The sequence below is a fragment of the Sulfurovum sp. genome (assembly GCF_015493435.1).
Classification (GTDB): domain Bacteria; phylum Campylobacterota; class Campylobacteria; order Campylobacterales; family Sulfurovaceae; genus Sulfurovum.
Genome location: NZ_WGDD01000057.1, coordinates 1 through 57,671, shown reverse-complemented (window position 1 = coordinate 57,671; position 57,671 = coordinate 1). Strand labels below are relative to the sequence as shown.

Sequence of the window (57,671 nt, the reverse complement as noted above, 5' to 3'; positions counted from 1 at the left end):
ACATTAAAGCTTCTTCCCAGATAAGAGTACGTATTCACGGTGTCCTGAAAGTATTGGGGAAAGACACTTTGACTGCCGACATGGTAGATGAAATGGTTCGGGAGATCACAACGGAAGGGCAATATGAGAGACTGGTCAATGACAGAACACTGGATTTCAGTTACAAACTGGGAGAAGACCATCGCTTTCGTGTGAACATTTTCTACCAGATGGACGGTCTGAGTGCTGTGTTTCGTTTGATTCCGGTAAAAATCCTTTCTCTCGATGAACTCAAACTTCCCGAAGTGATCAAAACGTTTACAACGATACAGCGTGGTCTTGTATTGGTAACAGGCGTGACCGGTTCGGGCAAATCAACGACCCTCGCCGCTATTCTTGACAAGATAAACAATGAAACAAAAAAGCATGTTATTACGATTGAAGACCCGATAGAATTTGTACACAGGGACAAGGGCTGTCTGATCAACCAGAGAAGTGTGGGGCAGGATACCCACTCTTTCTCCGATGCGCTCAGAGCTGCACTGAGAGAAGACCCTGATATTATACTCGTGGGGGAAATGCGGGACCTTGAAACCATCGATATTGCTTTGCATGCAGCCAATACCGGTCACCTTGTTTTCTCGACACTGCATACACTGGATGCCAAAGAAACGATCGACAGAATTGTCGGTATGTTCAGCAATGAAGAGCAGAACCGTATCAGAATGTCATTGGCATCGGTACTTGAAGGCGTTATCTCCCAGAGACTTATTCCTACCAAACGCGGCGGAAGGATAGCCGGGATCGAAATCCTGAAAAAGACAGCAAGGATCGAACAGCTTATCGCAGAAAACAGAGACGCAGAGATTCCGGATGCACTGTTTGACGGGAAGGAGATCTATGGAACACAAACGTTTGACCAGGCACTCCTCGATCTCATTAAAAAAGGTGAGATCAGCAATGAAGTGGCACTGGAATATGCCACAAATCCGGCAGACTTGAAACTGAAAATGCAGGGGGTGGGAAAAGGTGCAATTGTAGATGACAATGCAGCCCGGCAAAATGATGAATATTTTGATTTCAAATCCGAAGAAGAGTAATCACAGTTTTTCTTAAAATTATTTCGATATAATCCGTTTCTATTTTAATTTAAGGACAAAACATGTTAGAAGGTATCGTTAGAGAGAGTATCGGAAAGACTACTGCAAAGAAGCTTAGAAGAGATGGTTATCTGACTGCAAATCTTTACGCAAACGGCGTAGAGAACATTCAAGCTGCATTTAAACGCGGTGAATTTATGAGAGCAGTCAGAAATAAGGAGAACCTTGCATTTCCCGTAAAGGTCGGTGATAAAGAATTGGATGTTGTGATCCAGGAATATCAACTGCACCCTGTTCACGGAGAAGTGGTACACGTAGACCTTAGAGTAACCGTTCCCGGGCAGGTGACAGATTTTCTTGTACCGGTTGTCACACACGGAACACCGGTAGGTTTGAAGAACAAAGGTGTACTGGTTATGTCTAAAAGAAGAGTGAAAGTAAGAGGGGCTATTGAAAATATGCCTGCGAAATTTGACTTGGATGTTGAGCCGCTCAACAGAGACGACTCTATCCTCATAAGAGATATCGAAGTTCCGTCTGACTGCAAAATGATGGACAGACCGGACGTTGCCGTATGCGGTGTCATTAAATCCAAATAATGAAAGTATCGTCGTGACACTCTTCGTAGGTCTGGGGAATCCGGGATCGAAATACGAAGAGACACGGCACAATATCGGCTTCAGGGTCATCGATAAACTCGTCGATGAGCTTGGCGCCAGAGACATCTCCAAAAATGCCTTTGAAGGCACACTTTACCGTACTGCTAATACTTTTTTTTTAAAACCTGCTACTTTTATGAACCTTTCGGGGAAGTCTGTTGAGATCGTCAAACAGTTTTTCAAGATAGAGCTAGAAGATATTATCGTGATCCATGATGACATCGATCTGCCGTTCGGTGCTGTACGTTTCAAAAAAGGCGGCGGACACGGCGGACATAACGGTTTGCGTTCCCTGGATACGCACATAGGCAAAGACTATATTCGTGTACGTGTCGGAGTAGGCAAGCCCGAATATAAGTCACAGGTTGCAGACTATGTACTGCACCCTTTCAGTGCAGAAGAGAACCTGCATTTGACAAAACTCATCGAACATGTGGTGCAGGCATGCAAAGCACTGCTGTCGGAAGAGCTTAATACAGTCAAATCGAAATACAGCCTGAAGTCCATAGAAGGACTGGGGTAATATGTCGTTATTTTACCCTTCTTTGCATTTTCGCTATTTGGCAAAACACTATATCAACAATCTTTTGGCGATTCTCTTCGGCCTCTCTTTCGCTTTTGCAGCGATTGACTATTTTCAGTATGCACAGGAGCTGAATACTTCTTCCAACTATAAAATACTTTATATTTTCTATATGTGGCAGGAAGCATTGGGTATGCTGTATCCTCTGGCGATCGTTTTTGCTGTGATCATGACCAAACTGGCACTTGTCAAAAACAATACCATGGGAGCATTGCATGCATTCGGCTACACTAAAAAAAGACTTTTTCTTCCCATTTTTGTTGTAGCATCTCTGACCTATGCACTTTTTCTTTATTTGCATACAACAGATTTTTCCTATGCAAAAGACAAAGCGAATATGCTTTTGGATAACCAGGTCCATGCCTATAATGTCAATGATATGTTTTTTAAATATAACGATACTTTCGTTTACATTAAAAAACTTGATCCGGTGAAAAAAAAGATCGAAGGGATCACTATTTTCAAAGTTTCCGGCAACCAGGTCCGCTATACGATCAGTGCCCCGGTAGCCGTTTTTCATTCAGATGAGTGGATCGCACAGGATGCAACAGTTAAAACCCATATCTATAAAAAAGGCAAACTGATTCGCTACAGTGTGGACAGGAAAGAACGTATTGCTACGCTGCACGGATATAAACCCAAGATCATCGAATCTCTTTATGAAGGGAAAGCCCTGAATATCATCGATGCCTACAATACATGGAAACTGCTTCGGAAACAAAATCTCAATTCAGACAAGATCCGTGCAGCGATCTATGACAAAGCTATTGTCCCGCTCTTTGCCCTTGCCTTGCTCATCATTTTGTTTTTTAAACTTCCTTTCCATGCCAGAATGATGAATTTAGGAGGGGTTGTCGCACTCTCTCTTGGGGCTACCTTTCTGGTATGGGGGATCCTTTTTGGACTGGAGCAGATCGGTGCGAACGGGGTACTTGTTCCCGAACTGACAGCCATTGCTCCCATCGTTATTTTATGGATCTTCGCTATCTATGTCTTTTTTACCGATGAACGAAAAATCACCTGAGTGATATTTTTTTAAGAGATTTTCATAGAAAATAAACCGCTTTTGGGGAAGCATGCAAAACAGTATGCCAACAGTGTATTTGCGTTGCTTGCAGCCTTGTACAGAACACTGTATTGAAAGCGGCTATCTCTCTCTTAGCGACTTTTAGATAAAATCACCTGAAAATACTGTATGGGTTTTTTTTGCTATTCCCATATAAATTACAAATGAAAACAGAAAGAGAATGGAATGGATATTGATTATAAAGCATTGGCACAGAAGTACGGCACGCCACTCTATGTATATGATTTTGACTATATCGGAAATCGGTACAGTACACTGAAAGAGGCCTTTGCCGGAAAAAAATCACTGATCAACTACGCGGTAAAAGCAAACTCGAATTTATCGGTCATTGCCCATTTGGCACAGCTTGGTGCAGGAGCGGACTGTGTGAGTATCGGAGAAGTGAGACGTGCATTGGATGCGGGCATAGATAAATACAAAATCGTTTTTTCGGGTGTAGGCAAACGTGATGACGAGATACGCGAAGCACTGCAAAAAGATATTCTGCTGTTGAACCTTGAGAGCGAGGCAGAGATGAAACGTGTCGAAACCGTAGCCAAAGAGCTTGGCCGGGAAGCACGTATTTCCATCCGTGTCAATCCGAATATCGACCCGCAGACCCATCCGTATATTTCAACCGGTTTGCATGAAAACAAGTTCGGTGTCGAGATCGATATGGCAAAACGGATGTATATCTACGCGAACAAATCCGAATATCTCAATCCGGTTGGCATCCATTTTCATATCGGTTCTCAGCTGACCAAGCTCGAACCCATCAAAGAAGCAGCGGTGATCGTCGCTGATCTGGTACGTTCGCTCAAAGCGATCAAGATCGATATCAAATTCTTTGATGTCGGCGGCGGGATTGGTGTGGTTTACAGTGATGAGGTGACGATCCCTGTGCGTGACTATGCCGAAACGATCTTTGAGGCGACCAAAGGGCTTGATGTGACTCTGCTGTGTGAACCGGGCCGTTATATGGTGGCCAATGCCGGAGCATTTTTTACCAGTGTATTGTATGAAAAAGTGAATGACGGCAAACGGTTTGTGATTGTGGATGGCGGGATGAATGATCTTATCCGTCCGAGTCTCTACAATGCCTATCACAAGATCGATGCCGTAATGGTCGAGGGAGAAAAAACGCTCGCAGATGTTGTCGGGCCTGTATGTGAAAGCGGTGACTTCTTCGGGAAAAACGTACCGCTTCCGCCGCTGAAGCACAATGACCTTATTGTGGTACATTCGGCGGGTGCCTACGGGTTTACCATGGCCAGCAACTACAATACCCGTCCCAAACCGGCAGAAGTTGCCCTGGAAGCGGGGAATGACAGACTGATCAGGAGACGTGAAACATATGAAGACCAGATACGTCTGGAGAAAGAGTTCCTACAGCGGAACGCATAAGTAAAAAGGGAGAATGAATGGCCTTGGACGAACTCAGAAAAAAGATCGACAAAATCGATGATACGCTGTTGGCGCTATATAATGAGCGAATGGATCTGGTACATCAGGTAGGCGAACTGAAAAATACCACCGGCGCTCCCATTTATCGGCCTGAACGCGAACAGGCAATTCTGAACCGCCTTAAAGCACAAAACAACGGTAAACTGACGAATGGCGCGATAGATGCTCTTTTTTTGGAAATGTTTGCAGTGGCCAGAAACCTTGAACTACCCGAAGCAGTTGCTTTTCTCGGTCCTGAAGCAAGTTTTACCCATCAGGCTGCGGAGAGCAAGTTCGGTGCCCTGAGTACCTATCTTCCCATCAGCTCCATTCCCGGTGTTTTCAGAGAAGTGAGCAAAGGAACGGCAAAATTTGGTGTGATCCCCATTGAGAACAGTTCCAACGGGATCGTTACGGATACGATCAACTGTCTGGATGCCTATGATCTGAAGATCATTGCGGAAGTAGTAATCGATGTGCATCTCTGCTTTGCCACTTTGAATGAAGATATTAAAAATATCAAAAAGATTTATTCCAAAGATATCGCTTTTGGCCAGTGCCGGAAATTTCTTCAGGATCTCGGACTTGACGAGATAGAACATGTACCGGTCGAATCGACAGCAAAAGCGGCGAAGCTTGCAGCGGCAGATGAAACCACAGCGGCACTCTGTCCTTCCGTGGCGGCCAAAATGTATACACTTCCGATTCTGTTCGAGAATATAGAAGACGATACGAATAACCGGACACGTTTTTTTGTGGTATCCAATTTTGAAAATCAGCCTTCCGGAGAGGATAAGACATCCATTTTGGTCAAGCTTGCCAATAAGCCGGGGGCTTTGGTTGATTTTCTGAATGATTTTGAAAAAGCCAAAGTGAATCTGACAAAGATAAAATCACATATTGTAGAGGGAAAATCAGTATTCTTCCTGGAGTTCAACGGACATAAGGATGACAAAGATATCGCTGAAATACTGAAAAAACACGAAGATGAGATTAAAGTACTCGGATCTTATGTCAAAGAACGGGACGATATTTAAAAGAAGTCCAACGCAGGGTGGGGCTATCCCACCAAAAAGGAATAAAAAGTGAAATTCAACAAAGTTTTGGAAACGATTCGAACCTATGAAGCGGGCAAACCCATTGAACTGGTCGTACGCGAATTCGGGATCGATGCAAAAGATGTCGTTAAGCTTGCCTCCAATGAAAATCCGATCGGGACCAATCCTGCAATAGCCAAAGTCATACGATCCAATGCGGATATCGCGCACCTTTATCCGGATGACAGTATGTTTGAACTCAAAGCGGCATTGGGGGCCAAATTTTCTGTCGGAGAGAAGAATATCATCATTGGTGCAGGATCCGATCAGGTACTTGAATTTATTTCAAGGGCACTGTTGAACGAAGAGACTTCCATACTGATGTCCGCTGTCACTTTCGCTATGTATGAAATCTATGCCAGACAGATGGGGGCGCAGGTCATACGTACGAAAAGCTGGGAACACAAGTATGATGAGTTTATAGAAGCCTATGAAGAACATAAACCTAAAATCATTTATATCTGTACCCCGAACAATCCGACAGGGGATGCGACCGAGCGGGAAGAAGTATTGAAGATCATCGAGGCAGTAGATCAGGACACGCTGGTTGTTGTTGATGGTGCCTATATGGAATATGCCGCTGCAAAAGATGCAAAATATGCCATCACACCGAAGGATCTTCTGGGTTATGAGAATGTGATCTATCTCGGTACCTTTTCCAAAGCGCACGGACTTGGCGGTATGCGTGTGGGGTACGGTATCGCACCCGCGGGGCTTATCGGGGAGTTGTACAAAATGAGACCGCCTTTTAATATTACCACCTTATCGCTCTGTGTTGCCATTGAAGCCTGTAAAGACAATACGTTCGTAGAAAAGTCTATCGCTTTGCATCAGGAACAGATAAAACGTTATGAAGTATTTGCCAAAGAACACGGTTTTGCCTATATTGACAGTTATACGAATTTTATCACGTATCTTTTCGATGACCGTATGGATTCGACCGAAATTGCAGATGCCCTGCTCAGAAGAGGAGTCATTATACGCAATCTGGCGTCTTACGGAATGAATGCACTGCGTATCACAATCGGTACTGAAGCCCAGAATAATATTTTCTTCAAACATTTTTCAGAGGTTATTTCTTGAAAAAAGTCGAAGTGGTACGATCAAAAGAAGTAGAGGTCAAACCGCTTGACCTGAGTGCTTTTACCGAAGAGCGCGCACAATCCGGAGCGGTAAGGACGGTGAGTAAAAAAGAGATAAGAGAAATAGCGGAAGGATTGGGTCTGCCTTATGATGACACGCAGATCGCTTTCGCCAAGAAACTTCTAAATGCATATATTAAAAAAGAGGCAGTATGACCGATATCAGCACATACAGTTCGGAAGAACTCAACGCCCTGGCTGAAAAGATCAGGAAAAAGATCCTTGCTACAGTCAGTAAAACCGGCGGACATCTCAGTTCGACGATGGGTGCAGTAGATCTGATTGTTGCGATGCACAAAGTATTTGATGTCAGAAAAGATCCTTTTATCTTTGATGTGAGCCATCAGGCGTATGCACACAAACTTTTGACCGGCAGATGGGAAAAATTCGATACATTGAGAAAGTTTGGCGGAATCTGCGGCTATACAAAACCCCAAGAATCAGAATATGACTATTATGTAGCCGGCCACAGTTCAACTTCTATCTCTCTGGCGGTCGGGGCTGCTAAAGCGATTGCGCTCAAAGGAGAAGACCGTATTCCCGTAGCTTTCATCGGAGACGGGAGTATGAGTGCAGGAATGGTTTATGAAGCACTCAATGAACTGGGTGACAGAAAATATCCCGTTGTGATCATTCTCAATGACAATGAAATGAGTATCGCCAAGCCTATCGGTGCAATTTCCAAACTCCTCTCCCAGACGATGGCGGGTTCTTTCTATCAGAAGTTCAAAGGAAAAGTAGAAAAAATGCTGGATCATTTTCCTGATAGTGCAAGTTACATGGCCAAACGTTTTGAAGATTCTTTTAAACTCATTACACCGGGTATTCTGTTTGAGGAGATGGGTATAGAATATATCGGACCGGTGGACGGACATAATATTGACTCTTTGATAGAGACGATGGAAGTAGCAAAAACACTGGGGAAACCTGTGATCATTCATGCCCAGACCACCAAAGGAAAAGGGTATGAAATTGCCGAGGGGACCAAAGAACACTGGCATGGTGTCAGTGCTTTTGACCTTGAAACAGGGGTATCTGAAAAGAAGGCCGGGCCCAAAACCGCTACAGCAGTCTTTTCGGAAACACTGGTGAAAATGGCAGAGGAAGATGAGAAAATAGTAGGTGTGACAGCGGCTATGCCAAGTGGAACGGGAATGAGTGCCGTAATGGAAAAATACCCGGAACGTTTCTGGGACGTTGCCATAGCGGAACAGCATGCCGTCACTTCGATGGGCCCATTGGCAAAAGAAGGGTTCAAGCCTTTTTGTACTATATATTCTACATTCCTGCAAAGAGGATATGATCAGGTGATCCATGATATTGCACTCATGGATCTGGGTGTGGCTTTTGCGCTCGATCGTGCCGGGATCGTAGGGGAAGACGGTGAGACTCATCAGGGAGTGTTCGACATATCGTATCTTCGGGCAATACCGAATATGACACTGTTCGCACCCTACAATGAGACAACAATGAAACTTTGTATGGCCTTTGCCAAAGAGTTTGACCATCCCTGTGCTTTCCGGTATCCAAGAGGCGCTTTTCTGGCAAATGACCGCAGTGACGAGCCTGCATTTGAACTGGGCAGATCCAACCTCCTTCAGGAAGGGGAAGAAATGCTTTTGATCGGGTACGGAAACGGTGTAGGCAGGGCACTGAAGGTAGCTGAACTGCTTGAGAAAACCCCTGCGGTACTTGACCTTCGCTTTGTCAAGCCTCTGGATGAAGAGATGCTGGAAGCCCTGGGAAAACAGTATAAACAATGGTATATTTTCTCCGATTCTGTAAAACAGGGCGGTGTGGGGTCTGCGATTCTTGAACTTTTGAGCCGGAAACAGATGCAGGATATAGTATTAACCTCTTTTGAGTATGATGATATGTTTATCACCCACGGCAATACAAAGCTGGTGGAAGAAAGCCTGGGGCTTCTTCCTGAACAGTTGGCTGCACGGGTGAACCAAAAAAACAAAAAACAAAAATCATAACAGGGTGCGCAGCCGCGTACCGGTGCTGGATTTGAATAAATATCTGCTTGAGATGTTTATTGAAGTTCAGTGACAGTGGACGAACTTACATATTAAAGGAAATAAAAAATGGCTAACGAATACATTTTTACAAGTGAATCGGTAACCGAGGGTCACCCTGACAAAATGGCTGACCAGATCTCTGATGCGATCCTTGATTACATTATTGAGAGAGATCCGCATGCCAGAGTGGCATGTGAAACGTTACTGAGCAATGGTTTTTGTGTTATTGCGGGTGAACTGAAAACGATCGCCTATGCACCAATGCAGGAGATTGCGCGAGAAGTTGTCAGGGAGATCGGCTATACCGATGCGGCTTATGGATTTGACTACAGAAGTGCCGGTGTGCTCAACGGTATTGGAGAACAGTCTCCGGACATTAACCAGGGGGTTGATCAGGAGAGTGGTGAGATAGGTGCAGGAGACCAGGGACTGATGTTCGGATATGCTTGCAAAGAGACCAGAGAATTGATGCCTCTGCCCATTTCTTTGGCACATCATATTACTTCAAAACTGGCAGAAGTCCGCAAAAACGGTACCGTACCTTTTTTGCGTCCGGACGGAAAAGCACAGGTGTCTGTCAAGTATATCGATGGAAATCCCGTAGCGGTGGATACGATCGTTGTTTCAACACAGCATCATGAAACCGTTTCACTTGAACAGGTACAAAAAGCAGTCAGAGAAGAAGTCATTGACCCTGTACTGGCACACTATGATATTGATATGACAGATATCACGTACCATATCAATCCGACTGGCCGATTTGTCATCGGCGGACCTCAGGGAGATGCGGGACTGACCGGAAGGAAGATCATTGTTGATACCTACGGGGGAAGCTGTCCTCACGGCGGAGGAGCATTTTCGGGGAAAGATCCTACGAAAGTAGACCGTTCTGCCGCGTATGCTGCACGGTATGTAGCAAAGAACCTGGTAGCTGCCGGTGCCTGTGAGAAAGCGACACTTCAGGTGGCCTATGCCATCGGTGTGGCAAAGCCGGTTTCGATTTATGTCGATACACACGGCACGGCGAATGTGGAGGAAGAAAAGATCGTTGCCTGCGTTGAGGCACTTTTCGATCTTACTCCCAAAGGGATCATTGACTCTCTTGACTTGCTCAAACCCATTTACAAAAAAACGGCCGCTTATGGCCATTTTGGAAGAGAAGATATGGGATTCAGCTGGGAGAGAACAGACAAAACTGAAGAGATCAGGCAATTCCTCGGGCTGTAAATATAGTCATTATCAATTAGAGAAATCTTGCAGTGCGGGGTTTTGTTTTTAATTGAAAGAAATGAATCATTTGTCCTGAGATTAAAGGATTTCTTAAAAATCTTTTGATATAGTTTGACCATATTCAATTAAAGGAGTAACAAATGGCAGTAATTATTACAGATACTTGTATCAATTGTGCAGCTTGTATCGACGAATGTCCGGTAGAAGCGATCGTAGATGAGGATGATAACCCAACGGGTGAAGAGATTTACTATGTATACCCAGACAAATGTGTTGAGTGTGTAGGATATCATGATGTACCGGCATGTGCCGAAGCATGTCCGACAGAGGGATGTATCCAGTGGGATGATCCTGTAGAGGGAATGCCCGCTTCTGAGAACAGAGGTGCCAAAGGCGAGCCGGTCATCGAAGACTGATCTGTGCTTAGCTTCCTGCCGGCAGGATTTTCTGCCGGTATTCCACATGTATCTCTTGACACATTATTATCGGCTTCCCTTCAATGAAGTTCCGGACTCTTCAAAATTATCTTGTTTTAATAAAAATTTAATATATTTTTCAGTATAATCCCGCCCTAATACTTTGATAGCAGGTCTATAGAAGTAAATTATCGCTTAGGAATAAAGTATGGAACAGACATTATCAATCATTAAACCGGATGCAGTAGCAAAGAACGTAGTAGGACAGATCCTTTCGAGATTTGAGGCAGCCGGACTGAGAATCGCCGCAACAAAGAAAACAAGACTTTCACGTGTGGATGCGGAAGCATTTTATGCCATTCACGCCGAAAGACCTTTCTTTAAGGATCTTGTGGATTTTATGATCTCCGGACCGGTCGTTGTCACTGTGCTTGAGGGAGAAGATGCTATGGCGAAGAACAGAGAGCTTATGGGCGCAACAAACCCTGCAGAAGCAGCACCTGGTACGATAAGAGCAGACTTTGCAGACAGCATCGATGCCAATGCAGTTCACGGAAGTGATTCTGTTGAAAATGCAGAGATCGAGATCAATTTCTTCTTTGCACAAAGAGAAATATACTAATCAAGACGATTCTTGAAAATAGTTTTTGAGAAGGTCGGTTCAACCGCCAAACCTTTTGAGCTTGAAGTTCAGGGGATCAGAATGGCGGGAACGTTACAGAAAAGCGGTTATCATCGTGTATGCCTTGATGCACAGGTATCAGGAAAAATGGAGTTCGATTGCGACAGATGCGGCGTGACATACGCTGCCCCATCTGATTATGCACTCAAGCTTACACTGAGCGATATGGTTTCAGAAGATAAAGATGATTTGGATATAATTGAATTTTTAGATGGCGTAATTGACCTTACGTACATTCTCGAAAGTGAAATAAATGCCCTCAAAGGTACCTATCACTATTGCAGTACATGCAATGACAGTGAAGAGGAATTTGAGGTAGAATATTAATAATAAAATTTACATAAAGGATATACCATGGCAGTACCTAAGAGACGAGTGAGTCATACAAGATCAGCAAAAAGAAGAACACATTACAAATTGACACTTCCAATGCCTGTAAAAGACGCAGACGGAACATGGAGAATGCCTCACCACATGAACATGACAACCGGTGAGTACAAAACAACAAAAGCTTAATCTCCATGATTAAAATTGCAATTGATGCAATGGGTGGGGACTTTGGTCCCGAACCTATTATCGAAGGTGTGGTCCAGGCGCTTGAAGAGAAGAAATATTTGCCTATACTTGTAGGTGACAAAGAAGAGATACTTTCATTACTTCCCCAATACTATATCGACAAAGTAGAGATTGTAGAATCGACAGATGTCATAGATATGAGCGACCATGCCACCAATGCACTCAGGCGGAAAGATTCATCCATCTACAAAGCGGTTGAACTCGTGCGCAACAAAGAAGCGGATGCAGTGCTTTCTGCGGGACACAGCGGTGCGACCATGACACTGGCAACCCTGCGGATCGGACGTTTGCCATATATTTCAAAACCTGCTCTGGCTACATTGATGCCGAGTCTGGGCAAGAACAAAACACTGGTACTGGATGTTGGTGCTGTAACAGACTGTAACGCACAAAACCTGTATGAGTTCGGTGCCATGGGTGAAGCATATGTTGAAAAGATACTCGGTATTCGCAATCCCCGTGTGGGTCTGCTCTCCAACGGTTCGGAAGAGAGTAAGGGAAATGCCTTGACCAAAGAAGCCTTCGGCCTGCTGAAAGACCTTCGCGGGTTTGTAGGCAATGTCGAAGGGAAAGATATCTTTAACGGCAATGTTGACGTTGTGGTCTGTGACGGCTTTACGGGAAATATTCTGCTGAAAACGAGCGAAGGGGTTGTGACGACTGTTTTTACTTTGATGAAACAGTATATTCGAAAATCACTGCCTGCCAAGATCGGTGCTTTGATGATGCGGAAAAAAGTATTTGTCAATATGAAGAGACAGGTTGATAAAGATGAGTATGGCGGAGCACCGCTTCTCGGGGTGGACGGATGTGCCATAGTATCCCACGGTGCCTCCAATGCAAAAGCGATCAAGAATGCTATCTTCCAGGCTATTCTGTATACCCAGTCGGATGTGAACAAAGAGATCGAAGAACTGCTCGGAAAAAATAAATAATTCAAAGGATTTACTGTCAGAGTGAATCCTTTCTCCCTCCCAAAAACTTTTTTTTAGAGCACTCATTAGAATATTATGGTAAAATATGTCCAATATTTTGTCAAGGATAGTTATGTCACAAACAAAACCACTCTATGCCTCTTTCCGCTCCATCGGCGCTTATGTCCCTTCTAAAATTTTAAGCAATACCGAACTTGAAAAGATGGTAGATACTACAGATGAATGGATCGTCAAGCGTACAGGAATCAAAGAACGGCATATTGCAGCTGAAGATGAATATACGAGTGATATGGGTACCAAAGCGGCAGAACTTGCCATCAGCCGTGCAGGACTTGAAACAGAAGACATTGATCTTGTTCTGTGTGCAACGGTGACGCCTGACTACTTCAATATGCCTTCAACTGCCTGTATCATTTCCGATAAACTGGGCATTAAAAACGTACAGGCTTTTGATATTTCTGCCGCCTGCAGCGGGTTTGTCTATCTGCTTACTGTGGCAAAAGCTTTTATTGAATCGGGTATGAAAAAGAATGTACTGATCATCGGTGCAGAGAAATTCTCTACCATTGTGGACTACACAGACAGAAGTACCTGTATTCTGTTTGGCGATGGTGCCGGAGCGGCAGTGATCTGTGCAACGGACAATAAAGAAGAAGCCTTTGTCGATGTACATGCAAGTGCGGATGGATCTTATGCCGATTTTCTTGTAACTCCTGCACCCGGAGCGATCAATCCTGTCAGTGAGAAAGTCATAAAAGAAGGGTTGAATTTTGTACGGATGAAGGGAAATGAAACCTTTAAGCTGGCAGTGAAAACTTTGACAAAAGATGTGAAAGAAATTCTCGAAAAAAATGAGATACATGCAGAAAACATCCCTCACTTTATTCCTCATCAGGCGAATTACCGCATTATCAAAGCTGTTGGAGATGCACTCAATATGCGTGAGGATCAGGTAGTACTGACGGTACATAAGTACGGTAATACGTCCGCAGCATCCATCCCTATGGCTATTAATGATATTTATGAGTCAGGACGGCTCAAAAAAGGCGAATTAATGCTGCTGGATACATTTGGCGGCGGACTCACCTGGGCAAGTGCACTTCTTCCTTTTGCCGGGGAAAATATTTAACTTATTTTTATTTTGCCTACCTCCCGTTTGAAGTGAGGCATTGTTCCTCTCTTCATTTTTTTAGAAATAACGAAGCAAAAAATCGTCACGGCTCTCGAATCGCTTCGCTTTCAAGGGCGTTTGCCGTGACAGAATATGAAAGGGATGCTTTGAAGATAGGATTTATAGGGGATATCGTCGGTAAACCCGGACGTTTGATGATCAAACGGCATCTCAAACGCCTGCAGCAGGAACACTTTATTGATGTTACGATCGCCAATTACGAAAATGCTTCCCACGGTTTCGGGTTGACACAGAAGAACTGCGAGGAACTGTTGGGGTACGGTATCGATATCATGACCGGAGGGAATCACAGCTTCGACAAAAAAGAGATTTTGAATCTTTTTGATGAGTATCCGCTCATCCGCCCGATCAATTATCCGGCCGATACTCCGGGAGAGGGCCTTTTCAGAATAAGACAGGCAGGTCATGAAATAGCCGTGATCAATCTGATGGGGCACTACACAATGCCGATGGTGGATAATCCTTTTACTATGATCCAAGCTGTAGTGAGCACCCTCAAAGAAGAAGGTATCAGACATATTGTTATTGATATGCATGCCGAAGCATCCAGTGAAAAACAGGCACTTCTGCATATGCTGAAAGAGGATGTTTCTGCTGTTTTGGGGACTCATACCCATGTAGGTACAGATGATCTCCAGGTGGTTGAAGGTTGCTGCTATGTGACTGATGTTGGTCTGACAGGATGCAGAGATGGTGTGATAGGGATGTCCAGTGCTATACCGGTCAAACGTTTTTTAACGGGGATAGGCGGCCATTTTGATGTACCGGACACATGCAAATCGCTTTTTCAGATGATTGTTTTTGAATTGGATGGGAATGGCCGCTGTATCGGAGCAGAGAAGATAAAGATCTATGACGAGAAGCCTAAAATAGTGACACAAGCCTGGCAGGAAGCGTAGGGCCGGTAATTTCCCGCCAATGCTTTATGTATTTCTTTTTATTCTGACTTTTTTGGGATTGAAGAGTGCAATCGCTTCTTTGATCATGGGTTCTTCCAGGAGGGAAGAGGGATCTTTCTCTTTGGCCGCCTCAGTGCTGCCTGCTTCGGGGGCGATACAGGAACTTTTCATTTCAATATCTTCTATCATCGAGGCGCTGCCGTCCTCGCCACATGACGCAGCAGGTATGTTTTCAGGCGGTGTTTCTACCGGGAGACTGCTTTCTTGGGTGATCGTTTTTTTTTTAGCGATATTGACTATTTTGGTTTCGTATCCGAAGAGATCTTTAACGAACATATTGATGAGACCCCAATTGTTGATGAGCATCTTTTTCTCTTCTTCCTCTGCCGTGGAACTCCAGGTCAGCTTGTGTTCGGCGAAGCTTTCAAATTCGATATTTCTTTCAAAGCAGCTTCCCAGATCGTAGTTCCGGTCATAGATCTTGGAGACAAGTTCTTTGAACCTGTCCGTGTTGGGTGTTGCACGCTGGGTGTTGAGCGGAGATATGTTTTCCTGTATTTTAGTCTGGGTATTGACTGTTTCTTCTGTCTCGTGCAGGGCGGATCCATCTACCTTCTGCGTATGTTCTTTTTGACTGCTTGCTTCAGTCTTTACAAGCGGCCGGGTTTGCATTTCTGCTTCATGTGTCTGTGTTTCAATGGAATCGGCGGATGAATCTGTGTTGTGTACTGTTTTAAGCTCCTGCCCATGAGCGGACAAATCCTCAGCAGGTACTTTTTCTTCTGTATCTTTTACGCTTAATGCGGCATTCCGACTGTCGGATCTGGGTATTGTCGCTACAATCTCTTCTTCAGTAATAGTGATCACTTTTGGGGGAGCAGCAAGATCGGGAACCGGTGTGGAAACCATGATCTCCGAGACTTCAACACCTTTGAGTTCTTTTTCAAGGCCGCGTATCATTGTATCTATATCTCTGATCTCCAGCGCTTCCATCATTTTGAAAAGTGCGAGTGAAAGGACGAACTCTCCGTCACTTCCAAGGGAAAGCAGACTTTTGGACTGGGCAATAATGCGGAAAAAACGCTCGATGATCATAGGACTGAGCGTGCTGTTCCCCGTAAGCAGAAGTTCTTTAAGGTACAGTGTCAGCTCATCAAGGATCATTTCTGCTTCATAATCGGAGGCAAGTTTGATGAATTCGAGAATTTTTACAGTGTCTTTCTGAAGGATATTGCCAAGCAGGGCTTCCAGCAGACTCGGTTCAATAATACCGAGCATACCGGTGACCGTGCCGACATCCACAAAATTCTTGGAGTAGACAATGGCCTGGTCGAGAAGGGTAAGTGAGTCCCTCAGGCTTCCTGCACCCGAGCGGGCGATGATTTCAAGTGCTTCTTTCTCATACCCTGTTTTTTCAAGGTTGAGGATATGTTCCAGATGGTTCAGTACGAGATTCTGTGGGATTTTTTTGAACCTGAAGTGCTGTGTACGTGAAAGGATGGTGGCAGGCAGCTTCAGCGGATCGGTGGTTGCGAGAATGAATTTGACGAAATCCGGCGGTTCTTCGAGTGTTTTCAGCAGGGCATTGAATGCCTGGGAAGTCAGCATATGGACTTCATCGATGATGAAGATCTTGTAGCGTGCCGAACTGGGTTTGTATTTGGTATGTTCAATAAGGTCTTTGATGTCATCGATACCACGGTTGGACGCCGCATCCATCTCGATAATATCCATATGCCGGTTTTCGGCAGCCATAATGCAGTGGGTACAGGTACCGCAGGGACGGGAAGTCGGACCCTGTTCACACAGCAGTGCCTTGGCGAAAATACGTGCAGTGGAAGTCTTTCCGCTCCCTCTGAGCCCGGAAAAAAGGTAGGCATGGGAGAGTCTGTTCCCGTCGAGTGCAAGGGAAAGGGTCTGAGAGACTGCATCCTGTCCGATCAGGTCGTCAAAGGTGGCAGGACGGTATTTTCTTGCTAAGGCTAATGACACAGAGGCTCCTCATTTTTCAGTATATATATTGTAGTTAAATTTTACTTTTGGTTGGTATAATCGGATAAGAAAAAAGCATCAAGGATGAGCGATGAGAATGGATAACGAAGAGGAGAGCAGGAACGTTGACGACCGGCGTGCTTCGACCGGAAAAGGCGGTGGTCTCGATATGCGTACAATGGTGATGCTGTGGCCGATAGTGAAACCTCTGCTGCGTTCCAAACTGGGACTGCTGATCGTCGGTGCAGTTGCAGTTGCCTATCTCATGGGTTACAATCCTCTGTCTCTGGTTGGTGTCGGCAGTTCTTCTGCTCATCATGTCAACAGAGCAGAAGATGAAAAACGTGCGGTATTCATTAAAAAAGTGCTTAAAAGTACGGAAGATGTATGGACAGAAGTGCTGGCGCAGTACGGTATGCGCTACAGTAAACCGGTCATGGTACTGTACCGGGGATATACCCGAAGCGGCTGCGGAAGTGCACAGTCTCAAATGGGACCTTTCTACTGTCCTGTGGACAAGAAAGTCTATCTTGATCTTGGTTTTTTTGATGAGCTTGCCCAGCGTCACAATGCACCGGGAGATTTTGCACAGGCCTATGTGCTGGCACATGAGATCGGCCATCATGTCCAGGATATCCAGGGTACGCTTGACAAAGTGCAGCGCTTGAAGCAGCGTTGGGGAGGCAGCAGTGCAAAAGCGAATGCCCTGCAGGTAAGAGTCGAGCTTCAGGCAGACTGTTATGCCGGTATATGGGGCCACTATGCGCAGAAAAAATTCCATATGCTTGAACCCGGTGATGCAGAAGAAGCGCTGCGTGCCGCTTCGTCCATCGGTGATGATACCCTGCAAAAAGAGGCTACGGGGCATGTGCGTCCCGACACTTTTACACATGGGAGTTCCCGACAGCGTGTGGCGTGGTTCAAACGCGGATTTGAGTCCGGCGATATGAGGCAATGCAATACGTTTCAATAACGTATACATTGCCTGCACTCTGCAAACCGTTGACACAACTACTCCTAACCCCATCTTTGCTATAATCCTGGCAATTAAACAACTATACATAAGCGAGAAATTATGAGTTATACTCCCGGTGAGATTGAAGCAAAGTGGCAGAAAATATGGGAAGAGGAACAGGCTTTCGAGCCCTCCGATTCGCATGAGCAGAAGAAAAAATATATTTTGAGTATGTTCCCGTTCCCCAGCGGACGTCTGCATATGGGGCATGTAAGGAACTATGCGATCGGTGATGCATTCGCCCGCTATTACAGAAAACAGGATTTCAATGTGCTGCACCCCATAGGCTGGGATGCTTTTGGTATGCCTGCGGAGAATGCTGCGATCAAACACGGAAAACATCCCAGGGAATGGACTTACAGCAATATTGACTATATGCGCAAAGAGCTTAACTCACTGGGGCTTTCTTTTTCGAAAACACGTGAATTCGCGACCTGTGATCCGCTCTATACCAAGCATGAGCAGAAGTTTATTATTGAAATGTTTGAAAAAGGTCTGCTTTACCGTGAGAGTACCACGGTCAACTGGTGTGAATCGTGTCATACGGTACTGGCGAACGAGCAGGTTGAAGAAGGGTGCTGCTGGCGCTGTGACAATGAAGTGCAGCTTAAAGAGATGCCCGGGTATTATCTCGATATCATCAGATATGCAGATGAACTGCTTGACGACCTGGAACAGCTTGAGGGAAAATGGCCTTCGCAGGTCATTGCAATGCAGCGCAACTGGATAGGAAAATCACAGGGGCTGGAATTCAGATTTGAACTGAGTGAAGAGAGCCGAAAGAAGCTTAACGGCAAGTTTGACGGCTATGAAGTCTTTACTACCCGCCCCGATACGCTCTTCGGGATAACCTATTCAGCGCTGGCGGCCGAACATCCTATTACCAAATATATGCTTGAACATGGACTGTTGGATACCAGGACGGCAGAGAAGATCAAAGCCATCAGCAATATGACTGAAGTGGAGCGTGCACAGCAGGGCAAAGAGGGGTATCCGCTCGGTATTTCCGTGATCCATCCCCAAACAGGGGAAGAGATCCCGGTTTGGGTTGCCAACTTTGTACTTGCTTCGTACGGCGGCGGTGCTGTCATGGCAGTACCGGCGCATGATGAGAGAGATTTTGAATTTGCCACGAAGTATGCTTTGCCGATAAAACGTGTCATCGAGGGCGGCAGTGAACTTCCCTATACCGGTCCGGGTACACTTAGGGACAGCGGCCGTTTTTCCTGTGTGGACAATGAAGAGGCAAAGACTGCCATTATAAATATAATGGAAGAAGAGGGCAAGGGCAGAGGAACGACCAATTACAAACTGCGCAACTGGGGTATCAGCCGTCAGCGCTATTGGGGAGCACCGATTCCATTTGTGCATTGTCCCAGCTGCGGTCTGGTCCCCGAAAAAAGAGAGAACCTTCCTGTTGCACTGCCCGAAGATGTAGAGATCACCGGCGAGGGGAACCCTCTGGAAAACCATCCGACATGGAAGTACTGTGCCTGCCCGAAATGCGGGCAGGATGCTGTCCGGGAGACGGATACCCTCGATACCTTTGTACAGTCCAGCTGGTATCAGTTCCGCTATGCGACCAATCCGAAGCGATGGAATGAAGTGGGCATTGACAAAGCAGATGCAAATTACTGGTTGGGAGTAGATCAGTATATCGGAGGTATTGAGCATGCGATCCTTCACCTGCTCTATGCACGTTTCTTTACCAAGGTGCTGCGTGATCTTGGCCACCATGACATTGATGAGCCTTTCAACAGGCTTTTGACACAGGGAATGGTGCTGATGGACGGTGCCAAAATGAGCAAGTCCAAAGGCAATACAGTCGATCCGGATGCACTGGTGGAGAAATACGGTGCCGATACGGCACGGCTCTTTATCCTTTTTGCCGCACCGCCGCAAAAAGAGCTGGAATGGAATGACTCTGCGGTCGAAGGGGCATTCCGGTTTATTAAAAAACTGTATGACAGAAAATCGAAAGTGACAGGAAGCACATTGCCGGATATCGATCAGGAAAGTCTGGACAAAGCATCGAAACTGGCACGTGTAAAAGTGTATGAGGCGTTGCAGAAATCCACGGATGTCTATGAAAAAACTTTTGCATTCAATACACTGATTGCGGCCTGTATGGAAGCATTGAATGCACTGGACAAGCAGAACAACGGAGCGGTTTGGACGGAAGGCATGTTCATTATGCTCAACCTGCTTGAGCCTATCATTCCGCATACAGCGGCCGAATTGAGTGAAATGCTTTTTAACAGAAAGAATTTTAACGCGGTGCTTGAAGTGAAAGAGGAAGTTTTCGTTCAGGAAAGTATACTCTATGTGGTAATGATCGGCGGTAAAAAACGGACCGAGATAGAAGTTTCTCCGTCTGCTGCCAAAGATGAAATACTTGCCGCCGCCAAAGAGGCAGGAAGCAAATGGCTTCAGGGAATGCAGATCGTCAAAGAGATCGTTGTACCGGGTAAGCTGGTTAACCTGGCGGTGAAGCCGGCTTAAGCGGTATAGTGCGCCTGACCGAAGGGACAAGTGCCCTTGGGGTGAATCATTAAGAGTGAATAGTGAAAGTAAAGCAAATTTTGCTTTTATTCAATGAAGAAGAAAGAATATGAATCTAATAAGTAATCATTTTGCGCACCAAAACAAACCGACACTATTTACGTTAATAGCAGCAGGGATGCTGCTGTTGACCGCCTGCGGATATAAGCCTTCCTCCCATCTCATCCGTCATGTTTTTTCAGACAAGATATATGTCAAAGTGGTGATAGACAGGGTGGAACCGGAGAATGCACCGTATGTCAAGGACGAAATGAACCGGCTTGTCTATACACGTTTTAAAGGACATCTTGTGCCCAAAGAACAGGCTGAAAGCCGGATACGTATAGATTACAAAGGGAGTACATTTACCCCGCTTGCCTATGAGAATGGTTATGTGGTACGCTACCGTGCCAATATACGGGTGAAGTTCGATATGGTTACCAAGCAGGGTGAACTTTCCAAAACAATCTCTTCTATTTTCGAGTCGGATATCGAAGAAAGTTCTCTGACCTCTTCCGCACTGAGGACCGAAGCGATCCGCAAAGGACTGGGAAAAGCGCTCAATGAATTCCTTGCCTATGCCAGTGCGAAAGGCATGCTGGTGGAAAACGGGCAGGCAGCAGGTACCCGTTAGCAGTGGAAATTTTGTCAATCATAGAATTTTTAGCACAAAAACCGCTCTATTACAAAGAGATTGACCATGAACGTGTACAGAGTGCATACAGGATGCTTCAACCGCACATCAGCCGTCCGGGAACCATTCATGTCGTCGGTACGAACGGCAAGGGTTCAACAGGAAGGATGATCGCCCATCTTGCTTTCTTTGGAGCAGACAGCAGGAAGCAGGGAACAGGTACGTCGGTCGGTCATTATACGTCACCGCATATTTTAACCTTCAATGAACGCATCTGGCTCAATGGGGAAGATGCTTCAGATGAAGTGTTGGAATTGGCACACCAAAGACTTTTTGCTATTTTGGGAAAGAAAATGAGTGAAGCACTCACCTATTTTGAATATACGACCCTTTTGGCATTCGTGGTGTTTGAAAAATGTGACCTTATGGTACTTGAAGCGGGTCTTGGCGGGGAATTTGATGCAAGCAATGTCTGCGACAAGGAACTTTCCGTCATTACGCCCATAGGCATAGACCATCAGGCTTTTTTGGGAAATTCCATTGAAGAGATCGCTGCTACAAAGATACGGAGTATTCAAAAGAGCGTATTATTGGCACCGCAGCCGTATGAAGAGGTGGTTGAGGTGGCAGAAAGGATTGTATCTGAGGCAGGGGCATCTCTTGTGCTTGCCCGGAGTATGGATGATATCTATCCTGCAGAATTTGGAAAAAATATCCTGAAGTTGAAAAATATCGCGAAGCAAAAAGGCTGGCCCAAATATCTTGCAGACAATGCTGTGGTAGCGATTCAGGCACTTGATATATTGCAACTTCCCTATAATGTGGATACTTTGTCATCGTTGGAACTTTTCGGACGTTTTTACCCCCTAGCCAAAAATATCCGTATTGATGTAGGGCATAATCCTCTGGCGGCCGGAGTGGTCGCTGAAGCAATGGAGCCGGATACGGTACTGGTTTACAACGCTCTGGATGATAAAGATTATGAAAAAGTTTTGACAATACTGAAACCAAAAGTGAAAAGAGTGGAGATCATCAGGATCGACTCACAGCGTGCAACGACGCTTGAAAATATAGAAAAAGCATTGAACCGTGTTGACATATCCTACCGGCATTTCGAGCATACTATCGATCAAAAAGAACATTACCTGGTATTTGGATCATTTTATACGGTTGAAGCCTTTTTAAAGTCATATGACGATGGTGAGTAACCCGTATCCTGTGAGGAATCCTGCAGAGCGGATGCAATCCGCTTTTAAAGGTAAAATTTGGAGAAAAGCGTGATCTATCAAAGCAACATATACGAATATTTGGAAGAGCTGAAAGAAGAGAAACTGCTTCTGTGCAAAGATGACAAAGAAGCAGAGCAGATACGTGATGTATCTGTACTGCTCGGGTTTGACACTTTCGTCCTGCCCGACCTTCGGGTCAATACGGGAGAAGACCTGCGTGCCTATGGAGAAGATATTCAAGTCCTTTTTTCCCAGCTTTCTGCCTATTATCGTTCTGAAAAACGAAAAATAATGGTTGCACCGGTCCGTACGGTACTGTTGCCGTTTGCGAAACCGGAGTATTTTTCTCGGCATATACTGGAGTTTGGCGATACTGTTGATCTGAACGAATTGAAAGAAAAACTGTACCATTGGGGATACCATTTTACCGATATTGCTGCGGGCAGAGGAGAGGTATCGTTCCGTGGAGATATTATCGATATCTTTCCCACCAATGCTGAAAAACCGTACCGTATATCTCTTTTTGATGATGAAATAGAATCGATTCAGCATTATGACGAAACAACACAGAAACGTTTTGAAGAAGAGTTGGAGCGTGCCGTTTTTATCCCGGCTTTTCTTGCACTTGACAAAGAACAGTTTGAGGCGCTCAAAGGCAGAGTAGAGAGAAGCAGTTACGATACGTTCGTCAAAGATATAGATTCTCTGGGACTTTGGCACCTTGAAGATCTCGGTGAAAACGCGCTTCGCCAGTTCAGTACCGTATGGGCAAGCAATCTGGATGATGAGCTCAAAGAGATTTATGAACTGGGAGAACCTCTGGTCCCCAGAAAAGATTTTCTGCTTCCGGCTGTTCCGGAAGGGAACCGGTACCGCGACCTTGAAGCGGTCGATCCTAACAAACTGCTCGAAATGCATAAAGACAAACAGATCACGGTTATTGCAAAGAACGAGAGTATTGTACGGGGTTCGGAGTTAAGCAGTTTTGAGAATATTGATTTTGTTTACCAGGAGGGTATCGTCAATCTCATAGGGGATGACAAACTCATTATTTCTCTCAACAAACCGCTTAAGAAAAAAAGGGTCAAAAAAGCGACGATCATTCTTGATGAGCTCAAACCAGGTGATTATGTGGTGCATGAGAATCATGGCGTAGGGATATTCAAAGGGATCGAAAAACGTGATGTACTTGGTGCGACCAGTGAATTTGTGGTGATCTTTTACCAAAATGAGGATTCGCTGCTCATTCCTGTTTCAAGTCTTGAAGTCATAGACCGTTATGTGGCGGAAGGAGGTGCTCTTCCGGTACTGGATAGACTGGGGAAAGCGAGTTTCAGGAAGCTTAAGGGAAAAGTGAAGGAAAAGCTTTTCGCTATCGCCTCCCAGATCATCAATCTTTCTGCCCAACGCCATCTTAAAAAAGGGATCCAGATGAAAATAGACAGGGAAGAGCATACGCTTTTCATGTCTAAAGCAGGATTTCTTCATACCGAAGACCAGGAGAAGGCCATCAATGAAATGCTGGATGATATGAGTTCGGGCAGGATGATGGACCGGCTGCTCTCTGCGGATGTAGGGTTCGGAAAAACAGAAGTGGCGATGAACGGAATGTTCGTGTCCGTGAAGAACGGTTATCAGGCAATGATGATCGCGCCTACGACCCTGCTCAGTTCCCAGCACTACAAGAGCCTGAAGGAGCGTTTCTATGACTATGGTATCAGCGTAGCCAAACTTGACCGGTTCTCTACGGCCAAAGAGAAGAACGCGATACTCAGAGGGCTTGAGGAGGGAACGATTGATGTGGTGGTCGGTACCCATGCGCTGCTCAAAGCAAAGTTCAAGAATCTTGCACTGGTGGTCATTGATGAAGAACATAAGTTCGGGGTAAAGCAGAAAGAGGCTCTTAAAGAGATTTCCATTGATGTACATCTGCTTTCAATGTCGGCTACTCCGATACCGCGTTCTCTGAACCTGGCACTCTCCGAAGTCAAAAGTTTTTCCGAAATACTTACCCCGCCGACAGAACGTCAGGGTGTGCGTACGTTTGTTAAGAGTTACGATACCAAAGTGATTAAAGAAGCTGTTTTACGTGAAATGCGCCGCGGAGGACAGATATTTTATGTGTTCAATTCCATTGCAGGTATAGAAGAGAAGAAGAAGGCTCTACTTGATATTTTGCCCAAACTCCGTATTGCCGTTCTGCACTCCAGGATCTCGGCAAAAGAGACAGAAGATGAAATGATGAAGTTCGAGGATGGGGAGTATGATGTGCTGCTCTCCACATCTATTGTTGAGTCCGGTATTCATATGCCCCATGCCAATACAATGATCGTGGACGGTGCAGACAATTTCGGTATAGCCGATCTGCATCAGCTGAGAGGCCGTGTCGGCCGCGGCGGCAGGGAAGGGTACTGTTATTTTATGGTGACAGACAAAGACAGACTGACCGAAAATGCAAGAAAGAGACTCATTGCACTCGAGTCCCACTCCGATCTCGGCTCCGGTGCCGTTCTGGCGTTTCATGACCTTGAAATACGCGGCGGCGGGAACATTATCGGTGAAGCGCAGAGCGGGCATATCAAGCAGATCGGTTATTCACTTTACCTGCGTATGCTTGAAGATGCTATACGCGAACTTTCCGGGCAGGATAAGGAAGTGGCACATAATATCGATATGAAACTGGCTATTGATGCCTACCTGAGTGAGGAACTTATCGAAGAAGACAGGCTGCGCCTTGAACTCTACCGCCGGCTTTCCCTGTGTGAAACTACAGGTGAAGTCTATGAGATTGAAGCTGAGATCGCGGACCGTTTCGGAAAGCTTGACACGATCACCCGCCAGTTCATTGATGTCATGGTCATGAAAGTACTGGCAAGAGAACAAGGCATTTCCAAAGTTTCTTCCTACGGTGAGAATGTTTTCATCGAATTCCGGGAAGAGGGAACAGAACGGGTAGTACTCAAATCAGGAAGCAAAGATGACGATGATATTATTGCAACGGCAATGGGGTACCTGAAAGGGAAATAACATTTACACAGGAGTACGGCAACGACTACAGATTTTTATTTTCTGATTTAAGATATTTTCTGACACACATTTGCCACAATTTCATGTTATAATTCAGAAAATGAGGGGGGTAGGTGATGTATGATTCCCTAAAAGATAAAACGGCACTTTATATTGAGGATGAAGTAGATGTTCTTCAAAATATTTCTGAGCTTTTAAGTCATTTTTTTAAAACATTTTATACTGCTTCCGATGGTGAGACAGGGTATCAGACCTTTTTGGAGCATGAGATAGATGTACTGCTTGTTGATATTGAACTGCCCAAAATGAATGGTATTGAACTGATCAAAAAGATCAGAGAAACCCACAAAGAACTTCCGGTGGTGGTGATCTCTGCTTATACAAACACTGATTATCTTTTGGAATCCATAGAATTGAATTTGGACAAATACATCGTAAAACCGCTTACTTCCAGAAAGATCCATCTTTTGCTCGAAACACTGAACAGCGATTTTTTGGAAGATAATGTCCTGGAACTGGACCGTGATGTGTTCATTTATACAAAAGAATCATTGTTGAGAGCGAATGGTATAGAACATGCTCTGACCCGGAAAGAGTTGAAGTTTTTAACTGTGATCGCACGAAAAGGTATTGTAACGTATGATGAAATCATAGCATTATGGGAAGAGGGTATGCCCACAGAAAATGCTATACGTTCATTTATAAAACATTTGAGGAAAAAACTACCGGATGATCTGATCAAAAACAGAAATACCGTAGGGTACTACAAAGAGAGAGATCGAGGATGAGGTGGAATGTTAAGCCTTCTTTCCGCTTGACGACACTGATCGTACTGTTCCCGCTTGTTGCACTTCTTCTCTATGGAGGACTTTCACATCTTTTCTTTTTTTATTCTCAGCGTAAAGAGATTAAAAGAGAGGCGCTAAAGTATGAACAGACCTTGATGGATATGGAAGGGAACCGGCTTCGCGACAGAGTGGAAAACATGGTACAGTTTGTGCGCTATTATGACAGCAAAAGCAGCAACAAGATCAAAAAAGATGCCAAAAGTATTGTCAACCTTGCTGTGAATGTTACCAATAATCTCTATGCTAAATATAAAGATACACTGGATGAGAACGCATTGAAAAAAATGATCATCAGTGCACTTGAAGGGATTAAGTTCGAGGGTGATCTCGGGTATCTTTTCCTTATTGATATGCAGGGGAATATCTTTGTGCATATCGATCCGGAAATGGTAGGTACGAACATTATGAACATACAGGATGTCCAGGGAAAATATATTGTCAGGGAATTTACAAAAGTGTTGCGTGAAAAAGGAGAAGGGTTTGTAGATTACTACTGGTATATTGTCAGTGAAGACCGCAAAGAAATGCATTATAAGATTTCTTATGTAAAACTGCTTGACTGTTACAACTGGTATGTTGGTGCAGGAGAATACCTGAAATATATGAAAAGAGATGTACGTAAAGATATTTTGACGTATATCAAAGACAATCATCAATTTACAGACGGATATTTTTTTGTTTCAAACTCTAAACACAAGATCATTTATGCTCCTGATGATATCAATACTTCAGGAGAGACAAAAAAAGGCTTTTTGGCCCGCTATGTACAAAAGGGTCTGTATCGGGACAAGCATTACATGGCATATACGGACTATATACCGGAATATGACTGGTACATTACCGCAGTGGAAAATCTCAAATCAATCCAGAAAAACAGTGATTTTCAGAAAAAACAAAATGAATTGAAACGGGAAGCAAATATAAAGATCAATTACTATCTTATGCTCTTTACCTGGGTCATCTCTATTTTATTGTCACTCTATCTCTCTTCGATCCTGAATCGGAAATTGAAAAATTATGAATCCAGACTTAAAGAGACCAATGAAAAACTTGTATTTCAGTCTAGACAGGCATTGCTGGGTGAACTCCTCCCCATGATCGCGCACCAGTGGCGTCAGCCGATCAACAAGATCGCTTCTATTTTGGCACTGCTGCGGTTTAATGTAGATAAAAAGGTGGGGTGTGACAAACTGGATGCCTATTACAAAGATATGGAAAACAATATAGAGTTCATGTCAGAGACGATTGATGATTTCAGAACATTCTATCAGCCCAAAGACCAGAGTTCTGTGGAAGATCTCAAAGCACTGATCCTCAAGTCTATAGAATTTGTAGAAGGTTCTATTCGTAAGAAAGATATTCAGCTTTATACACAGCTTGAAGAAGTTTCCTATTCTCTGTATCAAAATGAATTTTTGCAGGTGATGATAAACCTCATTAAAAATGCGGTGGATTCTCTGCCGGTCAAAGGTAAAATAAAAGTGGTATTGAACCAAAAAAACCATATTGTCACCATTATTGTAGAAGATAACGGGAAGGGAATTGACCCCCAAAATATTGAAAAAGTATTTGATCCCTATTTTACCACCAAAGAAGATTCCATGGGACTTGGACTGTATATGACGAAGATCATTATTGAGAAACACATGAGCGGTACTGTTCGTATAGAACAGCTTTCGCCGGGTACCAGGTTTATTATCGAACTTTATCAAAATACATAAGCGTTTCCTTTGCCACACTTTTGCCACATTTTAATGTTATGATAAATTATAATATAAGCATTTTATGCGTTTGAATGGGGCGAAATAATAATGGAGAAACAGTAATGAAAATAGTTAAAATAATGCTATTGGCAGTATTGATATTAGGCGTTCAGGTGGAAAATGCACATTGCCGGTCACATACTATGGGTAAAAAACAATGGCAGCAGTATAAACCGTTAAAAACAAATGAAGGCAGAAAACCGGCATCTCTGAAGTCAGCTAAACTGAGTGATGTCCATTTGGCAAAAGCTGTGAAGTATTTTGACATTAAACAGTACAATATTTATGGCGAGTATATTGCTGGGTGGTCTTTTGATATGGCTGCCTACAACAAGCTCTCTACTAATGATAAAAAGAAGATCCGTTCTGCCAGAGCGAAAAAGCCTAAGCATTCATTTTGGAAATACTCTTTCAATGATGGTGCTGTTGCCGGTTTTTACAATCTGCACTATATTGACAGTCACTCAAAGGTGCAAACCATTAACTCACGAAAGGATCTTCTTTCATTTCTTGGTACTGTCGATACACCTGCGGAGCTAAGTATGCTGCTGTTGGGAGATGTCTATGGCAAGATACGCTACAGGAAGATGGGAACTATCTATAATCTTCGCAGTAATGTTCTCTCTTTCTCTGATTGTGACGGATGTGGTGAACCGGCCTGTACTCTGTTTGTAAGACAAAGAATTATGAATAACAGAGGAGCTATACTTTTAGACAGGCAAGTGAGTGAAAAGAGTTTCAAGAGTGAGAAAAAGTGTAGGAGTTTTAAATGAGGTGGATGAAAGAGAGAAAGAAACAAGGTATGCCACACTTTTGCCACATTTTATGGCTATAATAAGAGTATATTTAAATTTTAGGAGAAATAATGAAAGTAAAAATTTTGAAATCAGTCACAGCAATATCCATCAGTGCGGCATTGCTTACAGGGTGTGCTTCGACGGGAACAAGCAATACAACAGATGGCCTGATCGGCGGTGCTGCTGCCGGTGCTTTGGCCGGACAGTTGATAGGAGGCAATACGAAATCGACACTGATAGGTGCAGCGATCGGTACTGCGGCGGGTGGATTGATAGGGTACAGCCTGGATCAGCAAGCCAATGATATTGCACGTTCCCTGGGAACCGGTGTCAACAATGATCCGCTTGCCTATCTTGATCCAAACCAGGACCTGATCGTTTCCAACAACGGTAAATACGTGAAGATTATGTTTCGTGACCGCATGATGTTCCCGACTGCTTCATCCAGATTGACGTCAAGTGCTTCATACAAAGTGGGTAAAGTGGGCAAGATCCTTCGCGAATATCCGCAAACGATCGTACAGGTAGCAGGATTTACAGATAACAGAGGTGGGTATGACTATAATTACAGGCTTTCCAGACAGAGGGCTAAAACAGTAGCTGACAGACTCTATCGCGAGGGGATAAACAATCCAAGTTATGTGACGGGCTGCTCCTATAAGAAAGCACTGGTTCCCAATACTTCCGAACGCAATATGGCACTTAACAGAAGAGTAGAGATCTACCTTTATCCTAACAATGATGTCCGTGTTGATCCGTGCCGATAAGACAGGAATGACTGTGCAGTTCTAATACAGCATTGATTCAGGTTCCCGCTGGGTAGCGGAAACAATTTAATGCGGATGAATGGGGAGGAAGAAATATAATGAAAAAAATACTATTTGGATTTGTGTTGGTTTTGGCAACATTGTTTACAAGTGTGCCGGCAGCAGAGAGTCCGCGTGCAGTCATTATTTTTGATGCATCGGGGAGTATGTGGGGGCAGATACACGGAAAACCAAAGATAGCGATAGCCAGGGAGGCATTAAAAAATGTAGTAAGAGAATGGAATCCCAATGTCGAATTGGGACTTACCGTTTATGGGCATCGCAGGAAAGGAGATTGTAATGATATCGAGACTGTCATTCCTGTAGGCAGGGTGGATAAAAACAAAGTCATCGATACGGTCATGAAGATACAGCCCAAGGGTAAAACACCTATCAGCCGTTCTTTGCGCAAAGCGGCGAACGAGTTGAAATTCACAGAAGAGAAAGCAACGATCATTCTTATCTCCGACGGGAAAGAGACTTGTGACCCTGATCCCTGCGGTACGGCAAAAGAACTTGAAAAAGAGGGAATAGACTTTGTCACACATGTGATCGGTTTCAATGTTGACAAAAAGACTGACAAGCAGTTGGAATGTATCGCCCATGCGACAGGAGGGGCGTATTTTTCTGCCAAAAATGCTGCTGCCCTGAACAAAGCGATGAAAAGTATTGTGAAAAAAGTTGAAAAGCCAAAAGCACCTGTGCTCACACAGACAGAATATACGTTGGTTGCGCGTTACAATATGTCCCCTAAAGGGCTGAATGTCTCAGGTGTAAAATGGGCAGTCAGTCAGGAGGGGAAAGTACTCTACAGCGGTAACGATGAAGCACCGAAAGTCGATGTCAAAGTGGGTAAAATACATGTAAAAGCAGCTTATGACCGAACAGGAGAGCTCCAGTCTGCAGAAGGTGATATGGTACTTAAACCACAGGCAAAGAACCATACTGTCATCATGATCAAAAGCGGTAAGGTGACTATCGATCTGGCAGAAGAGAAGGGCGGGCTGAAAGTAAAAGGTTCTGTGTATATTTACCCGATCATTGACGGAAAACCCAATAGAGACGATCAGATAGTGTGGTGTGTTCCGACGAAGAAGAAGGCTTGTGAACGTATTCTTCCCATCGGAAAATATTATGTCGAAGCGACTTACGACAGCATGAAGGCCCATACGGAGTTCACCCTTGCGAATAAGGAAGAAAAAACACTTCACCTGTTTTTTAGGCAGACCGGAAACGTAGAAGTAACTGCCAGTGAAAAAGAGGGGGGCAAGTGGATCGATGCAGGCTGCAGGCTTTACAATGAAGACAAATCTGACAGCTGGTATGTGGGTCCCCGGAAGAAAAAGGCAGGGACCAAACAGGTACCGGTAGGGAAATATACTTTAAACTGTGAATACAATGCATTCAAGAGAAAAGACATTCCTGTAGAGATCAAAGCCGGTGAGACGACTAAGCTTCATGTGGTCATGGGACAGACCGGAAAGGTTGAAGTAACTGCCAGTGAGAAAGAAGGTGGCAAGTGGATTGATGCAAACTGTCGCGCCTATAAAGTAGTGGATGGCGAAGTAGATGATTCAGATAACTGGTATATAGGACCTCGAAAGAAAGAAGCAGGTACCAAGCAACTGCCAGTCGGCAAGTATCTTCTCAAGTGTGAATACAATAGATTCAAAAAAGAGGCACCGTTTGAAGTGACTGCTGGAAAGGTAAGTAAAGTACATGTTATTTTCTCTCCTTTTGTCATAGGGGCAAAATGTTCCAATGGGAGCGAGAAGGTTTCTTATGAGATATATGCCAGCAGCGGACAACTTGTTTATGATAAAAAGGTACCTTGTTCCAAAATGCTGAATATGGTACTCGATGAAGGGAAATACCGTGTAGAGGCAAGTGTCAGCGGAGGTACGGGAGAGGCAGCGTTTGAAGTAGGTGCAGGCAAACCGGCTAAACTGATACTTGATCTGACCAATCTTAACCATGAAGAGGAGATAAAGGCTGATTCTTCGGAAACTGTGGTTGTCCCTGTTCAGCCAAAGAAAACAGAACCTGCAACAACACAGACGAATGCACACTCCGTTACGATAGGAGACAAAAAGATACAGATAGAAGGGATCAGCGAGAAGAATGCTGCTGATCTTAAGAAAGCAGCTGCCATGCTTCAAATGCTTGGAGGTATGATGCAGGGGAACAGTGCAGCAGTTGATAAAGAGAAAAAACCAAAACAGAGCAGCCAGAATGAGAAGGCAGACAAAGAGTTTGACGAGATGAGCAAAGATCTCGATATGTTTACCAAATAAGGGGAAAAAATGAGAAAAACAGTAAAAATTTCGATAATCATAATGTTTGGTAGTTCCATACTTTTTGCAGGTTCGGATATGATGAAAAGATATGATGTCAAAAGTGGCAAGATCGAATACAGCATTAAAGAGTCGGGTAACATAATGGGAATGGTCAAGATCAAAGGTGTAGGGAAGAAAAGGCTTATTTTTGATCACTACGGTACAAAAGATCTGACCGAAGAGAACAAAGTAAAAAAAGAGACGACCGGCGGTCAAGCCAAAGTGGAGAAAACACATACATTGATGTATATGAATAAGGGTATGATGTATCGTGTTGATTTCAAGAAAAAAACCATTGTAAGAATGGAAAACCAGGCTATGGCCATGAATGCAATGATGGGTGGCGGGAAAAATATGAAACAGACCGGTGAAGCTATGATGAAAAGCATGGGCGGAAAGAAAACAGGTACAGACAAAGTATTGGGATATACTTGTGATGTATGGAACCTGATGGGAGTGAAACAGTGCATTTATAAAGGGATACCGCTGCGTATCGAGTCAAACATAATGGGCTTGAAAAGTGTACAGGTTGCTACCAAAGCAGATTTTAATATTGCACTGACTGACGATGACTTTAAATTGCCTGAGTATCCAATGGTTGATATGATGGGACAGAAATTGAATTTGGATAGAAAGAACTTAAGTGCAATAGATGAAAAAGCAAGTATCAAGCAAGCCAAAGAGATGCAAAACGGTATGAAAGCAATGGCCGCAGCGATGGGTGCCTTGCAAAAGTCCGGTTTTAATATGAATGATCCCCATGCCAAACCGTCACAGGCACAAAAAAAAGCAATGCAGGATGCTGCAATGGCTGCTATGGGTGGTGAAGATGCTATGCTGGCAAGTGCCAAAAAAGAGATACTTGACGATGCTGCCGATTTGCCGGCAGTCAAAACCTGTTTTCAAAATGCAAATTCCGTAAAAGAAGCCAATAGGTGTGAAAAAAAAGCAGACAGTGAATATCCTGTGCATCATACCCAATGGAACTCTACCATAAAGTCAGATATCCTTAAAGAGATTGATGCATTTGAAAAATCATTGCCATGCATTAAAAAAGCTGCAACTTTTTCAGCTTTGAAGCAGTGTATGCCAGAAGAATAAACCGAAATATAAAGGAGACAAAATGTTTGGAAAAGAAAGAATAACAGCGGTAATGAGTTTAACTATGGTTGTCACGACAGCAGCATATACAGCAGAGAAGATCGATATCGATAAGTATGATATGATCAGCATCTATAAAAATACCCCGTCATTTGTGACAAAAATGGAAAAAAAGAATGCCAAGTTTGCCAACGAGGGGTCAAACCCGTATAAGATTATGGAAAAAGCGGCATTGACCTGTAAAAGCCTGGGGTTTGTGAAGCATACAAAACAGGATTTTGGTGATCATGTGCTTTATCACTATACCAAAATGGTAAAGAATGATGTTGAAGCAGTCTGTGATGAAAATATCTATAAAGGCGGCACGGAGAATTTTGCCGTACTTGTTGATGGAAACGATTAGGAAATCAACATGAAACTAAAGTATGCAACTGTACTGTTAATGCTACTATCGACTTCTGTAATATCGCTTGCTTCTAACAAGATGCTGAGTGACTATAAAGAGATAAGAATAGCAAAGCACCTCTCTGAAGCCATGGTTAAAAAAAGCATGAAGCAAGCCAAGACGCATGGTTTGAGGATAATAGTGGATCCGAAGTTCAATTGCAAGAGTATTGGCTACAGTACGAAAGATGTGGTTGCTTCAGGTACGATGTACGGTACGAACCGAAAAGACGGAGGCCTTAATATTGGCGGTACAGGTGATTTTAAGGCATACACTTATGCTCGCTATATGAAAAACGGAAAAGTATGCAGGGAAAAAGACTATACCAAAGCATATGATCCGGAACATTACGGTCAGCATAGTATTGCAGCCTTGTTTCCGTAATATGCTTTGGAACTGAAGGGTACAGAGGTACCCTGAAGCATATTTAAACCCTGCGGTCATATATTTGCAGTGGCAACTTTTTGAGTGGGGAAAAAGAGATGAAGAATATGATGTTGGGTTTGATATTTATGTCTACTGTGCAGGGATATGCCAAAATGTCAGCTTATGAAAGTATCGTCGATGCGTGTCACCATGGTGAAATGAAAGGGTGCTATGAACTGGGCAGACATTTCCAACGAAGAACAGATACGGAGAAAGCTATACGCTATTATGAAATAGGATGCAAGAACGGTTATGCCCCAAGCTGTATGAAAATAGGGCAAATGTACCACTATGGAAAAGGAATAAAGAAAAACCTTTCCAAAGCGGCAAAAGCGTACAAACGCGTCATGGGGATCGATCCGGCACTCGGATATTATCTGCTGGGGACACTTGAATATTCCAAAAAAAACGGAAGCAATGAAACAGCACTTGAGTATTACACATTGGCTTGTGACAAAGGCAGTGCTGAAGCATGCAGTAAACTGGCCTATTTTAACAAGTCAGGAATAAACGTAGAGAAAGACATTCAAAAAAGTATGGCATATAGAGAAAAAGCCTGTGTAAATGACAGAAAAGAATGTCTGGCTTTGGGTGATGCCTATGCCAACGGAGAATCCGGGATTTCCCATTCCTATGTGAAAGCCAGGAAATACTATGGTATGGCATGCAGCGGAGAGAATGCCATAGGCTGTTACCGACTGGGTAACCTCTATTACAAAGGCAATGGTGTCAGGAAGAGTTATAAAACGGCAAAGCAGTATTATGAAAAGTCCTGCAGCAGCAAGAATTTAAATGGAAGCGAAAGAGGATGCAACAACCTTGCCGTGCTCTATCGTTACGGACGAGGGGTGAAGCGAGATGTGGATATAAGCAAAAAGTATTATGACAAGGCCTGTAAAAAAGGGTATGCCGAGGCCTGTACTGTGTTAAGGTCGTTCAAATGAAAGATGCCTGTATGAAAAAAATCTTAATAGTGCTGCTATTGTCCGCTTCTGTCCTGTCTGCAAAGGAGACAGGGCTTTTTGGAAAAATTATTCATGTGGCCGAAGACGATACTCTGAATGTACGGGTGGAACCGAACTATAAAGCCAGAAAAATCGCAGAGATACCGTCAAGCGGGTATGTGGGTGTGGAAAAATGCAGGCAGGTCAAGACTTCTCTCTGGTGTCAGGTCTACCCTTTGATGCAGCAGTGGTATGAACATTTTTCCGGGATGAAAGAGAAGGGCTGGGTAAATGCAAAGTATCTCTCATTTTCAGACAGAGGATATGTGCTGGTAGATGGTAAAGCGAACTGTGACTATGTCATACAGTGCAAAGCAGATAAATGTGAGCGGGTACTTGACTATGAAACGGATGATGCCAATGAGATAAAGAACCTTAAAACGGAGTGGATCGATAAAAAAAGGCTGCATGGAGAGAGCCGCTTCGGCGCTTCCTCTTCCGATCCGAAAATCAACCCGGAAGGAGATATATGCAGCTCTGCCTTCTATATTGACGACTATTTGCAAAACAGACGTTTGAAACAGTTATCCGCTAAAACAGAGAGTGAATCGTACCAAACACTACTAAAGTTCTTGAAAATATTTTCACGTCTGGAACCGAAAACGATCGCAGCATTTGTGCACCCGACAGCCGGACTCACTCTGAGTTACTACACAGTGTTTGGCAGGGGTGACAAACATTTTACTGCAGAGCAGATCAGACAGATTGATGTGCTGAGCGAACATAAGCACTTCTGGGGATATACTGATGGCAAGGGAGATGCGGTCTATATGACCCTGTATGACTTTCTTGCCTTCTTGCCCCATGACACTGAACCTATACGGGAGATCAAGCCTTTCAAAGTCTTTAAGGGGTTTCATTGTGCCAAAAATGCCGAATGTCAGGGCTACGAAGTGCTGTGGTACGATAAGCCAAGAGAGGAGGATTTTTCCTGGCAGGGGCTTGTTGTGATTTTGGAGCTGTATAGGGGGAAATGGTATGTTGCCGGACTGCTGCGTGACAGATGGACGATATAAATGAGAATGAGGCTATAGTCCTGGAGTGCTTCTCAGGAATTTTGGCTATATTTAACTTTAGTTAACCTGGCTCAAGTACACTATGATTATAAAATAGTTTTAGGAGAAAGACTTGAGTCAAATCATACAGAATATCAGAACAGAAATTTCAAAAGTACTTGTCGGTCAGGACAAAATGGTAGAGGGGCTTCTTGCCGGTTTGCTGTGTCGGGGACACATTCTTCTTGAGGGTGTTCCCGGGTTGGCAAAGACGACAGCGGTCAATGCTTTGGCCAAAACACTTGGTCTGAACTTTAAACGTGTACAGTTTACACCCGATCTGCTTCCTTCCGATATTATCGGAACGGAGATATATGATCCCTCCAACAACACTTTCAAAATTAAACAGGGGCCGGTTTTTACGAACCTGATGCTGGCAGATGAGATCAACCGTGCACCTGCCAAAGTGCAGTCGGCACTCCTGGAAGTCATGCAGGAAAGACAGGTGACCATCGGTGATGAAACTTTCAAGATAGACCTTCCTTTCCTTGTTATGGCGACGCAGAACCCGGTTGAACAGGAGGGAGCCTATGAGCTTCCCGAAGCACAGCTTGACAGGTTTATGATGAAAGTCGTTGTGGGTTACAATACAAAAGAGGAAGAACTTGAGATCGCAAGACGTGTTGCGAACAACAGTTTTGAACAGATTGAGCAGGTAGCGACCAAAGAAGATCTTGAACAGATCCGTCAAGAGGCACTGGAAGTGCATATGGATGAAGAGATCGAAGCATATATTATTGAGCTGGTAGCGGCGACGCGTGACCCCAAAGCTTATGGTCTTGAGGAGCTTGAACCCTATATTGAGTTCGGTGCCTCGCCAAGAGCGAGTATCGATATGTACAAAGCGGCCCGCGCGATCGCCTACCTTAAAGGGCAGGACTATGTTTCGCCTATCGAAATAGCCTATATCGCAAAAGAGATCCTTCGCCACAGAATCATCCTGAGCTACGAAGCACAGGCAGATGATATTACGCAGGATTATATTATCGAGAAGATATTGGCGGCGGTTCCGATCCCGTAGCAGGCAGGAGGGAAACCACAAGGGATTGCCCCTACGGTGAGGAATGTTAATCCAAGTCGTAGGGGGTACCCCTCGTGTGTACCTTTTGTTATGCAAAAAAATAAAATAAAGGATAAAGGTGAACAAAAAAGCAAAAAAGATCGTCCTTAAAACCAAAAAGCAGGTTTATGGAGATATGCTTGGCAACAATGCTTCTATGTTCCAGGGCGAAGGCTTTGAGTTTGCGGAGCTCAGGGAGTATGTCTACGGTGATGATGTTCGTAAAATCGACTGGAAAACAACCGCCAAACTGGGTAAGCCTTTTGTCAAGATATATAAAGAAGAGAGAGAACTCAATGTCGTGGTTGTCTCTATGCTGGGCGGATCTACCTATTTTGGAACAGTGAAGCAGAAGTCTGACATTATTGCCGAAGTGGCAGGTACTTTGGGCTTTTCGGCAGTGAAGAATGCTGATCTTTTCTCCCATATCATTTTTGCGGACAGGCTCTATGAACTGAGCAAACCGAGCAAAAAGCTTTTTTCTGTACATAGAGCAGTGGAAAATATCGTTGATTTTGAACCCATCGGCAAAGAGGGTGACTTTAAGGCACTGGTTGAAACTTTGAATAACCGTTTAAAGAAAAAGGCACTGCTTTTCATTCTTTCCGATTTTGTCGGAGAAGTCGATTTGAAACTGTTGAGCAAAAAACATGATGTTTTCGCTGTGATCGTACGTGACAGGTTTGAGGAAGAACCCAGTGAACTTGGGTATCTCAGGCTGATCGATATGGAAACAAAACAGAGTTTTGAAGGCAATATTGACAGTGCGACACTGAAAGGCTACAAGAAAGCACTTTTGAAAAATGATGAGAAGCTTTATAAGCAGTTCAAAAAACACGGCATCCGGTTTACCAAAGTGTATACAGATGAAGACGGAGCACTGAAACTGATGAAGCGTATGAGGAGATAGGGTAATGGGATATGAAAATGTAACTATTATCGGTACTGTCGGGAGAAAGCACTCTGTGCTGCATAATACGGCAGGATACCGTAGTTTCATGACACCACAGACAGGAGAGAGCTATGAATGAACAGAATTTAACAGCCCAGTTACGTGACATCAAACCGCTGCTGGATATCCCGGATAACAGTTTCTATATCTACTGGGGTCTGATAGGCTTTGGTATGCTGCTGTTGCTTGCCATACTCTTTTTTGTCCTTAAAAAACTTTGGGAAAACAGAAAGATCAATCTGGCAAAGGGATATTTGGCAAAACTCAAAGAGATCGACTGGAAGGATGCAAAGCAGTCAGCGTATGAAGCGACACACTATGCACGCCTTTTGGCAACAGATGAAAGAAGAAAAGAGCTTTTTGCCCAACTTGAACCAATGTTGGAAAAATACAAATATAAAAAAGAGGTAGAGAACGTGGATGTAGATACAAAAAACAAATTTAACCTCTATGTGCAGGTGGTAGATGAGTCAGTTTAGTTTTGAATATCCTCTGGCATTCGGGGTTCTGATACTGTTTATTGTCTGTGCCAAGTGGTGCAGGGAGCGCAGCAGGGCGATCTTCTTTCCTCATGTAGGTACCCTGATCGCCAAAACAGGACATAAAAGTTCTCTGCTGAGCTGGCTGAAATGGATCGGTATTGTTGCTGCGGTCATCGCACTGGCTTCGCCGGTCATCACCAAAAGCTATTCCAACTCCAAAAAAGAGGGACGAGATATCGTACTGGTGATAGACAGCAGTGATTCTATGCGGCAGATGGGATTTGACCCGAACGATCCGTACAAGAACAAGTTTGATGTGGTCAAAGAAGTAGTAAGCGATTTTATCAAGAAACGAAAGAATGACCGTATCGGGATGGTGACATTTGCAGATGTGGCATTCATCGCATCGCCGTTGACCTTTGAGAAAAAATTTCTTTCCGACATTACAGAGATGCAGGAGCTTGGTATGGCCGGAAAGCGGACAGCGATCAACGATGCACTGGTACAGGCATACAATCTGCTGAGCAAAAGCAAAGCAAAATCGAAGATCGTTATTTTACTGACGGACGGGATGGATAATATGAGTAAAATTTCGTTTGCCGATGTCAAAAGTATGATAGAAAAACGCAATATCAAACTCTATACGATCGGTATAGGCTCGCCGAGAGATTATAACGGTGCCTATCTGCAGGCTTTGGCCAAAGCGGGAAAAGGCGAGGCATACGGTGCGAGAAATGCAGCAATGCTGAGCAAAATTTATGACGAGATAGACAAACTGGAAGCATCAAAGCTCAATAACAAGAAAGTGGTGGAGCATACATATTTGTATGTTTATCCGCTCTTTTTAGCCATTTTGAGTCTGCTTCTGTTCATTTATTTCAGAAACAGCAGAGGAGTGTAAAAATGACATTTATGCATCCTTATCTATTTTGGCTGATGATCATTCCCTTTATGATCTTCGCCTTTTTGATTTCAACCAACAAAGAAAAACTTTCACGTATATTCGATGAGAAAGTACTCGAACGTTTGAGTGCAGGTAATGAGAGTATGCCTGTCATGCTGCGGAATATCATCATGTTTCTGGCTATTTTCCTGATGATCGTCGCACTGGCACGTCCTGTAGTCGAAAAAGCCGATCAGACGGTTGACGTAAAAGGCTTGACACTGCTTACGGCTCTGGATATATCCGGTTCCATGAGAAGCAAAGATGTCTACCCGAACAGGCTGACCTTTGCCAAAAAGAAGATGAACGAATTTTTCGATGCGATGCCGAGTGATGACATCGGAGTAGTGGCGTTTGCACACAATCCTTTTGTTCTTGCCCCATTCACGTCAGACAAAGAAACGCTCAAAATGCTGGTATCAGGTGTTGATGATTCCTATATCAATTTCGGGTCCACGGATTTTACGGCTCTGGCGGAATTGGCAGGCAGACTGATGAAAGACAAAAAGCCGAGGATCCTTGTACTTTTCACGGACGGCGGAGACAAAAAAGCGATCGAAGGTTTCTCCAATGTGCTTAAAGCCAATGATATTGACCTCTATGTGGTGCTTGTCGGTACCAAAAAGGGTGCACCGGTGATTGACAAGAAAGGCAAGCCGATGACACTCAAAGACGGTACGATTGCTATTACACAGCGAAATGATGCGCTCGGTACACTGGCAAAAGACAATAACGGTGCCTATGTCGTAGCTGCGAACGGCGATAAAGATATGCAGAGTCTTGCCAATGTGATCCATGCCAAATACAAAGCTCAGGAGCAGGGCCAGGTGAAGATCAAGCAGCGTGTGGAATATTTCTATTATCCGCTTGGGCTGGGACTGTTTTTGCTTTTGATAGGCTTGAGTTCACTGCCAAGACTAAAAAGCAGCAGAAAACAGGAAGCAGGAAGCATGGGAGGCAAACTATGAGATTTACAATGAAAAAAAGCATACTGGCACTGTTTATTATGCAGTATGCATTATTTACTTTTCTGCATGCAGGAATAACCGACTTTAAAACCATTGAGGCTGCAAAACAGGCTTACAGTGCAAAAGAATACGGCAAGAGTGCCGCACTTTTGCATAACCTGGATAAAGAAGTGCCCCAGAAAGAATATGACATCGGAAATGCCTACTACAAGAACAAAAAATATGATGAAGCGATCAAAATGTATCAAAAGGCAGGAGGTGTGGATGATGCAATGCGTTACCATAATATCGGGAATAGCTATTTTCAGGAAAAAAAATGGGACAAGGCTATTAAGAGTTATGAAAAAGCATTGAAGATCAAAGAAGACAAAGACACACGATTTAATCTTGAGCTGGCAAAAAAAATGAAGAAAAAGCAGGAACAGAAGAAGAAAAAGCAGCAGAAGAAGAACCAGCAGAAAAAGAACAAAAAACAGAAGAAGAACCAAAATAAGAACCAAAATAAGAAAAAGAACGATCAAAAAAACAAGAACCAGAATAAAAACAAAAAGAACAATCAGAAAAAAGAGCAGCAAAAGAACCAGAATAAAAACAAAAAAGACCAGAACAAGAAAAAGCAAAAAGGCCAGAAAAAAGATCAGAAAGAAAAAGGCCAAAAAAACAAAAAAGATCAGGAAGGTCACAAAAAGAAACCTGGTGAGAAGAAAAAATCAGATGAAAAGAAAAAGCAGAAACCCAAAAATAAAAAAGGCAATGAAGCTTCCGGGCAGCCTAAAAAACAGAAGATGAGCAAAGAAGAGAAACTCAAAGCACAGGAATTAAAACGTTTGTTGAAAAAAATGGGACAAAAGAAAACTCCTACGATGATATACCAGATGAACAATCCGAAGAAAGGAAAACGAAATGAAAATGTCAATCCCTGGTAAGACCCGTAAAGCAACCGATACCTGTGGGCAGGGTGCATTTTTCTTGTCTCAATCGATACCAAATATTTTAGATGGAGTAAAATGATGAAAAAATATATACACTTATTATTACTATTCGGGCTTTTCCTGACGCTTGCCAATGCAGGAAGCGTAACAGCAGAAGTGTCCCAAAAAGAAGTTGTTGCCGGCAATATGGTACAGCTTCGCATCAAAGCGGAAGGTAAAAGAGCCGTTTTCCCGCATATAGAGAAGATTGATGATGCCAGAGTACTGGGACGTTCGCAGAGACAGAACAATTCCATCAGTTATATTAACGGAAAAATGTCTATGACGCATACGACGAATCTCATTTTGAGTTTTGCACCGCAGCATACTGTGACGATCCCTTCTTACAGTGTAAAGGTTGACGGACAGACATATACTACAAAGCCGATCACGGTCAAAGTCGTCAAGGCATCTGCTCCCGGTATGGGCAGCAGTGTGAAATATTCGCTGCACATACGTGCGGACAAAAAAACGGTGATCGTAGGTGAACCTCTTGTTGTAACAGTGTATTTCAGTTTAAAGACCGGTGTCAGACTGGCTGACAACCCGCAGTATACCAAGCCGGTATTCAAGGGTTTCTTTGTCAAAGATGTGAATGAACCCAGATCTTACATCAAAGGCAACCAGCAGGTTCAGGAACTGAGATACATTCTAACACCGCAAAAAGAGGGTAACTTTACCATAGGGCCGGCTACTGCCAGAATCTCCGAAATAGATAGAAGCAGACAGGACATGTTCGGAAGATTCTTCGGTTCCAACTGGAAGTCTATCGTATCAAATACATTGAATATTACTGTCAAACCGAAACCCAAAGATACGGATCTGGTAGGCAATTTCACGCTGACAAGCCAGTTGGACCATCAGCAGGTAAAAGCCAATAAACCGGTCAATCTCACTGTACGTATCGAAGGAAACGGCTCACTCGAAGATTTTGATCTGGGTGATTATGAAATTGACGGAGTGACTGTTTACAGTGATGATGCGAAAATAGACAGCAAACTTTCCGGGGACAGGCTGAAAAGTACATTTGTCAAAAGTTTTGCCTTTATTTCAGATCATGATTTCACCATTCCGAAAAGAACGATTTCGGTATACGATCCGGAAAAGAAAACGGTCACTACCCTGACCATCCCTGCCTATCATATTAAAGTCAAAGCAGCAGCACACACTGCAGCAGTGCCTACGGCCGGCAGCAATGAGGGAAAAGTCCAGACAAACCTTCCTCAGCCGGGACAAAATGCCGAAAAAACGGTCGTGAAGAAGGTGGAAGTGGTGCGTGTCAACTGGTGGATGATCGTTCTGGCTTTTCTTGCCGGAGCACTTTCTATGTATCTGTTAAGTCTGCTGCCGAAATTTAAAAGCAGAGTACCAAGTCCGTTCAAAGAGTCCGAAGCGCTGAAACTGCTTTATGCCCATATCAATGATGACAAAGAAGCCGAAGCAATGGTACGCAAACTCTATGCCAAGCAAAATGGAGATAAAAGTGTTATAATTGACAAAAAAGAATTGAAAGCACTGGTGGATAAATATAGAGTCCGCTGATCTTTCGAAGGAATAAAGGCATGGGACTATCCATGATTGCATACATTTACGGGAGTGTGGACGAAACGTTCCTTGGCACATGCAAAACACTGCTTGAGGGCGAACATGTTACATACATTCCCCTCTCTGAAATGCATACTGCGGAGCATGACAGGTTTTCCCATTTTATGGTTTCGGGTACACTTGGAGAGATTAAAGAAGTTTTTGCTTTTGCACAGCTGTATGAAACGAGTGTCGGGATCGTACCGCTGCCGACACAGAAAAATCTCATACGTACGTTTGCACTCTCTTCCAAAATCGAAGAAAGTATCACTCTGGCAAAAATACCTGCCGAACAAAAAATCGATCTGCTCTACTGCAATGATGATCTGGTCGTTCAGGAAGTGGTTATCGGTGATGCCCCTCCTCTCGATACATACGATACTGCCCTGGGACAGCAGAATATTTTCAATCGTATACAGCTTTTTTTCCATATACTCAGAAAAGTCCGCAAACTGCGTCATACCCGTATTACCCTGACGGATGAAAATGAACAGGAGACCAAAGTTTCGGCAGTAGGTCTGGTAGGTGTAGAATACCAGAACGGTACCTTTGCCTCAAAACTGATTACTTCACAGATCAATGCTGCGGACGGCAAGCTCTCTTTGCTGATCCTGGCTCCTCTTTCAATGCTTCAGTATATGGGTTATCTTTTTCGGTCACTGGTGTCGCGGTGGAAATCGGAACAGCTGCCAAGATCGCTGGGGTACATACGCAGCAGCAAACTGGAGATCAAAACCGAAAGACCGCTTGAAGTGCTGGTTGACTCTGAAATACGCTGTGAAACACCGGTGCTGTTGAGAAGTACCAAAGAGAGTCTGCGCTTGAGTGTAGGGAAAATGTTTTGGGAAAAACAGAGCAAGGATGTTCAGGGGAAAAACAGTTTCAAGATCGACCACCTGCCAAGTGATGAAGAAAGTGCAAGCTATCTGGCAAAAGCCATTCCCCTGTTCAACCATGCCAGCCAGGCGCAGTATGCTGCACTTTTTTCAAGTCTGAGGGAAGAGGGGCAGCTGAACAGTACATTCATGATACTGCTTATTCTGGCAACGATGATCGCAACGTTCGGTCTTTTCATCAATTCAAGTTCTGTGATCATCGGTGCTATGCTTCTGGCTCCTCTGATGCAGCCTATTATCAGTTTGAGTATGGGGGTGCTGAGGCAGGACAGTGCACTGGAACTCTCTTCGGCGAAAACGATCGTTGTCGGTGTCCTTTCGGTACTTCTTACCGCAGCACTGATCGCCTGGTTCATTCCCATGGAAAAACTGACTTCTGAAATGTCCGGACGGCTCTTTCCCACAACCTTGGACCTTTTTATCGCTATAGCTTCAGGTGTGGCCGCAGCCTATGCCAAAAGCAATGAAAAGATTTCCGGTTCGCTTGCGGGCGTGGCGATCGCGGTAGCATTGGTACCGCCAATCGCAGTGGCCGGTGTCGGACTGGGCTGGACACAGTGGCATATGTTCAGTTCGGCTTTTCTGCTTTTTATGACCAACCTTATAGGCATCGTACTTGCTGCGGCACTGACTTTTGTTGTACTGGGATACTCACCCCTTCGGGTGGCAAAAAAGGGGATATTGACATGGTTTATGATCGCTGCCTTTGTCTCTATTCCGCTTTACAGCTCGTTTGAGCAGATGAAGGAGAATATTGCGATCCAAAAAAGTCTTTCGAATATTCATTTTACCCTGAACACGCAGGAAGTCGTATTGACACATATACAGCTTATCGAGCAGAGCAGGAAACTTCAGGTACGCTGTGAAGTGATCGCAAGCGGCCGTTTAAGCACGGCAGAGAAAAAGCTGCTTAAAGAAGTCATAGAAAAAACCATCGGCAGAAAAGCAGATGTGATCGCTACCTTTAGATACCGGCTATAAAATCCTCTTTATACTGCATAGAATATGCCAATCGTGTTGTGTTCCCTGTGTTTACAGTATGTCATGCAGTGTATTTGCTTCCTGCATCCAGGTATGCAGTGTTGTCCACTCTTCATTTTCAACCATCTTTCGACATTGTCCGAGCTCAGTTTCAAATGCTTCTATCGCTTCAATGAGGTTTGTTTTATTCTGCCTGAAAATATCCTCCCACATATTGGGTGAAGATTTGGCGATGCGGCTCATGTCTTTAAAGCCTCCGCCGGCAAGGGCAACAATACTTTCGGGGTCTTCCTGTTTCATAACAGCGTTTGCCAGAGCGTAGCTCAGTGCATGCGGCATATGTGAAATGAATGCAGCATGCCGGTCATGGGCTTTTGCCGTCATATAGACAAGTTTCATCCCTATATCGGAAAACAGCTTTTCTGCCACCTGCTGCTGGTGTCTGCCGCTTTTCTCCATGTCGCAGAGTACAACAACTTTGCCTTCGTAAAGGTTATCTATGGCAGCAGTGGGTCCGAATTTTTCTGTTCCGGTCATGGGGTGGGCAGTGACAAAGTTTTTTCTCAGATTTTCAGGAATACTTTCAGAGATTTTTTCTTTGGTACTTCCCAGGTCAATAACGGTACATGCCTCGTCAAGTGTACCTATCTGGTTGGCTACAGCGATGATGCCGTCCACCGGAATCGTCAGGAAAATAATATCACATGCCTTGATCGCATCCAGTGTCTGGACGATCTCATCGACCAATCCTATGGAGAGTGCTTCTGTGCAGTGTTTACTGTTGTGGTCGAGACCGATAAAACGGTATTGGGATGAAGACTTTTTCAGTGCAAGCGAAAGCGATCCTCCCATGAGCCCAAGTCCTATAATTCCGATTTTTGTTGTCATTTGTGCCCTTTGAAACGAGGAAGTGATTTTTGGGTGATTATAGCATATTAACTGTGCTCTTATTGAAAAAAAGATAAAATATTTGCAAAATGAACAAGGTTGTTTTATGAAGGTTGTTTTATGATGATACGGAAAATCGCTCTTTCTTGGATGGTAATAGGGTCACTGCTTCTTGCGCAGAAAATTACCAATATCAAATTTGAAGGTTTGGCGCATCTTTCAAAAAGTGTTGCCTATGAGGTTGCAGGTATCCGTCCGGGGGACAATGTCACAGGTGAACAGATAGATGATTCTGTCAAGAATTTTTATGACCAGGGATATTTTGAGGATGTTTGGGTAGAGCAGAAGGGCAGTACACTGATCTATCATTTTAATGAAAAAAGAGCTATCGCAAAGGTGAAAGTGACCGGATACGGGGATGACGGTAAAAAACTGCTTGAGGGTGCCGGGATCAAAAAAGGCGACCTGTATGATGTCATGCGTATTGAACAGGCTAAAAAAGCGATGCAGGCAGCGCTGGAAGCCAAAGGGAATTATGATTCTGTCATTGATGTGACAACAAAGCCGGTGGGCAAACATGCGGTAGCCGTTACCTTTGATGTCAACAAGGGTGAAAAGATCAAGATCAAGAAGATCAATTTTATCGGGGCCAAAGCCCTGAGCAAAAGCGAACTTGAGCATAACCTTGTAAACCAGCAGGAGGATGCACTCGGATTCATTCCGATCTTTTTCCATAACGGAGAGGTAAAGGTGGATCAGCTGCCGTACGATGCCTACAGGGTTAAAGAAACGTATATGGAACACGGGTATCTTGATGCGTATGTCAGTAAACCGCTGATGCGGGTAGACTACAGCTCCTATACGGCTGAAGTGGATTACCAGATTAAAGAGGGAAAACAGTATCGCCTCGGCAAGATCAGTATTTCCCAGAGCATCCCGGGACTCAAAACTGACAACCTCCTTTCCGATCTTGATCTGCGTTCCGGAAAAGTTTTCAATATTACCAAAATGCGTAAAGATATCAAAATGCTGGAAAACAAAGCGGGCGACCTTGGATATGCTTATGCTAAAGTGACACCGAACATGCATAAAGATCCGCAAAAGGGTATCGTGGATATCCAGTATATAATCACTCCGGGTCAGAAAGTAAAGATCGGTGATGTCCTGATCTCTGGGAACGATGAAACGAAAGACAGGGTTATCAGACGCTATATCTATCTTGCACCGGGTGACCTGTACAGTTCGACGGACCTGAAAGAGAGTATCAATGCACTTAAGAGAACGGGATTTTTTGAAAAAGTAGATATTCAGACACAGAGAATTTCGGAAGACAAGGTCAACCTCCTTGTCAAAGTCAAAGAGACACAGACCGGTACGATCTCTGCAGGAGGCGGGTACGGTTCCTATGAGGGGCTTATGGTCAATGCTTCCATCTCTGACAGGAACTTCCTTGGAACAGGTATCAACACGACACTTGGATTTGAATTTTCAAAAGTTTCAAAAAACTACAATCTTTCCTTTGTGAACCCGAGGGTCTGGGACAGTCGCTACAGTTTGGGACTGAGTCTCTATAAAAGACAATATGAATACAACTATGACCAGACAGACGGCTATACGATCGACCAGCTGGGCGGATCAGTGAACGTAGGACGCGAGTTCTGGCGGCATTTCTATGCTTCCGTCGGTGTAGGCTATGTGGATAACCAGTCGGAATACAGTGAAAGTTATCTTGAGAGTGTCAACTCGATTTCCAACCAGTTCTATAACGACCAGTATAGAAAAGCATCCGGTTTTGCCAGTCTGAAATTTGACAATACCGATGACTACCTGCTTCCAAGAGAAGGGTATATCGCATCGATTGCCGGCGAGTTTTCAAAAATGGATGGTGACATGACACCGGAGAATCTTAAAAGAGGCTATACCAAATTTGACAGTTTTACCAAAGTGAATGCACGGTTCGGTGCTTTTTACGGTATGGAAGACTTGATTGATTATGACTTGATCCTGCGTTTCAAAGCACGGTATACCAAGATCTTCTCTTTGGATGATGAGTATATTCCTATTGCGGAAAGACTTTTTATGGGGGGTGTCGGATCGGTCAGAGGATACAATCCGTATTCTCTTTCTCCCGATGTTATCGGAAAGGGCGGTATTCCCGGTTATCCAGGAAGCCGTATCGGAGGTACGGAGCGTGAGTCTGCCTCCTTTGAGGCGAATATCCCTTTATCCGATGCTGCGAAGATGAGACTTTCCTTCTTCTATGATATCGGTCGGATCAGTACAGATCCTGTTCGAAGCGGTGTGTCGCCGAGCGGACAGCCTGAATACATTGACTTCAACAATCCTGATCAGTCCTACTACGGTGCTTCCGTTGTACGTTCATCGACAGGAGCAGTGGTCGAGTGGCAGTCACCTTTCGGTGCGATCAACCTGATCTTCTCGTATGCGATCAATCCGGATGAGTATGATGATACAGCTACATTTGAATTCTCTATGGGGAATCAGTTCTAAACTTTAGAGGTTCCCTTTAGAATGTATGACGACCTCCTGGGTCTGTCTGGTGATCTCCAGTTCTTCATTGGTAGTGATCACCAGGAGTGCGACCTTGCTGTCCTTCTGCTGGATCGCAGGATCGTTCAGACTGTTTTTCCCTTCATCAACAGATATACCGAATATATTTTCCAAACCTTCACAGGCCAGTGTACGTATTTTGGATGCATGTTCTCCAATACCGCCGGTAAAAACGATGGCATCCACCCTTCCCAGTGCAGCAGCATAGGCACCGATATACTTTTTAATACGGTAGGCATACATTTCTACGGCAAGCCTGCTCTTTTCATCTCCCTGTTCCGTATGAGAAATGACTTCACGCATATCGTTGGTTCCGCAGATACCTTTGAGCCCGCTTTCTTTGTTGAACATGGTGTCTACTTCTTCAGCCGTCATATGCAGCTGATGCATGAGGTAAGGTGTGATCGCCGGATCTATGTCGCCTGAGCGCGTACCCATCATTAATCCCTCAAGCGGTGTCAGACCCATGGAAGTATCAATGCTGATTCCGTTTTTGATAGCAGCAGCACTGGCGCCGTTCCCAAGATGCAGTGTAATAAGGTTCAACTCTTTCAGGGGTTTATGCAGTATTTTGGATGCCTCCTTAGCAACATACGCGTGAGATGTACCATGGAAACCGTAACGGCGCACGGATGCCGACTCGAATAAATGATAGGGAAGAGGATAGTAGGCAGTACAGTCCGGCATCGTCTGGTGAAAAGCAGTGTCGAAGACAGCAACCTGGATAAGGTCAGGATAAAGTGCGGCAATGACTTCGATACCTTCGAGGTTGGCCGGATTGTGAAGCGGAGCAAGAGGTATCAGGGAGCGTATGGTTTCAATGACTGTACCGGTAATGCGCACAGGCTGACTAAAATGCGGACCGCCATGGACCACACGGTGCCCCACAGCATCCAATTCGCCAATATCCGAAATGATCCGGGTATTTTTCAGACGTTCAAAAAGTGTGACAATAGCATGATGATGGTCTTTGACGGCTATCGTATGTTTTACCGGTGGACCCTTGAAATGCAGTGTCATGTAACTTTCTTTCTCGCCGATACGTTCAATAGTGACAGAAGCAATACTTTTTTCATTGACAAAATATTGACATTTCAGTGAAGAGCTTCCTGAGTTGAGCACAAGAATTTTCATGCTTTGTCCCTGTACTGTGCCTGTATTGCAGTAATTGCCACCGTATTGACAATATCATCTACAAGGCAGCCTCTGCTGAGATCATTTACCGGAAGTTTCAAGCCCTGAAGGACCGGTCCGATAGCCGTGGCACCGGTAGAGCGCTGAACCGCTTTGTATGTATTGTTTCCTGTGTTGAGATCGGGGAATACAAATACCGTAGCATGTCCTGCCACTTTGCTGTCAGGCAGCTTTTTTCTGGCAACGTTCATATCGATGGCGGCATCATACTGTATGGGGCCTTCTATGAGGAGGTCAGGTCTCAGTTTCTGTGCCAGTCTGGTTGCTTTGCGTACTTTTTCTACATCGGGACCGCTGCCGGAATCGCCTGTAGAGTAGGACAGTAAAGCAACTCTGGGTTCAATACCGAATCGGGAAGCAGTATCGGCAGAGGAGATGGCGATATGTGCCAGTTCTTCTGCCGTAGGATCAAGATTGACGGCACAGTCACCATACACAAGTACTTTGGTATCGAGAAGCATAAAAAAGATACTGGAGACAATAGAAATGCCCGGTGTTGTTTTGATGATCTGAAGAGCGGGGCGGACAGTGTCTGCGGTCGTGTGTGAAGCACCGGATACCAATCCGTCTGCCATATGGTTATAGAGCATCATCGTGGCAAAATAGTTACGATGCGACATGGCATCCCTGGCAGCCGGAAGGGTGAGGCCCTTGGTACGTCTGAGTTCGTAGAACTGCTGTGCAAACTTTTCGGACAGTCCGCCCTGTGCCGGGTCGATGATCTTTGCCTTGGCAATATCAAGCCTGAGCTGTGCACATCTGTGTTTGATCTCCTCTTCTTCTCCCAGGAGGATCAGATCGACAATATCTCTTTGGAGCAGAATAGAAGCTGCTTTCAGAATGCGTTCATCTTCACTTTCGGGCAGTAAAATCGTTTTTTTCTCACTGCGTGCCTGTTCAAACAGACGATATTCGAACATCATAGGGGTAACAATGTCGTTTCTGCATGCCTTAAATCCTTCGACGATCTTCTCTTTATCCACATGGGTGTCGAAAAGTGCTTTGACCTGTATGATCTTCTGTGTCTCTTCCGGTGTGATCCTTGCCTGTATCTGCTCAACAGCTATCGCTGTTTCATAACTGTCACTTTGAACGGAAAGCATGGGAATGGGTGCTTCCGGAAAATCTTTAATAAGCTCTATGATGCACGTATCCGTTTGAATGCCGCCGCTGAGGATGATCCCTGCGATATTGGGATGGTTCTTGGCTGCGTAAGAGAGATGCGAAGCGATAATAATATCGTTTCTGTCCGAAGGGACGACAATGAGATGGTTTTCCTTGATGCGCGTAAGGTAATTGGCTACACCCATAGCGGCGATCTTGGTTCCCGTGACAAGATGATTGAACTGTTCTTCGTCGCCCAGTACGGTTTTTGCATTGAGAACCTGTGCTATCTGTCTCAGTGTGGGGGTATCGATCTCTTTTACTTCAGGAAGCAGGTAGACCTGCTGATTGTCTTCTAAACGATTGATATCTTGCCGCACGGCTTCTATCGTATCGGGATGACAGCGGTTTACAAAGGCAGCGAGTTCACGACATCCCTCTGCGCTGATGGTCTCTGAAACAATCTGTATCTCATTGATGATATCTTCGCTGTCTTTCCCTTTTGCATTGAGTACAGGACAAAAGAGCGTTCCGAGGTTTTTGGCGATCCTGAGATTGATGTCAAAGTCAAATGTAGATGCAAACCGGTTGCGCGGATAACCGTCGATCAGGACGAAATCGTAATTTTGCTGCAGCCAGTTCACTTTGTCAATGAGCACTTCCATCAGTGCCTCTTCTTTGTTGTCGGCAAATGCCTGAACAATTTCCGGTTCGGTAAATCCGACACAGGCATCGTATGAAATTTTCAAGCCGAAGTGTTCAAGCATAAAACCGATATGTGTTTCATCCTCTTTTTTCTCCGGAACTACAGGGCGGAAATAGGCGACATTGGTATAGCGCCCTTTCAGCATTTCCATAAAACCTATGGCAATAACCAGTGCTCCCGACTGTGCTTCTGTGGAAGCGATATAAATACTTGCATGTGGCATACGGATCCTTTTGATGCATGGCAGTGATAAGATTTTAACATAAAACATCAAAAGGTATAATGTCACACACAAAAAGTATTATTTTAGGACAACCATGCACTCATACATAGAAATATTCAATTTTACACCCACTCCGGAATACAGACCGGTTCATAGTCTTGAACCAGTGATAAGAGAGAGTATGCGCAACCAACGGGCATCAGCTGTTCTGGGTGAAGAGGGAATAGATGCGTTCACACAAAAGATCCTGGAGTGCATGAAGGTTTATTACCGTCTTGTCGGTATCGACGATGAGGTCATAGCGGGGAAGGGGTGTGTAGTACCCCGGGGAATACTGCCCAGATTTACCGAAGGATTGATACACTATTTCAAGGCGCTTAAAGAAGAAACAGCAGGGAACAAAGAGATCGCAGTACTTCAGCATTCGGGGATCACAACGATCAAGATACGGTACAAATATACAGACAGTGTGATCAAAAAACTGGTTAAACTGGGACTGCGTCAACCCTTACTTTTAGAGGACCCGCTTAAAATATTTCTTAAAGGCGGAGCACTGCACGATCTCATAGGGATGCTCTTTATCTGTTCAAGTCCCTATGAACGGGAGTGGGCGGCACGGGCACTTTACAGCTTTTTTGACTATGAACACCGAACAGATGACCATCTGCTCTATGGTTTTTACAGTGTCAAGCGTAAAAGCGGATACAGGGGACTGCACTGTGACCATACCCGATTTTATCCGCGTTTTGATACGCATTTTGAGGAAAACAGGCTGCCGGAAGATGATATTTTTGATATATTCGACCCGGCTATGTCCCAGACGGAACTTCTTGACCGTTTCCGGAATTTTTTCAACATAGAGATACAGCTGCATACAGCGTTCGAGAACCTTTGGGCAGGGATGGAACACCGGAACAGTTACAATATTCAAGCCAAAGGGGCAGGCCGGAGCGAGAAGATCGCTGTACAGTGGAACCTGCTTTCCGATACAATGAAAAACCTTGAAATGCAATTCGAGCGTTTACAGGTCGATACCGAACAGGCACGTTTCGATGTAGGGTACCGACAGGGATATACTTTCGTCAAAAGTGTATTGGAACGGCTGGATGCATCGGCATATCAGACCTATCTTTCATATGTGAAGAAAAGTGAAGCACTTGAAACACTGCTCAAGAACCATGAAATTTCCAGACAGGCCTATGTGGAAGAGTCTTATGAGATCGCTGCAGAACTTGAAGAGATTGCAGACAGGCAGAACTATCCGACGCTGCAAATACTTTTTTTGATGCAGAGCGCTTTTATGCATTATGGTCTGGCTAACCACCGAAATTATTTCAACAGCGAAGATATCTACCGTTTTGTGCATACAGCGTTGAACCGTTATCTTGCCATTTACGAAATGCTCAAGGCAGATGAAAGCATTTACAAATCCAATCTGTTGATGATCATTGTGATTCTTCGTTACCAGCAGCTGGCACAGCAGTACGGCCTTGGCCTGATCCATACCGGGGATGGTGTCATGAGCAAAGAAGAGCTTGCTCTTGTCAATTATGAGACCAATCTTACCCTTTTTAAAGACCTTTTGACGCAGCTCAATGAGTTGACCCCCGAAGAGTTGAGCGAGATAAAAAACGATGATACCGCTTTTTTGAAAATGGTGCACCGTACAGATGTGCTCGCAAGAGAGTGGGAGCTGCTCGTCAACGAATCACCCGAAGAACATAGACGGATTGCCAAAGAAGTGGCACGTTTCAGAACACGTTATGTTACGTCGGAACTTTGGGAACATTTTCATACACTGCTTGAACACAACAAGATCAAAAATGTCAGTTATGTGGTGAAATTCTATACGACATTGCTCTGGCATGGGTTGATCATTCCTCTGGATGCACTCAAACAGATCATCCGCTATTCTGCCTATGACAAGATCAAGACCAGTGACCTTTTCTATTATGAATTGGCTGCCTACAAGTTTCTTGCAGTAGATGGATGTGAATGCCTGGAAGATTGCGCCCAAAAAAGAGAAATGCGGAAGATGTCAGTACAAAGAAGAGCTTATTTTGAAGATTTTCACCGTAAAAATATGATACGACAGCTGTTTAAAATCTATAAAAATGAACCGCGTTTTACCTTTTTGCGGGCGAAATACCGTTTTGAACAGCTTATAGGCACTCCTTTCAGAATGGATCATTTCAGTGAAAGGCTGACAAAAACCTAAGCCGGGGGCTGTGTGTTATCTTCGTTTTTCTCTTCGGCTATCGGATGGGTTTTGGCATAGCCGACAGCCAGAGGTTGTGCGCTGAAGCCATGCAGGAAAATACTCAGGAAAATGGTCAGTGATGCGACACCGAAGATCTCTTCATGTCCCTGAATATCTCCAATTTCATGGACGGCTACGAGGATATAGAGGATCGATGCGATCCCTCTCGGGCCGAACCATCCGTAAAACAGACGGGTTGAAAAGTCGACTTTGGAGAAACCGAATCCCAATATGACCGGCAGCATACGCAGCACGGTCAAACTTAGAAGGGCAAAAGCAAGTGCCTTGAGGTTCCAGTAGTCAATCGTGAGGGGGATGAAGACCAAACCAAAGATCAGAAATGAGATCATCACCAGAAATTCCCCTTCGCTTTCGGCAAAACTTTCAACATGTTCACGGAGTATTTCACTGGTATTGCCCAGAAAAAGCCCGGAGAAGAAGGCGGCAATGTAGCCGTTGCCTCCCAAGTATTCAGCGGCATAGAAGGAAAAGACCGCCAGAGCGATGGGCGCGAGGTTGCTGTATTGATATTCCATCCATTCTTTTTTCATAGCCCGCATCATCATGCTTGCCCCTGCCCATCCCACAAATCCGCCGGCAACTGCACCGATGATCACTTGCCTGGCAATGTAGGAGAGCCAGCCGCTTTCCGCCGTACTGCTGTTGGAGACGATCATGGCAAGTACGGTAAGCAGCACGGGAAAGACGATACCGTCATTCAGCCCGCTCTCCACATTGATGGTGTTTCGCACGACCGAAGGGATACGCTTGTCACTGACAACGATCTTCCCCAGTGCAGCATCCGTCGGCGCCAGTATGAGTGCAAGCAGCAGGATGTAGAGGAATGATTCATGGGGAAAAAACCACATGCCTGTGAGTGTTGCAATAACAATCGTGATGGGCATGGCAATAAAAAGCAGACGTGCAGGAAGCTGCCAGTTTGCTTTGAGCTGTGAGAGGTTCAGGGCAGAAGAATCACTGAAAAGTACGAGTATCAGGGTGATCTCTGCGATGATCTGTACGGCTTCTGCATTGGCATGAATAGGGGTGCCTCCCAGTACAGGCGGGGAGAGCAGTATCCCTACACCTGTAAAGACCATCGGACCGGAAATATTGTATTTTCCAAGAAGATTGGAAAAAAGCCCGTAGCCCAGAACGACAAGACTTATGCCGAGAAAGACAAGATGTTCATGCATTTTTTATTGCCTTTGCTTCAGTTTGTAGTTTGCATGCCTGGTATCGAAACTCCCTCCCAATGCAAGATGAAGGTTGACACGGTTGATCAGACGTTCTTTGGCGATCTGCAGTTTGGCGATCTCTGCTTTGATCCATTTTCCCTGAATGACCAGGATATCCAGTACGGTACTTTCGCCGATGCGATATTTTTCAATGGTCATATCATAGGCGGTCTTGTATTCTTTGACCATAGTACTTATGTAGGTATAACGCACTGCCATATGTTTTTCTGCTGCAAGCCTGTCCTCAACTTCCTGAAATGCGCGCAGGGCGGTCCAGGCATAAGAAGCAATAGCCGCTTTCTGCTCTGCTGTGGCTGTAGCGACTTGCGCTTCAATGGCTCCGCCGGTGTAAAGCGGTGCAAAAATACCCGCTGTCAGAGAAGTGATGGCGTCGTTGATACTGTTGGGCCCAAGACCCAGTTTTAAACGGACATTCGGCAGATGCAGCAGTTTGGCAGATATTTTCTGGTGGAACGCTGCTGCTACGCGTTCTTCTGCCGCTATGAGGTCCGGTCTGCGCTCGAGTATTTGCGCCGGCAGTCCGGAAGGGATCTTGGGCAGTGTTCTGTAAAAATATTTTGCTGTGATCCTGGCGGAGGGATAGCGTCCTATGAGTACTTCCAGTGCTCTCTGGGAACGCTCTTTGGCCGCCAGTGATGCACGTGCCGAGTCTTCTGCCGAGGCAACGAGCGCCTTGGAAAGATGCACGTCACGTTTGTTTCCCTGGCCGATCTCTTCACGTTTATTCAGGACAAAGAGACCTTTTTCCTGGATCTTGACGATCTCTTTGTTAAATTCATATATTTTGCTGTTGGCATTAAGCTGGAACCATACTGTTGCGATCTGTGCGGCAAGTGACTGCCGGGCAAATTCATAATCGGCGATCTGTGACCGTGTCAATGCTTGATCTGCCGAAACAAGGTTGCCTACACGGCCCCATACATCCGGTTCCCAACTGGTTCCAAGCCCGCCGAATGAGACTTCGTTGGCACCGGCATTGTTGTTGTCATGATAGAATCCGGCTATATTAATCGTGGGTTTGAGTTCTGACTCTGTCAGTTTGGTCAGGGCAGCGGCTCTTTCCACTCTGAAGGCAGCTACTTTCAGGTTGGGGTTGTGCGCCTCGCCCTCTCTGACGAGTTTGTTGAGTTTAGGATCACGGAAAGTTTTCAGCCAGTTATCCTGTACCGCACCATTGGTATGAGGGGATGCGAAAGCAGATCTCGGCTTGATGGCATGAGGGCCCTTTTTGATGTCTGAGACTGCTTCATTATGGGTAGGAATATTTTGCGCACAACCAGTAAAAAAGAGGGCAAATGTACTGTAAAATATGACTTTTTTCATCTGTTTTGTCCTTTTTTTCTTAATGGAAACGCAGGAAATACTGCCAGCTTTGCATACGCAAAAGGATCTTACGGATGATCGCAACATGTGACCAGAACGGACTTGACATATCGTAGGTTGCAACGACGGCATCTGTTCCAAGCGGCAGGTCATAGGTACTTATATTGTCATCGATCTTGATCTGTACCGGGACTTGTCCTGCAGGCAGCTGGGTATTGAAAGAGAACATTTTCCGGTCAGGGGCGATCTCACCTTCTGCCATGGTAGGCAATACACGTACGACATGCGCCTGGAAGGAGCGTCCCGGTATGGCAGGGAAGATCACTTCTGCAAGGTTTCCTTTTTTGATATTGGTCAACGGTTCCTGTGAGAATCCGGCAATGAAAGCAATGGAGTCAAGATTGACGAAAGTGAGTACCGGAAAACTCGGAAAAGGAACAGCCATCTGTCCCGGACGTACCCTGACCTGTGTCACATAACCGTCTGTCGCCGCTTTTATGGTGCAGCTGTCAAGGTCGAATTGTGCTTTTTCAACCCGTGCAGTAAGCGAACCGACCTGTTTCTCATACTCGTGGATATCAAATTTCGATCCGCCTGCGACACGTCTGAGTTCTATGGTGTCCTGCAAACGTTTCCTGGCAAATTCAAGTTGTGCTTCGAGGTCTGCGAGTGCTGCTTTGAACGGGGTCTCATCGATCTTGATGAGGACATCTCCTTTGTGTACCAGTTTATTGGGTTGTGCCACTACTTCAACAACTTTTCCCCGTACATTTGAAACGATAGGTGTGGTGAGAAAATAGCTTCTTGCACTTCTGGAACCGGGATGGTAGTATGCCATGCCCATCAGAATGACGGAAAGCATGATGATCCCGCCGAGTACGGCAGTGGTAAGAGACCACTTGTTCACCGGTATCTTGAAAACTTTAAAAATGATCCAGCAGAAAGTGGCATAGGTGAGTATCATGAGTGTTTCCATCTATTTCACCTCCATTTGGGTATCGGATTCTGGCGGGACAGTCGTGTCTTCAGAGGCCTCGGAAAGTTTGGCTTCAAGTGCTTCGAGTCTTTCTTTAAGCTCTGTTATCTCTTTCTGTGACAGGGTTGAATCTTTGAGCTCGACCGTTTCAAGTCCCCAGCCTTCACCGGGCTTGTAAAGATAAGCCCAGATCCAGAGGAACGGCCAGATGACATGCATGAGAAAGAGGCTCACCCATCCGGCTATATGTATGGCATCCCGATGGGGATGATCTCTCTTTTTTGCGAT

50 protein-coding genes (1 of these 50 running past the window's edge) are annotated in these 57,671 nt (G+C 44.6%); 42 read left to right on the top strand and 8 right to left on the bottom strand.

Features of this window, described 5'->3' with window-relative positions; genetic code table 11:
- The 17 genes from F8L24_RS10365 to F8L24_RS10285 all read left to right on the top strand — a co-directional run.
- Positions 1–1,079, top strand: the 3' portion of a protein-coding gene (locus F8L24_RS10365) for a PilT/PilU family type 4a pilus ATPase (RefSeq protein WP_294955370.1). 61 nt of this gene lie to the left of the window's left edge; 1,079 of the gene's 1,140 nt are visible here — the last part of the coding sequence; the start codon falls outside the window, past its left edge; the stop codon is at positions 1,077–1,079.
- A gap of 62 nt (positions 1,080–1,141) precedes the next feature.
- On the top strand, positions 1,142–1,678 hold the full coding sequence (locus F8L24_RS10360) for a 50S ribosomal protein L25/general stress protein Ctc (protein WP_294955369.1): 537 nt from the start codon (positions 1,142–1,144) through the stop codon (positions 1,676–1,678).
- Between the two features lie 13 nt (positions 1,679–1,691).
- On the top strand, positions 1,692–2,261 hold the full coding sequence (pth, locus tag F8L24_RS10355) for an aminoacyl-tRNA hydrolase (RefSeq protein ID WP_294955367.1): 570 nt from the start codon (positions 1,692–1,694) through the stop codon (positions 2,259–2,261).
- A gap of 1 nt (position 2,262) precedes the next feature.
- Positions 2,263–3,345, top strand: coding sequence for an LptF/LptG family permease (locus F8L24_RS10350; RefSeq protein WP_294955365.1), 1,083 nt, complete (start codon positions 2,263–2,265; stop codon positions 3,343–3,345).
- A gap of 228 nt (positions 3,346–3,573) precedes the next feature.
- A complete protein-coding gene (gene lysA, locus F8L24_RS10345; protein ID WP_294955364.1) occupies positions 3,574–4,791 on the top strand; it encodes a diaminopimelate decarboxylase in 1,218 nt (405 codons plus the stop codon).
- A gap of 17 nt (positions 4,792–4,808) precedes the next feature.
- The gene (gene pheA, locus F8L24_RS10340; RefSeq protein WP_294955362.1) at positions 4,809–5,867 is read left to right on the top strand and encodes a chorismate mutase; all 1,059 of its coding nucleotides are present in this window, start codon (positions 4,809–4,811) and stop codon (positions 5,865–5,867) included.
- A gap of 48 nt (positions 5,868–5,915) precedes the next feature.
- Complete coding sequence (gene hisC, locus F8L24_RS10335; RefSeq protein ID WP_294955360.1) at positions 5,916–7,010, top strand: histidinol-phosphate transaminase; 1,095 nt, start codon at positions 5,916–5,918, stop codon at positions 7,008–7,010.
- Positions 7,007–7,225, top strand: coding sequence for a hypothetical protein (locus tag F8L24_RS10330; RefSeq protein ID WP_294955358.1), 219 nt, complete (start codon positions 7,007–7,009; stop codon positions 7,223–7,225). Before hisC ends, F8L24_RS10330 begins: the two co-directional genes overlap by 4 nt.
- On the top strand, positions 7,222–9,051 hold the full coding sequence (gene dxs / locus F8L24_RS10325; protein WP_294955356.1) for a 1-deoxy-D-xylulose-5-phosphate synthase: 1,830 nt from the start codon (positions 7,222–7,224) through the stop codon (positions 9,049–9,051). Before F8L24_RS10330 ends, dxs begins: the two co-directional genes overlap by 4 nt.
- A gap of 108 nt (positions 9,052–9,159) precedes the next feature.
- Positions 9,160–10,320, top strand: coding sequence for a methionine adenosyltransferase (metK, locus tag F8L24_RS10320; RefSeq protein ID WP_294955354.1), 1,161 nt, complete (start codon positions 9,160–9,162; stop codon positions 10,318–10,320).
- A 143-nt stretch (positions 10,321–10,463) separates the two neighbouring features.
- Positions 10,464–10,739 carry a 4Fe-4S dicluster domain-containing protein gene (locus tag F8L24_RS10315; RefSeq protein ID WP_294955352.1) on the top strand — a complete coding sequence of 92 codons (276 nt, stop codon included), beginning with the start codon at positions 10,464–10,466 and terminating at the stop codon, positions 10,737–10,739.
- A 208-nt stretch (positions 10,740–10,947) separates the two neighbouring features.
- Complete coding sequence (ndk, locus tag F8L24_RS10310; RefSeq protein WP_294955350.1) at positions 10,948–11,361, top strand: nucleoside-diphosphate kinase; 414 nt, start codon at positions 10,948–10,950, stop codon at positions 11,359–11,361.
- A gap of 12 nt (positions 11,362–11,373) precedes the next feature.
- On the top strand, positions 11,374–11,748 hold the full coding sequence (locus tag F8L24_RS10305) for a hypothetical protein (RefSeq protein WP_294955348.1): 375 nt from the start codon (positions 11,374–11,376) through the stop codon (positions 11,746–11,748).
- 27 nt (positions 11,749–11,775) lie between these two features.
- Positions 11,776–11,937: a 50S ribosomal protein L32 gene (gene rpmF / locus F8L24_RS10300; RefSeq protein WP_294955346.1), complete on the top strand. Its 162-nt coding sequence runs from the start codon at positions 11,776–11,778 to the stop codon at positions 11,935–11,937.
- A 5-nt stretch (positions 11,938–11,942) separates the two neighbouring features.
- Entirely contained in the window at positions 11,943–12,932 is a 990-nt protein-coding gene (gene plsX / locus F8L24_RS10295; RefSeq protein WP_294955345.1) for a phosphate acyltransferase PlsX, read from the top strand.
- Positions 12,933–13,044: 112 nt separating this feature from the next.
- Positions 13,045–14,061 (top strand): beta-ketoacyl-ACP synthase III, encoded by a 1,017-nt coding sequence (locus F8L24_RS10290; protein ID WP_294955343.1) that lies wholly within the window; start codon positions 13,045–13,047, stop codon positions 14,059–14,061.
- 149 nt (positions 14,062–14,210) lie between these two features.
- Complete coding sequence (locus tag F8L24_RS10285; RefSeq protein WP_294955387.1) at positions 14,211–15,023, top strand: TIGR00282 family metallophosphoesterase; 813 nt, start codon at positions 14,211–14,213, stop codon at positions 15,021–15,023.
- 24 nt (positions 15,024–15,047) lie between these two features.
- On the opposite strand, the gene F8L24_RS10280 is transcribed toward F8L24_RS10285, so the two are convergent.
- Entirely contained in the window at positions 15,048–17,015 is a 1,968-nt protein-coding gene (locus F8L24_RS10280; RefSeq protein ID WP_294955342.1) for a DNA polymerase III subunit gamma/tau, read from the bottom strand.
- 91 nt (positions 17,016–17,106) lie between these two features.
- Here F8L24_RS10280 and F8L24_RS10275 point away from each other — a divergent pair, with 91 nt between their 5' ends.
- The 23 genes from F8L24_RS10275 (at position 17,107) to F8L24_RS10165 (ending at position 44,879) form a co-directional block, all read left to right on the top strand.
- Positions 17,107–17,988 carry a neutral zinc metallopeptidase gene (locus tag F8L24_RS10275; RefSeq protein ID WP_294955340.1) on the top strand — a complete coding sequence of 294 codons (882 nt, stop codon included), beginning with the start codon at positions 17,107–17,109 and terminating at the stop codon, positions 17,986–17,988.
- A gap of 102 nt (positions 17,989–18,090) precedes the next feature.
- The gene (leuS, locus tag F8L24_RS10270; protein WP_294955339.1) at positions 18,091–20,532 is read left to right on the top strand and encodes a leucine--tRNA ligase; all 2,442 of its coding nucleotides are present in this window, start codon (positions 18,091–18,093) and stop codon (positions 20,530–20,532) included.
- A gap of 109 nt (positions 20,533–20,641) precedes the next feature.
- Entirely contained in the window at positions 20,642–21,205 is a 564-nt protein-coding gene (locus F8L24_RS10265) for a hypothetical protein (protein WP_294955337.1), read from the top strand.
- A 2-nt stretch (positions 21,206–21,207) separates the two neighbouring features.
- Positions 21,208–22,413, top strand: a complete 1,206-nt coding sequence (locus F8L24_RS10260; protein ID WP_294955335.1) for a Mur ligase family protein — start codon at positions 21,208–21,210, stop codon at positions 22,411–22,413.
- A 72-nt stretch (positions 22,414–22,485) separates the two neighbouring features.
- A complete protein-coding gene (mfd, locus tag F8L24_RS10255; RefSeq protein WP_294955386.1) occupies positions 22,486–25,461 on the top strand; it encodes a transcription-repair coupling factor in 2,976 nt (991 codons plus the stop codon).
- Positions 25,462–25,577: 116 nt separating this feature from the next.
- A complete protein-coding gene (locus F8L24_RS10250) occupies positions 25,578–26,249 on the top strand; it encodes a response regulator transcription factor (RefSeq protein ID WP_294955333.1) in 672 nt (223 codons plus the stop codon).
- Positions 26,246–28,030: a cache domain-containing protein gene (locus F8L24_RS10245; RefSeq protein ID WP_294955331.1), complete on the top strand. Its 1,785-nt coding sequence runs from the start codon at positions 26,246–26,248 to the stop codon at positions 28,028–28,030. The genes F8L24_RS10250 and F8L24_RS10245 overlap by 4 nt, the downstream gene beginning before the upstream one ends.
- A gap of 104 nt (positions 28,031–28,134) precedes the next feature.
- Positions 28,135–28,845 (top strand): hypothetical protein, encoded by a 711-nt coding sequence (locus F8L24_RS10240; RefSeq protein ID WP_294955329.1) that lies wholly within the window; start codon positions 28,135–28,137, stop codon positions 28,843–28,845.
- A gap of 92 nt (positions 28,846–28,937) precedes the next feature.
- Positions 28,938–29,636: an OmpA family protein gene (locus F8L24_RS10235; RefSeq protein ID WP_294955327.1), complete on the top strand. Its 699-nt coding sequence runs from the start codon at positions 28,938–28,940 to the stop codon at positions 29,634–29,636.
- Positions 29,637–29,734: 98 nt separating this feature from the next.
- Positions 29,735–31,969: a VWA domain-containing protein gene (locus F8L24_RS10230; protein WP_294955325.1), complete on the top strand. Its 2,235-nt coding sequence runs from the start codon at positions 29,735–29,737 to the stop codon at positions 31,967–31,969.
- 78 nt (positions 31,970–32,047) lie between these two features.
- On the top strand, positions 32,048–33,112 hold the full coding sequence (locus F8L24_RS10225) for a hypothetical protein (protein WP_294955323.1): 1,065 nt from the start codon (positions 32,048–32,050) through the stop codon (positions 33,110–33,112).
- A gap of 22 nt (positions 33,113–33,134) precedes the next feature.
- Positions 33,135–33,515, top strand: a complete 381-nt coding sequence (locus tag F8L24_RS10220) for a hypothetical protein (protein WP_294955321.1) — start codon at positions 33,135–33,137, stop codon at positions 33,513–33,515.
- Between the two features lie 9 nt (positions 33,516–33,524).
- Positions 33,525–33,941: a hypothetical protein gene (locus F8L24_RS10215; RefSeq protein WP_294955319.1), complete on the top strand. Its 417-nt coding sequence runs from the start codon at positions 33,525–33,527 to the stop codon at positions 33,939–33,941.
- 155 nt (positions 33,942–34,096) lie between these two features.
- Positions 34,097–34,927 (top strand): tetratricopeptide repeat protein, encoded by an 831-nt coding sequence (locus F8L24_RS10210; protein ID WP_294955317.1) that lies wholly within the window; start codon positions 34,097–34,099, stop codon positions 34,925–34,927.
- A gap of 11 nt (positions 34,928–34,938) precedes the next feature.
- A complete protein-coding gene (locus tag F8L24_RS10205; protein WP_294955315.1) occupies positions 34,939–36,003 on the top strand; it encodes an SH3 domain-containing protein in 1,065 nt (354 codons plus the stop codon).
- Between the two features lie 112 nt (positions 36,004–36,115).
- Entirely contained in the window at positions 36,116–37,063 is a 948-nt protein-coding gene (locus F8L24_RS10200; RefSeq protein ID WP_294955312.1) for a MoxR family ATPase, read from the top strand.
- Positions 37,064–37,181: 118 nt separating this feature from the next.
- Positions 37,182–38,012 (top strand): DUF58 domain-containing protein, encoded by an 831-nt coding sequence (locus F8L24_RS10195; RefSeq protein ID WP_294955310.1) that lies wholly within the window; start codon positions 37,182–37,184, stop codon positions 38,010–38,012.
- Positions 38,013–38,125: 113 nt separating this feature from the next.
- Complete coding sequence (locus tag F8L24_RS10190; RefSeq protein ID WP_294955308.1) at positions 38,126–38,533, top strand: hypothetical protein; 408 nt, start codon at positions 38,126–38,128, stop codon at positions 38,531–38,533.
- Positions 38,520–39,437, top strand: coding sequence for a VWA domain-containing protein (locus tag F8L24_RS10185; RefSeq protein WP_294955306.1), 918 nt, complete (start codon positions 38,520–38,522; stop codon positions 39,435–39,437). Before F8L24_RS10190 ends, F8L24_RS10185 begins: the two co-directional genes overlap by 14 nt.
- A 2-nt stretch (positions 39,438–39,439) precedes the next feature.
- Positions 39,440–40,447: a VWA domain-containing protein gene (locus F8L24_RS10180; protein ID WP_294955304.1), complete on the top strand. Its 1,008-nt coding sequence runs from the start codon at positions 39,440–39,442 to the stop codon at positions 40,445–40,447.
- Positions 40,444–41,373, top strand: coding sequence for a tetratricopeptide repeat protein (locus F8L24_RS10175; RefSeq protein ID WP_294955302.1), 930 nt, complete (start codon positions 40,444–40,446; stop codon positions 41,371–41,373). The genes F8L24_RS10180 and F8L24_RS10175 overlap by 4 nt, the downstream gene beginning before the upstream one ends.
- An 84-nt stretch (positions 41,374–41,457) precedes the next feature.
- The gene (locus tag F8L24_RS10170) at positions 41,458–42,960 is read left to right on the top strand and encodes a BatD family protein (RefSeq protein WP_294955300.1); all 1,503 of its coding nucleotides are present in this window, start codon (positions 41,458–41,460) and stop codon (positions 42,958–42,960) included.
- Between the two features lie 20 nt (positions 42,961–42,980).
- Positions 42,981–44,879, top strand: a complete 1,899-nt coding sequence (locus tag F8L24_RS10165) for a TIGR00341 family protein (RefSeq protein WP_294955299.1) — start codon at positions 42,981–42,983, stop codon at positions 44,877–44,879.
- A 51-nt stretch (positions 44,880–44,930) separates the two neighbouring features.
- Here F8L24_RS10165 and F8L24_RS10160 read toward each other — a convergent pair whose 3' ends face one another.
- Entirely contained in the window at positions 44,931–45,767 is an 837-nt protein-coding gene (locus F8L24_RS10160; protein WP_294955297.1) for a prephenate dehydrogenase, read from the bottom strand.
- Positions 45,768–45,887: 120 nt separating this feature from the next.
- Between F8L24_RS10160 and bamA the strand changes: the two genes are divergently transcribed.
- Complete coding sequence (bamA, locus tag F8L24_RS10155) at positions 45,888–48,278, top strand: outer membrane protein assembly factor BamA (protein ID WP_294955295.1); 2,391 nt, start codon at positions 45,888–45,890, stop codon at positions 48,276–48,278.
- Between the two features lie 3 nt (positions 48,279–48,281).
- On the opposite strand, the gene F8L24_RS10150 is transcribed toward bamA, so the two are convergent.
- Both F8L24_RS10150 and pta read right to left on the bottom strand, forming a co-directional pair.
- Positions 48,282–49,472 carry an acetate kinase gene (locus F8L24_RS10150; protein ID WP_294955293.1) on the bottom strand — a complete coding sequence of 397 codons (1,191 nt, stop codon included), beginning with the start codon at positions 49,470–49,472 and terminating at the stop codon, positions 48,282–48,284.
- Positions 49,469–51,565, bottom strand: a complete 2,097-nt coding sequence (gene pta, locus F8L24_RS10145) for a phosphate acetyltransferase (protein ID WP_294955291.1) — start codon at positions 51,563–51,565, stop codon at positions 49,469–49,471. The genes F8L24_RS10150 and pta overlap by 4 nt, the downstream gene beginning before the upstream one ends.
- A gap of 181 nt (positions 51,566–51,746) precedes the next feature.
- On the opposite strand from pta, the gene F8L24_RS10140 reads away from it, so the two are divergent.
- Positions 51,747–53,783, top strand: coding sequence for a hypothetical protein (locus tag F8L24_RS10140; RefSeq protein WP_294955289.1), 2,037 nt, complete (start codon positions 51,747–51,749; stop codon positions 53,781–53,783).
- Here the strand turns inward: F8L24_RS10140 and F8L24_RS10135 are convergent.
- From F8L24_RS10135 to F8L24_RS10120, 4 genes are all read right to left on the bottom strand, one after another.
- A complete protein-coding gene (locus tag F8L24_RS10135) occupies positions 53,780–55,021 on the bottom strand; it encodes a cation:proton antiporter (RefSeq protein WP_294955287.1) in 1,242 nt (413 codons plus the stop codon). The genes F8L24_RS10140 and F8L24_RS10135 overlap by 4 nt on opposite strands.
- 3 nt (positions 55,022–55,024) lie before the next feature.
- Positions 55,025–56,407 (bottom strand): TolC family protein, encoded by a 1,383-nt coding sequence (locus F8L24_RS10130; RefSeq protein ID WP_294955285.1) that lies wholly within the window; start codon positions 56,405–56,407, stop codon positions 55,025–55,027.
- Positions 56,408–56,426: 19 nt separating this feature from the next.
- On the bottom strand, positions 56,427–57,383 hold the full coding sequence (locus F8L24_RS10125) for a biotin/lipoyl-binding protein (RefSeq protein ID WP_294955283.1): 957 nt from the start codon (positions 57,381–57,383) through the stop codon (positions 56,427–56,429).
- Positions 57,384–57,671: DUF3302 domain-containing protein (locus F8L24_RS10120; RefSeq protein WP_294955281.1), on the bottom strand; the 288-nt coding region annotated here is incomplete at its 5' end.

What these genes read in the sequence shown, in the direction of transcription:
- F8L24_RS10170 (WP_294955300.1), top strand. Translation starts at nt 41,458, where the DNA reads ATGAAAAAATATATACACTTATTATTACTATTCGGGCTTTTCCTGACG.
- dxs (WP_294955356.1), top strand. Translation starts at nt 7,222, where the DNA reads ATGACCGATATCAGCACATACAGTTCGGAAGAACTCAACGCCCTGGCT.
- F8L24_RS10135 (WP_294955287.1), bottom strand. Translation starts at nt 55,021, where the DNA reads ATGCATGAACATCTTGTCTTTCTCGGCATAAGTCTTGTCGTTCTGGGC.
- bamA (WP_294955295.1), top strand. Translation starts at nt 45,888, where the DNA reads ATGATGATACGGAAAATCGCTCTTTCTTGGATGGTAATAGGGTCACTG.
- plsX (WP_294955345.1), top strand. Translation starts at nt 11,943, where the DNA reads ATGATTAAAATTGCAATTGATGCAATGGGTGGGGACTTTGGTCCCGAA.
- F8L24_RS10290 (WP_294955343.1), top strand. Translation starts at nt 13,045, where the DNA reads ATGTCACAAACAAAACCACTCTATGCCTCTTTCCGCTCCATCGGCGCT.
- F8L24_RS10250 (WP_294955333.1), top strand. Translation starts at nt 25,578, where the DNA reads ATGTATGATTCCCTAAAAGATAAAACGGCACTTTATATTGAGGATGAA.
- F8L24_RS10360 (WP_294955369.1), top strand. Translation starts at nt 1,142, where the DNA reads ATGTTAGAAGGTATCGTTAGAGAGAGTATCGGAAAGACTACTGCAAAG.
- F8L24_RS10165 (WP_294955299.1), top strand. Translation starts at nt 42,981, where the DNA reads ATGGGACTATCCATGATTGCATACATTTACGGGAGTGTGGACGAAACG.
- metK (WP_294955354.1), top strand. Translation starts at nt 9,160, where the DNA reads ATGGCTAACGAATACATTTTTACAAGTGAATCGGTAACCGAGGGTCAC.
- F8L24_RS10160 (WP_294955297.1), bottom strand. Translation starts at nt 45,767, where the DNA reads ATGACAACAAAAATCGGAATTATAGGACTTGGGCTCATGGGAGGATCG.
- F8L24_RS10130 (WP_294955285.1), bottom strand. Translation starts at nt 56,407, where the DNA reads ATGAAAAAAGTCATATTTTACAGTACATTTGCCCTCTTTTTTACTGGT.
- ndk (WP_294955350.1), top strand. Translation starts at nt 10,948, where the DNA reads ATGGAACAGACATTATCAATCATTAAACCGGATGCAGTAGCAAAGAAC.
- F8L24_RS10215 (WP_294955319.1), top strand. Translation starts at nt 33,525, where the DNA reads ATGAAACTAAAGTATGCAACTGTACTGTTAATGCTACTATCGACTTCT.
- F8L24_RS10140 (WP_294955289.1), top strand. Translation starts at nt 51,747, where the DNA reads ATGCGCAACCAACGGGCATCAGCTGTTCTGGGTGAAGAGGGAATAGAT.
- F8L24_RS10205 (WP_294955315.1), top strand. Translation starts at nt 34,939, where the DNA reads ATGAAAAAAATCTTAATAGTGCTGCTATTGTCCGCTTCTGTCCTGTCT.
- F8L24_RS10220 (WP_294955321.1), top strand. Translation starts at nt 33,135, where the DNA reads ATGTTTGGAAAAGAAAGAATAACAGCGGTAATGAGTTTAACTATGGTT.
- F8L24_RS10210 (WP_294955317.1), top strand. Translation starts at nt 34,097, where the DNA reads ATGTCAGCTTATGAAAGTATCGTCGATGCGTGTCACCATGGTGAAATG.
- F8L24_RS10350 (WP_294955365.1), top strand. Translation starts at nt 2,263, where the DNA reads ATGTCGTTATTTTACCCTTCTTTGCATTTTCGCTATTTGGCAAAACAC.
- F8L24_RS10225 (WP_294955323.1), top strand. Translation starts at nt 32,048, where the DNA reads ATGATGAAAAGATATGATGTCAAAAGTGGCAAGATCGAATACAGCATT.
- F8L24_RS10245 (WP_294955331.1), top strand. Translation starts at nt 26,246, where the DNA reads ATGAGGTGGAATGTTAAGCCTTCTTTCCGCTTGACGACACTGATCGTA.
- F8L24_RS10180 (WP_294955304.1), top strand. Translation starts at nt 39,440, where the DNA reads ATGACATTTATGCATCCTTATCTATTTTGGCTGATGATCATTCCCTTT.
- F8L24_RS10150 (WP_294955293.1), bottom strand. Translation starts at nt 49,472, where the DNA reads ATGAAAATTCTTGTGCTCAACTCAGGAAGCTCTTCACTGAAATGTCAA.
- F8L24_RS10185 (WP_294955306.1), top strand. Translation starts at nt 38,520, where the DNA reads ATGAGTCAGTTTAGTTTTGAATATCCTCTGGCATTCGGGGTTCTGATA.
- F8L24_RS10230 (WP_294955325.1), top strand. Translation starts at nt 29,735, where the DNA reads ATGAAAAAAATACTATTTGGATTTGTGTTGGTTTTGGCAACATTGTTT.
- leuS (WP_294955339.1), top strand. Translation starts at nt 18,091, where the DNA reads ATGAGTTATACTCCCGGTGAGATTGAAGCAAAGTGGCAGAAAATATGG.
- F8L24_RS10265 (WP_294955337.1), top strand. Translation starts at nt 20,642, where the DNA reads ATGAATCTAATAAGTAATCATTTTGCGCACCAAAACAAACCGACACTA.
- pheA (WP_294955362.1), top strand. Translation starts at nt 4,809, where the DNA reads ATGGCCTTGGACGAACTCAGAAAAAAGATCGACAAAATCGATGATACG.
- F8L24_RS10315 (WP_294955352.1), top strand. Translation starts at nt 10,464, where the DNA reads ATGGCAGTAATTATTACAGATACTTGTATCAATTGTGCAGCTTGTATC.
- F8L24_RS10240 (WP_294955329.1), top strand. Translation starts at nt 28,135, where the DNA reads ATGAAAATAGTTAAAATAATGCTATTGGCAGTATTGATATTAGGCGTT.
- F8L24_RS10235 (WP_294955327.1), top strand. Translation starts at nt 28,938, where the DNA reads ATGAAAGTAAAAATTTTGAAATCAGTCACAGCAATATCCATCAGTGCG.
- F8L24_RS10275 (WP_294955340.1), top strand. Translation starts at nt 17,107, where the DNA reads ATGAGAATGGATAACGAAGAGGAGAGCAGGAACGTTGACGACCGGCGT.
- F8L24_RS10190 (WP_294955308.1), top strand. Translation starts at nt 38,126, where the DNA reads ATGAATGAACAGAATTTAACAGCCCAGTTACGTGACATCAAACCGCTG.
- F8L24_RS10125 (WP_294955283.1), bottom strand. Translation starts at nt 57,383, where the DNA reads ATGGAAACACTCATGATACTCACCTATGCCACTTTCTGCTGGATCATT.
- F8L24_RS10175 (WP_294955302.1), top strand. Translation starts at nt 40,444, where the DNA reads ATGAGATTTACAATGAAAAAAAGCATACTGGCACTGTTTATTATGCAG.
- pta (WP_294955291.1), bottom strand. Translation starts at nt 51,565, where the DNA reads ATGCCACATGCAAGTATTTATATCGCTTCCACAGAAGCACAGTCGGGA.
- lysA (WP_294955364.1), top strand. Translation starts at nt 3,574, where the DNA reads ATGGATATTGATTATAAAGCATTGGCACAGAAGTACGGCACGCCACTC.
- rpmF (WP_294955346.1), top strand. Translation starts at nt 11,776, where the DNA reads ATGGCAGTACCTAAGAGACGAGTGAGTCATACAAGATCAGCAAAAAGA.